The organism is Escherichia sp. B1147 (genome assembly GCF_001660175.1).
GTDB classification, from domain to species: Bacteria; Pseudomonadota; Gammaproteobacteria; order Enterobacterales; family Enterobacteriaceae; genus Escherichia; species Escherichia whittamii.
On sequence record NZ_LFHY01000005.1, the window covers coordinates 461,374 to 519,044 of the forward strand.

Genomic DNA, 57,671 nt, shown 5'->3' on the forward strand with positions numbered 1-57,671 from the left:
GGCGCAGATCCTCGCGGGGCAGTATGAGCGGCAAAAAGCCATGCTCACGCAGTCGGAAATTAAACTGCTTCACGCCCAGGTGAATCCACATTTCCTGTTCAACGCGCTTAACACCATTAAAGCGGTGATTCGCCGCGACAGTGAACAGGCCAGCCAACTGGTGCAGTATCTTTCCACTTTTTTCCGCAAAAACTTAAAGCGACCTTCGGAGTTTGTTACTCTCGCCGACGAAATTGAACATGTGAATGCTTATCTGCAAATTGAAAAGGCGCGTTTCCAGTCGCGGTTGCAGGTCAACATTGATATTCCGGATGCGTTATCTCAGCAGCAGTTACCCGCATTTACCCTGCAACCGATAGTGGAAAACGCCATCAAACATGGGACATCACAGCTGCTGGAAACAGGGAGAGTGGCAATTAGCGCCCGACGTGATGGGCAACATTTAATGCTGGAGATCGAAGACAATGCCGGTTTGTATCAACCGGTAACCAATGCCAGCGGGCTGGGGATGAATCTGGTGGATAAGCGTTTACGTGAACGGTTTGGCGATGACTATGGGATAAGCGTCGCCTGTGAGCCTGATAGTTACACCCGAATAACGTTACGACTGCCATGGAGGGACGAGGCATGATTAAAGTCTTAATTGTTGATGATGAACCGTTAGCACGGGAAAACCTGCGTGTGTTTCTGCAGGAGCAGAGTGATATTGAAATCGTTGGTGAGTGCTCAAACGCCGTAGAAGGGATCGGTGCGGTGCATAAACTGCGCCCTGATGTGCTGTTTCTCGATATCCAGATGCCGCGTATCAGCGGTCTGGAAATGGTGGGTATGCTTGATCCGGAACATCGCCCGTATATTGTTTTTCTCACCGCGTTTGACGAATACGCTATAAAAGCCTTTGAAGAACATGCCTTTGATTATCTGCTGAAGCCGATTGATGAAGCGCGGCTGGAGAAAACACTGGTGCGTTTGCGACAGGAGCGCAGCAAGCAGGATGTTTCGCTGTTACCGGAAAATCAGCAGGCGCTGAAATTTATCCCTTGTACAGGTCATAGTCGGATTTATTTGCTGCAAATGAAAGATGTGGCGTTTGTTAGTAGTCGGATGAGCGGTGTTTACGTCACCAGTCACGAAGGGAAAGAGGGCTTCACGGAATTAACTTTGCGCACGCTGGAGAGTCGCACACCGCTACTGCGCTGCCATCGACAATATCTGGTTAATCTCGCGCATTTACAGGAGATTCGCCTGGAAGATAATGGTCAGGCTGAGTTGATTTTGCGTAATGGCTTAACCGTGCCAGTCAGTCGCCGTTATCTGAAAAGTTTAAAAGAGGCGATTGGCCTGTAAAAGACTGCTAAAATGGCTTTTTGCCTCATCAACACCTGAAGGCCTCATGCTAAGTAACGATATTCTGCGCAGCGTGCGCTACATTTTGAAAGCCAATAATAATGACCTGGTGCGTATTCTGGCGCTGGGTAATGTCGAAGCCACCGCGGAACAGATTGCCGTCTGGCTACGTAAAGAAGACGAAGAAGGTTTTCAACGTTGTCCGGACATTGTTTTGTCTTCATTCCTGAATGGCCTGATTTATGAAAAACGCGGCAGGGATGAGTCCGCACCGGCACTGGAGCCGGAGCGTCGCATTAATAACAATATTGTACTGAAAAAATTGCGCATCGCGTTTTCACTGAAAACCGATGACATTCTGGCGATCCTTACCGAACAGCAGTTCCGTGTTTCGATGCCGGAAATTACTGCGATGATGCGCGCACCGGAACATAAAAACTTCCGTGAATGCGGCGATCAATTCTTGCGTTATTTTCTGCGTGGACTGGCAGCGCGCCAGCATGTGAAGAAAAGCTAAGACAGGTATGGCGGCCATGTGAAGAACATGGCCGCCGACAGATTATTTCACTTCTTTAAAGCCAGCGGCTTTCATCACCAGTTCCATTTGCGCCATAGTGATGCCTTTTTTGGCATCGTCAGCAGAAATGTTGATGCCGGAAATACCCTGCAGAGCTTTAAAATCAACTTTTTCCATATCGATAGTCACGTTTTCCTGCGCGTAAGTATCAGTAAAGGTTAATTTTTCTTCAACGCCTGCAATGTTTTTGTATTTGGCGCTTAACGGCTCAAGGGTTTTAGCCGCATCTTCTTTGTTAGCCGCGCCGATGGACGCGAACTGGATTTTGGTTTCTGAAGATTGTTTAAGCACCTTGTCGCCTTTGTAGACATAGGTAATGGCAATTTCAGTACCGTTCAGATTAGCGCTAAATTTCTTTGATTCTTCTTTGTCACCACAGCCAGCGAGAGAGAAAACCAGAACAGATGCAACAACGAGGGAAAACAGCTTGTTGAAAGCCTTCATGTAAAACTCCATTTTATCAAGATCAGAAAACTGGTGACTCTCACCAGGGCGCTATAGAATATTCTTTATACCTCGTCTTGAGCAGTCCGGAAATGGAGTAGATCTCTTAATAAAAAGGATTTTTTTCTCCTTGTTGCTCAAGCATCAGTAACAACTGTTCGCAGAGTAAAACGCAACTATTCAATGTTTCTACCAGTGCCTCGCCTTCCGAATTGCGTAATTGCTTCAACACATGCGCCAGTCGATAAAAACCTACTACGGTGAGCTCGTTCGCCAGCAAATCAGCCTGGCTAATGATGCTCTGTGCCTGATAGCGCCAGCCGTTATGGAGTAGCTGAATAAGCAACGCCTGACAGCGCATCAGCAACTGATGAGCGGTGGACGGCACAGGAAGAACGTTGGCGGAAGGTAGCGGTGCCACAGGCGCAGTTTCTGCATCCAGCGCCCAGGCTCTGGTTTGCGTCATCATCACTTGAGGTTCCAGCGTTAACTGTCCTTCAACAAAACTGACGAATCCAGAAACCAGACACACAGGGTCATCCTGCTGTTGTAACAGTGCCGCCATGCGTTCAGTGGCAAAGGGCCCGCAGGCAGAGGCTGGCAGCGACAACGTCAGAACATTATTTTCACCTTCGCCGCTAATCACCTGCGCATCCAGTGTCTGGCGGCTGCTGTCCCATCCGAGCGAAATACACTCCGCCACCGGCAGAATAAATAAATTATCCACCTGATTAAGCGGCCGGACGCAGACTGGCGGACGCTGGCGTAAGTATTCCCGCAAAGCCGCAATGCCGGGCTGGCGCAACGGCGCACTGAGCATTTGCCAGGCATCGGGCGACAGTGGGACAACGCTGCTCAAGCGGTTGCGCGTACCTAATAACAGTTCACCTTCGGCGCTCCGACGTGCAGCTTGTGAAACAATTTGCCCCCCCGCCAGTGCGCCAGCCTTAAAGCTAAACAGCCGACGTGTTGCCGCAGGCGCGTTTTCTTGTTCACTTCTCGGCCAACAACGAGAAAGGTGCAAAATACTGCCGGTGTCAGGATCGGTGAACCAGATGCGTAAACCATACTGTTGGAAATCCTGCCAGCAGCGCATACCTAATGACACCATTCGCAGATGATCAAGCTTTGCTTCTCCGGCAATGCCTGCGCCAACCACCGTGCGCCACGGCATGGGCGGTACTTCGCCGATACTGTCGCGGCGCGCCATTTCTTGTGCGCTGTTCAGGCGACTGGTCAACGCCGCAAGCTGACGCAAGCATTCTCCGGCATGATAGTGACTGGCTCTGGCGTGAGAAGCATCAACACTGGCCTGAAGCTGACGTAGCGATTCACTTACCCAGCGCCAGTGGCAGATTTCTGCCGCCTGCAATGCACGGCTGAATGCCGCTTCGTAATGGATTAACGGCTGGCTGATGCCACCCAGCCATAATGCCTGGCTTAATTGCTGAACATACTGGCGACACGTTTTGCCCTCGTCGCTGGCAAACGGATCGTCAGATGATGTGACGTGTTCGCTGCGCATCTGCCAGATTAAATGAGTAAACTCAGCTTGCTGCGCTTTGGCCTCGGCGAATGCCTGTACCGCCAGCGCCACGTGTTCGCAAAGCGTTCCGGCAATACAATCACAGCGGGCGAAGCGAATACTGCTGCGGGAATAAAAACGTACGTCACTCATCGGCAAACGGGCAGAGGGAATTTCCCCTGGCGCACAGAACAACTCGATGCTGATGCCTTTAGCGATTAGAGCTTGTGCTCGTTTACGCGTGGCATCGGGTAGGGTAGCCAGCTCTTCCAGCCAGATTACCGGATCCCATTCTTCTTTTTCCGTGGGCTGGGTAGCGGCGCAAAGTCGTTGATAACTTAACACCAGCATCACGCGATGGCGGCACATTCCACTAGCTCCGCAGCTGCACTGGGCCTCTTTCAAAGCCTGACCGCTTGCCAGCTGGGTACGTATACCGTCACTGAAAGTGGCGATTAAGGCGCCGTTCTCATGACTGATGTCTGGAACATTGCCATTTTCCAGTTCCTTAAGGCTGCGCTTAACAAAACCGGCATTGCTTAACGCTGTCAGAGCTTGTGGCGTTAGTTCTAATAATTCCGGGCGTAGTGAATTCATGACTGCAAATTCTCCGCAAGCCAGGTAGCCAGTTCGCCTGGCGTCATCGCGGCTATTTGTGCGCCGACATTAACCAGCGCCTGGGCCGTATCGCGGTCATAGCATGGTGTTGCTGTGCTATCAAGTGCCGCCAGCCCCAGCACTTTTATGCCGCTCTGGACACACTTTTTCACCTGATGCGTCAGCAATGATGATGAACCCCCTTCATAAAAATCACTCACGAGGATGATTACGCTTTTCGCCGGTTGTTCAATGAGTTGCCGACCATACTCTACTGCGCTTGCGATATTGGTCCCGCCGCCCAATTGTACTTTCATTAATAACTCTACCGGATCAGCAACGTCTGCCGTGAGATCGACGACGCTAGTGTCAAACGCCACCAGGTGGGTACGAATGCCGGGTAACTGCCATAAACAGGCCGCCATCACCGCTGAGTGGATCACTGAATCCACCATTGATCCACTTTGATCAACCAGTAAGACCAGTTGCCATTGTTCACTGTGGCGCTTAATGCGGCTGTTAAAGCGGGGGGATTCGATATACAACTTGCCATGTTGCGGATGCCAGTGTTGCAGGTTGGCGCGCAGAGTACTTTTGAAATCAAAGTTTCTCGCCAGTGGAATATACTAGCGGCGACGGCGATCGCGTACACCAGAAAAAGCCTGGCGAACTTCCTTTGCCAGTCGCGCCATAATCTCTTCAACAACCTGGCGTACTATCCTGCGGGCGGCAGCCAGTACTTCGGGATTCATCAGATGTTTGGTGTGCAAAACGGCGCGTAACAGGCTTTCAGAAGGCTGCATGCGTTCCAGCACATCGAGATTTGTCACCACATCTTCAATGCCGTAGCGCAGTACAGCATCGCTTTCCAGCCGCTCAATCACGGGTTGCGGAAACAGCGTGTGAATACTGTTGATCCACTCAGGCGTGGTGAGATTTGAGCGACCTAATCCTCCGGTCCTTTCACCACGCTGGAGCCGTTCAGGATCGCGTCCGTACAGCCATTCCAGCGCGTGATCTATCTGCCGGGCGTTGTCATCCAGCCCGCAAAGCGTAGTTTCCGCCGCTTCGCCAAGAATTAATCGCCAGCGTTGTAGCTCACGGGTAGTCAGAAGATCGTTTTGTTCAGACATGGAAAACTCCCCAGTGTTGCAGCGATGCCAGTGCTTGCTGTTCGATTTGTTGATAATGAGCAATGGCTTGCGGTGGACAATGCAACGGCATTTGCAGCGCCGAAACGGGAAGCTGCGCCAGTTGGTAATGCTCAAGCACCTGATGCGCCAGCGTCCCGCGTTCTCGTGGTGGTAGCCAGGCCATCGCCGCGCGCAAATCGGGCAGGGCGTTAATAAAATCGGCGTCACTCAGTTGATTTAAATGACTGCTGAAACCGGCGATGAATGCAGGCTGACAGGCCAGCTGATGGCGGGCCAGCGCCAGCAAACCGTGCAGCGCCTCGCCGGATTGCGTCGGGGATAACTGCGCCAGCAGCGTAAGCGCCGCTTCGGCACTGGCGTTGGGATGTTCCAGCCGCATTAACGCGCCAAGAGCCGCGCCGCGATCCAGTGCCGTGGCATGGATAGCCTGACTGCGGCGCTCCAGTAAGGCTACCGCCGCAGAAAGAGAAACGCCGGGTATCTTCACACCGCTATGAAGATCGCGCAGGATATGGCAAAGCGCCTGCCAGCTATGCAGGTGCGCATGAAATTCCTTTTCATCCGGTCTGCCGTTGGATTCACACAGCCACAGCGTGCGATCGATAGCCGCGCATAACGTCGTTTGTAATATCTGCGCGCCTTGCATACCGCTGATTTCATCTAATCGCCACAGGGCATAAAGCACTTCCAGCGCCTGTCCCATTTCGGCAAACTGATTTTCCAGGGCGATTAATAAGCTGAGTTGTTCCAGTAACTGCTGACTGAAGGACGCAAGACCAGCTAACGCGGCCTGGCTAAGACATGTGGTGATGTTGCCGATTCCTCCGGCATTCAGCATGTCTGCTTCTAATTTATTCCGTGCGGCTTCCTGGAGTGTGGCGCCAAAGCAGGCGGCTTCAATCAATGCCGCATGTTGGCTAAGTGGCTGGGTTAATTTCCACTGTTCTTCACCGTTACCCGCCAGCGTCAGTGTACTTCCGTGCTGGCGCACAATCCCCGGGATCTCCAGTATTGCCAACCGATGCAGCACCTGGCTTTGCGCCAGGCCGCTGGGGGTAAAGCGATTCAACGTCAGGTTGGATGGAAGAGTGATTTCGGTACGTTCCAGTTCGGACGTCACATCTTTTGGTAGAGGAGGCAGAGGCGTGGAAGGGGCAAGTTTGCCAAATCCATCTCCTGCCAGGACATCAATCAGTGTCAGCAAAATGGGATCGGTATCCGGGTGAATGACTCCGCGATAGCTCCACGGTAGCGGCGCATTTAATGCTTCTTTGATAAGCGAGCTCGCTAATGCATCCAGCCAGTCAGTACGTAGCGGCAGAGTATGACCGCGTAGTTGTGCCAGAGCCATTGAATGCAGATGGGCGGCAGCCATATCGGCAGTGGAGGCAGGTAAGTGATGCTGACGTAAACGGGTTAGAATCGTTTTAAGTAACAGCTCTCCGGCGCGTTGCAAACCAAATTTCCAGCACCAGTTTTGCCAGACCGGGGCTGGCATTCCTGAAAGGTATCCTGCCAGCACATCAAGGCGTTTTTCACTGTATGGTGTGAGATAACAACCAGTAACAGCTTCTGGTAGCGATGGTAATTCTGGTTTTTGACTTTCCTGCAAGCATTCGCGCCATCTTTTTGCCAGAGCTGGGGCGTGCCAGCCGCCGCAGACGACTAACACATTGCCATTGTTTTGCCGCATAGCCCATGCAATCCAGCGAGCCATAAAGGCTTCACGCTGGCAGTTGAGAGCATCAGCAGGGGATTCGCCCCGTAGTTGTTCAAAATAGCGTGCCAGTGATGATGGCAGTACAGTTTGCTGGCTTTCATCTTCGAACAGGTGATCCCACAGCGTGTCGCTGTTATCCATGCGTGTCGCGCGTAGCAGTAAGGCCTGACTGTCATCAGCCGCAGCCGATTCATCGTCATCCTCTTCATTCTGCGCCCAGCAAGGCAAATCGATAAAGTAAGTTTGTGCCTGAATATGACGTGCGGCTTGTAGTGCCTGCCACTCTGGCGAAAATTCGGCAAATGGCGTCCAGGCGCCGCGCCCGGGGGCAGCACCGTCCTGATACTGGCAATAACTGTAAATAGCTACCGGAAGCTGGTGGGCTAAAAACAGTTCGTCTACCCGGTCATTAAAATCAGCCGGGCCTTCAATCAACACGTATCGTGGTCGCTGGCTTTCGATTAACGATTTCACCAGCCGGGCGCAGGCCGGACTATGATGCCGGATGCCGACAATTAACGGCTCACTCATGCATCTTTCCTCACGGCAGGCGGTGGCGAGCTTGATAATAAGCCTGCCAGTGAGCTTCTTTATGTGTGGCAACACGCTGTTCGAAGTAACGGCGCACACGAGCGCGATCTTCTTCGTTATCTTTGACGATGGTTCCGGCAATACAGTCCACCAGATCGGCAGGCTCCCCCGCGCGATTTGCTAAAAACCAGGCGCGGACGCCCACGGCATGGGCCACGTTCACGGCTTCAGCGGTGGACATTATTGCTGTCAGAGTATCCATTGACGTTTTCTTTTCGCCGTTGGCACGCAGATCGCGAAAGGTGCGGACCAGTAACTCCAGTACTGCGTCAGGGACTTTATGCGGAATACCGCTATGGGCCAACAAACGCGCCGAAGCACTGGCGACAAGTTCCAGCTCCTGGGCGAAATCCATAATCGGAAAGACGGTTTCAAAATCGAAACGACGCTTGAGCGCTGCACTCATTTCATTGACGCCGCGATCGCGGGTATTGGCAGTGGCAATAATATTAAAGCCTTCTCGTGCATAGAGCTGACTGGCTTCACCAGTGAGTTCCGGCACCGTCATTACCCGATCAGAAAGCATACCTAACAGACAGTCTTGCACTTCCAGCGGTGTACGCGTTATCTCTTCAAAACGGACGATTTTGCCGTCGCGCATTCCCTGATAGAGCGGGGCAGGGACCAGCGCGTCCGTTGACGGACCATGATTGATAAGCAGGGCGTAGTTCCAGCCGTACTTGATTTGATCTTCGGTGGTAGATGCGCCGCCCTGGATAGTTAACCCGGCATCGCCGCTAATAGCGGTTGCCAGTAATTCAGAAAGGAGAGACTTTGCGGTACCCGGTTCCCCGACTAGCATTAAACCGCGCCCGGTGGCAAGAGTGACTAACATGCGTTCGACAGCGGAGGGGCTAATCACGACTTTACGGCTGATATTTTGCGCTTCGTCGCCAAGGATAAAAGCACGGGCCGCAGGCAAACTTAACTGCCAACCTGGCGGGCAGGGTGCGTTATCATTTTGTTTTAATTTTGCCAGTTCATTGGCGTATAACACAGCGGCAGGCGGACGCTGCAGATGATTATTCTGCACTGACATATATTCATCCCTGAAATGTATTAATAAATTTAACGATATTTTACGCGCAATAAATGTTTGGCGCATTAGTTGTTTGACTGGAAAATAGTAAGTAAATATCTGGAAAGTGGATCACAGTAAATAAAAAAACCTGCTGGTGAGGCAGGTTCTTTTATTTACTATTTTCAGGCCCAACACCGCAGCCTGTGCAACATCGTGTTCCAACGAACGAATTATAACCACCGCTGGACCCCGTTGCAATTAAGATAATGAGATTTATAATCCTGACTGTTGGGAAGTTGCGCCGGATCGAACCCATTTCAAGCCCTGGCTACCGGACGGGTGGTGCTGCAGGTGGTGCCCTGATCCGGAGTGCAACATCGTGGTCCAACAGACGTAAACCAGTATCGACAGGCAGTGTAAGGGTAAGGTGCTGGTGTTGCGCTCCTTAATAAGGAGAGCGGATGGACACGCTGACACGAAAGTTAACCGTGCTCATTGCCGTACTGGAGTTATTAGTGGCTCTGTTACGGTTGATTGATTTGTTGAAGTAACGGGCAAATTGAAACGCATCTAAGGGGGAGTACCGTTTCCCCCTTTAATAAACTATTATTCTATTTGTTGGTTGAATATATTCTGTAGTTCACGATTAAAAATTGCTATTACAGTTTCTGCCGATTCACCTCGTAATTTTCGTTCATCAATAAACTCATCTCTTATATATATCAAGGCATCATTTATTACCGGGGCTGTATCCTCTCGATCACATTGATTAAACGTTGGGCGTAGCCGAAAACGTTCCATACGATAGACTGCACCAGTAAATAATTGAGCATATTTATGGATTTCAAGTCGTAAGGAAAAGGGGTCATCAGGATCAATAACCTGATAATCGTAAACGGCTACCAGTTTACTTTGTATGATCATAGCTTCCTCAGTTTTCAGATAACGGGCAGTATGGTTACTGCCCGCAGTGTGTTAGTGAAAAATGATGTCTGGCGTACTTAACGCTTCACTCAAATCAAACACATCGAGTTCGGCAAAAGTGACAGATTTATTGTCACGGTACACTCGAAGAGAACGGAAGCTCATTAGCGCTTTGCTATCAGCATTGTAGTGGTTAAAACCGGGGGAAAACTCAAGGACCAGACGATACTCACCTGAGTCATAGACAAATGCGTCCTCATAGCCTGACTCCCAGCCTTTGTATCGCATTCCCATAAGTTGCCCAACGGTAGCGGATTTACCTTCCCAGCGGTTCAAACTATTACTGGCTGACTCGTCAGGAGTGAGCAGCACCGTGCGTCGCGTTAACTGGCGAAGTGGCGGCATAATCTCGTAATCGGCAAAAAGTTGGGCAAATTCACTGCGCATTTCTGCTGTCATTTCTAACGGGTGGGCAATGCCAATCAGGGCATCCGCAGGCAGGTCAATGGACTCATCTTGCGCATTGCAGAACTCCCCCTCTGCGGCCACACGAAAGGCGTTGAGTAAACGACGCGGTTCACTTGCCGGATACACGCCCCATATTAATCGCTGGGTAACCAGGCGGGTGAAGGGATGATTAACAAACAAAGAATGAAAATCTGCCAGCGACCAGCGCCGGGTGGTGCGTAGGGCTGTTTCAAGACGCGGTAGCAGGTTTTTGCTCACCTGAGTAGCATCTTTTTTTAGTCCTTTTAGTCGGGCCAGGGCCTCGGGCGCTTTCAGTTGATCGTCATCAGCGCGCAACCGGGGAACGCTTTTCTGGCGAACGTTTTGCTGGTCATAGATAACCGGGGTGAGGTTTTCATCGAAGCGAACGGTAAACTGCCGTGGACCAAAATCAAAAATTAACGCCTGTGGATCATCAAGACCCAGTGTTGGGACTAATCTGTCCGCTAACTCTTCTTGGCTTAACCCGCGATTTTCTGCGACCACCTGAAGAAATTCCGCCGCGTTATCACGTAAGGGGCGGGATTTCGCCCGTTGCGATATATGATGCAGTTGTATCAGCGCCATATCATTATTCATCAGGGTAAGGATGTTCAGGCCACTGACGGCACGGGCAGATTTTCCTTCCTGTGGCCAGGCGAGGATCTGTGTCGTCAGATCCCGAGCCGTGCTTTCGTCGCCAAAGAGACTTAACGCCAGAAATGCCCAGTTATCTTTTGCGGGGGCGCCAGCTTGTTGCCAGGCGGTGAAGAGATCCCAGGCAAAAGCTGCCAGCGTTTGCGGCTGGCAGAACGTTTTCAGTTGTTCCAGCCCATTATAAAAACGCCCACCCTGGGTAAAGCGCAGCATTTCGCCGATAATTTCCAGAGCATCATCGGTAATCGGCTGATTATTAAAGATAAGTCTCGGCCTGGACCACATTGCTGGATGCCAGAAATCAGGTGCTTTTGGTATGCGTGGCGGGTAAATTTCCAGCGGGTTCTGGGTAAGCAATTGTTCCAGGGCTGGCCATATATCAGTACGTTGCCAGCGGTTTGCCACGGTTTGCAGCAATTCACCATGTCCCTGTTCATACAGTAAACGAAGGGTAAGTAATGCCGCTTCGCTGTTGTCGCTGGGTTTAGCAAAGACGAGTGGAATAAGGGCGGTTGCCGTATGTTCCGGCCATTGCAAAATCCACTGGCGAGCCAGATCACGCTGCGCTGCGAAACGTCGCCAGACGCGAGCAACGGGTAGCGCCAGTTCGGTTGTGCCGAAATTTAAAATTAACGGAAATGTTTCTTTTGGACGATGTGAAAAAGCCAATAACAGACCGGGTAGCGCATCCAGTCCGAGGATACTGAGAAAATAGTCTTCGCCAGCGAACAGGTATTTTTTCTCATTGATACGCAGCCAGAACGTCAGTGCCATCTTTCGTGGCAGCTGTGCCAGCAAATACAGATTCCAGACACTCTTTTCCCGACGATAACGCGAGTAGCTGTCATTTTCCCAGGCGTAAATTAATGCTTCAACGTCTCCGCTACGAAGCGCCTGTTCTGCGGATTGTGCTTCCGGAGAATTCCAGCCATGCAGGATCTCTTCAACCCGCCCCGGGTAGTAATGCCACTGAACAATGAGTGAATTGCGTGCAGCATCCAGTTTTCCGGGGAGTATATAATTCTGAAACAGCCATACATCATCCCCAAAACCCAATTCCTGCAATACGACACGACCACTTTTTCGCTCTAAGCGTTCGACAACAGAATCCGTGCTGAAGTAGTGAGCAGATTCTGTTGAATTAAGTCTCTCGCGTTCGCCCGGTTGCCAGTAAACTTGTGGCGTTAATTCGAGTGGCGCTAAATCAAGGCGCGGAAGTGTCATTTTTTTCTTACGACGCCACGGCGGTGAAACAAGGATTTCAGGCTGGTTATTGCTTTCAGGACTTTCCATAGCAAGCGTTGGCGGTGCGGATAAATAGCCGTTCAACACGGCTTGGGCATTTGTACTTAACCACGGCATCACCTCTTCTGCCAGTTGTGGCTGCGATGCCATCAGTGTTTGTAACAGCATACGCCAGTATTCATCTCGAGCTTTTTGCTGTGCAGGCAGCTTTTTGTCTTCGATGATTGGATAACCAGGGCGGGCAGGTGGTTCTTTTATCGCCAGAAGCTCTGCCAGTGCGGCAAGCGTCGCATGGGGGAAATTTTTACTGAATTTAGCAACACGTTGCAGGCTGGGTTTATTTTTATCGGCAACGAGCAGCAAAATGCGGATGACCTGTGGATGGTTAATTTGTACCAACAGGCTTCCGCAATCCTCTTTATGCGCATACAACGCGAGGCGAGGAATGGCTGCCAGCCCTTGTTCGCGCAATAGGGCGGCACAGGCCGCGTAGCCGAAGTGGTTTTTCTGCGACATATAACTCGCTTCGCGATCACTAAATATGTCCAGGACCCAGAAACGTTCAAGTTTCGTTACCGCTTTAGGGTCAGTCGCTACGGCTTTTAACCACTCTTTAGAATGAAAATGAGTCCTCGGGCATTCAAGACCTACCAACTTATTAGCAATTTCTGGTTTTTCCGGCAGCACCAGCGCAATAAAAGGACGGCGAACTTTGGGTATTTCTGGCAGTGCGGCAATGAGTTTATCCGCGCAACGTTGCCAGCAGCTTTCTTCCGCCAGGGAAAGATGTTTACGCAGTCGCAGATCGAAATCGTTGTAGGTTTCTGAGCGATAGCCATAACTCTGGTCATCAGTCACTGTCATTAAATGCACTGTTGATGGGTCAGTACGGTAGCCCTGCGCAATACTCTGACGGGCTATCACCACATCCGTTGCATATTCCAGCCCTTCTTTTTGGACGATTTCATCCAGCAACTGCTCATTGTCACTGTTTGCGATACAGATCAGTGCCGCCATTGTAAGGGGAGATATTGATGTCTTATGCTCGCCGAGCAGTGCGATCGCTTGTCTGATGGGGGCGAGCCACTCTGCTGAACAGTGCTCATATTGCCAGCTAATATTTTCTTTGCTGCCTTCACGTAGCAAAAGTTCATCACCCAGTGTCTGAATGATGCTTTCAGTGATAACGGGCACCGGTTCTCCCGGCCAATTGCGATGACTGAGTGGCGTTTTGCCTTTTTTATATTTCAGTTCCAGTTGCGCGTTATCCGCCAGCCACGGTAATTCCTTGCTCATGTTCTTTCCTTATTCAAACAGTGCTTCAATATCGTTAATCAGCTCGCTGGAGGTAATGTCGTCGAGCACGGAGAACTGTGCTTCCTGAGTTGAATTACGTCCCCAGCCATAGTTTTCTGCTTTGCCGTCCCACAGCCATAGTTTACTTAAAAGCTGCTCGGCGCTCAGTTCGGCTGGCGACATGCCTACCGCAAATCCTTCATCGATTTCCATGATTAACGACCAGCGGCCCAGAGGTTTTATCATCCAGCCGATCCAACCTGCATCCTGCGGTTCACCACGCATCCAGCCTTTATTCGCCAGCCCCATTACCCGGCCGCTCGGGCATTTTCTACCTGCCCAGCGGGTCAGTTCGCTGGCATTGCGCTCGGCTTCTGTCAGGGCGTAACTGTTACGGTCAAGCTGGCGGAACGGCGGTAACAGTTCGTAGTCGGCAAAAAGTTGACCAAAGGCGGCGGCATCCGTCGGTGATATTTCCAGAACGTGAGGAATACCAATAGAGATATCGCCTTCAGGCAAAGTGAAAAGGTCATCGTCAGCGGTGCTGTAGCTGTTATCTTCCGCCACGCGAAAGCACGCCAGTAGCTGGTTATCGACGCTATAAACGCCCCAAATCAGACGGCGGGTTAAGTGGCGAACCAGCGGATGCTCAACCAGAAAGAGCTGGAAGTTTTCCGGCGACCAGCGGCGGCGCAGGCACATGGCGGACTCCAGCCTTGCCACCTGCTGGGCGGCGACGGTACGAGCATCTTTTTTCAGCAGTTTGTAGCGGTTAACTGCCTCGTTCGCCTGTGATTCATCATCGCTTTTGTTCGGTTTAGGTAAATCTTTCAGGCGGCTGCCGGAAGCATCACGTACAAACGGTTTTAAGGTTTCATCAAAGCTGACAGTGAATTGACGTGGACCGAAATCCAGCAGCAACGAACCGTTATCATCCAGACCGAGGTCCGGGGCCAGGCGATCTTCAAGCTCCGCTACCGTGAGTTCACGGCTTTCGGCAATATCGGCAATTTTTTCTTTTGCCCGCTCCTGTAATGCTTTGAATTTCAGTTTCTGGGCGATGCCGTTAAGCTGCATCAGAGCGATGTCGCTGCCGATAGCGGCGAGGATATCCAGCCCGACAGTGGCGCGTTTATGCTGGGATTCACCAGGCCAGGCGCGGATTAATGGCGTCAGTTTGCGGGCGGTATCATCGTTACCGAGAACACCTAAGGCGGAGAATGCCCAGCTCTCTTTTGACGGTGCGCCAGCGGTCTGCCAGGCGGTAAACATATCCCAGGCAAATTCTGCCAGTGAGTCGGCGGTGCAGGCGTCTTTCACCTGTAATAACCCCGGATACAGTGCCTCTTCCTGGGGGAAGCGGAGCATTTCGCCGAGGTGGAGGAGGGCGCTATCTGGCAGTGATTGTGCATTTACTTTTAATACCGGGCGCGTCCAGAGCGATGGCTGGTAAAAGCTCGGAAGAGTGGGGATTTTTGTCGGGTGATTATCTAAGGGATCGAGCGCAAGCAGAGCGTTCACCGCGTCTGTTACTTCCGGCTGGTTATAACGCCGGGCGATTTCTGCCAGTAATGGCTGATGACCGTTTTCGGTAAGCATACGCAAGGCAGCGCGGGCGTTATCCTGGGCTTCACCGGCTTTGCCGAGCGCTGCAGGCAGCAGGCCGGTAATGGCATGTTCCGGGTATTTCAACAGCCAGGTGCGGGCGTCTTGTCGTAGGGTTTTGAGTTTGTTGAAGGCGCGGGCGATGGCGGGTGCCAGTTCCGTAGATGCAAAATAATCAGCAATAGCAAAACCTTCTTGAGGGTAGCGTGAAAACGAGTGCAGAAAACCACTCATACCTGCAAGCCGCAAATAAAGCATGACAGGTTTCACCGCAGTGTGTGGTTCTTTGCTGAGAAACTCCCATAGCTTGATTGCTTTTTGCATGGGTAAAAAGGGAAGTGAGTTGAGGTGCCATTCCCTCTGATACGGCGCGTGATGTGCTTTAAACATTTGAATGAGTGCGGCGAAGTCCTCTCGTTCCCAGGCATCAATTGCTGAGTCAGAAGCACCAATATATTTATATGTGTCAAAATCCCAGCGGCGATATCCCAGTGAGTAAAGGAAATCTTTAGCACCTTCACCTGGCTTTTGCGGCTCCCAGTCCCAACGAGTTTGAAACTCTTTAGCTTCTGTGTCGGTTATTGTGCATACAGATTCGAGGCTAAGTGGTGCTAAATCCAGCACTGAAATCGTCGATTTTTTCTTTTTAGCCAGCCAGGGCGGTGAGACTAATACGGTAGGTAACATATCGGCGTTTGCATAAACTGAAGGTTGTATCAGCTGTTGCTGGCATGATTTCAGCACGGTAGCTGCCGGGGCAGATAGCCAGGGGATTACCCGCTCTGCTAATGCTGGTTGTGAGATAAGCATTGCCATTAGCATCATGCGCCAGCGCTTTTCATCTTTTTGTGCTAGGAGTTCTGCTAATGCCGCCAGCGCTGCATGTGGAAATGAAGCGCAGGCTTTCATCATTCGTTCATGACAGCGTTTAGATTGCCCAGCTACACGTATAAGCAGTGTCAACGCGAACGGATGATTGATATGGCGCAGAACATCGCCGCAGTAGTCACTAGCAGCATACGGAGCAAATCGGGGCAGGGCTGCAACACCTTGCTCTTGTAATACAGTAGCTGTCCATATGGCACCATGATAATAATTATCAAAAACTTTATATTGCTCGTAATATTTTTCTAATGAGGCAAGAATGTGTTCATCAGTTGCCACTATTTTTAGCCACTCAAGTGCGGGTGATTTTTTTTGTCTAAGTAGACGATGAGCAATTTCATGTGCAACTTCTGGTTTTTCAGGTAACAACAGGGCAATTAATGGCTGTCGCCATTCTGGAATATTTGGGATTGCAGTGATAAGTTTATCCGCACATTTCTCCCAAAGAGACTCTTCAGCCAGTGATAAATGTTTACGTAGGCGTAATTCAAAGCTGGAATATTGCTGCAAGTAATCAGGTGAAATGTCAGACGACAGGAAAACAATATTATTGTTGACATAATCCCATTCAATAGATATTTGTTGAAGATGTATTATTACGTCAGTAGCATAATCCAGACCGCCTTCCTGAATAATCTGATCCATAACATCCTCACGCTCTTTATATCTTGTGCATTTCATTTCAAGTGCCGTGAGTACAGCCATTACGGGTGATGGTAACTGTGTTGTTTTCAGGCTGTCGATCTGACTGAGCGCCTGGGCGATGGCGTTTTGCCATTCTAAAGAACAGGCGCTGAAGTTAAATGTGGCTGTTTTATTATCCCGTTGCGACACGCTACAGGCTAAACGGCGTAACTGGGTCAATTTGTCTGCTTGCTGAACAGGAACTCCGGGAAAGCGGCGATGGCTGAACGTGGTGTGTACAACTTCGGGTGGAAAAACGACAGCTATATCTTTCGCCAGCCACGGTAAAACAACATCTGTATTTTTGTCAGCTGCGCAGATTTCTGGTGTAACTGAGGTCTGTTCCTGAATGATAGTGGAATAGTCAGGCAATTCGAGAGATTTCGTTACCGTGTGAGTCTGTTTTGAATGATTATCCTTCGCTTGCTCCACATACCCCTTCTTCACCTTCTCCGCAATCAGCTTCAGTTCCGCTTTTTCCGCCGCCGCCGCATCAGCAAAGCTTTTTACCTGGCTTTGCCCGTTGGTGCCGACTTTGCCCCAACTGATATGCAGTTCATTTCCCTGCTGCTCAACCGCCCAGAATTTATGTGATTTTTCATCCTGATAAATATAGGTTTTCATTGCTAAATCCTTTTAATCAAACAGTGATTCAATGTCGTTAATGAGTTCGCTGGCGGTGATGTCGTCGAGCGCGGAGAACGTGAGTGAGGATTGTTTACTGTCGCGGTTACCCGGTGAACTCATTTTTACGCTTTCAACAGGCAACAGGTCGCCATATCCCGTTTCGCCATAAATTAATGAAAAAGGTTCTGTTTCAAGCTCGATATCGCCATAAGAGGTAGATTTTCGCATTGCATAGACGCTGCCGCTTTCCTCCAGGCGTTGCCAGCCTCTGCGTTCCAGGCCGACAATGCGTCCGGCCTGGCAAAGACGTCCGTCCCAGCGCGTCAGTTCGTGGGCGCTACGTTCATTATCAGCAAGACGATAACTACCACGATCGAGCTGTTGGAAGGGGGGAAGCAGTTCGTAATCAGCGTAAATTTGCCTGAATGTAGTGGCGGATTCAGGGGAGATTTCCAGCACATGCGGAATACCTATGTTTCCTGCTGGCAGCGTGAATAGTTCATCCTGCGCATCGCTGTAAGTGCCGTCTTCTGCGACCCGGAAGCCGGCAATCAGCATGTTTTTGTCGGTATACACCCCCCATAACAGTCGTCGGGTTAAGTGGCGCATCAGCGGATGTTCCGCCAGAAACAGGCGGAACTGTTCTGCAGTCCAGCGCCTACGCTGGCACATAGCTTGCTCCAGGAGGGTAATTTGCTGGCCGGCGATGGCGCGTACATCTTTTTTTAATTGTTTGAAGCGGTTAACGGCGTCAGTTGCCAGTGTTTCATCATCGCTCTGGTTTGGTTTGGGTAAGTCTTTCAGAACTTTACCGTTTGCGTCGCGAACAACGGGTTTTAAGGTTTCGTCAAAACCAACGGTGAATTGACGTGGGCCGAAATCAAGTGTCAGCGAACCGTTGATATCAAGCCCCAAATCTGGAGCCAGGCGGTCTTCCAGTTCGGCCATAGTCAGCCCACGGTTTTCAGCGACCATGTTGATTTTGTCGCGGGCATGTTCCTGCAATGCTTTGAATTTAATCTTTTGTGCAACGCCATTAAGCAGCATCAGTGCAATATCGCTACCGATATCAGCTAATACATCCAGCCCGTAAACCGCGCGTTTATGCTGGGATTCTCCAGGCCAGGCACGGATAAGCGGAGTTAATTTACGCGCGGTGTCGTCATTGCCTAAAATTCCCAGCGAGGTAAATGCCCAGTTTTCTTTTGCGGGTGCGCCAGCCTCTGTCCAGGCGGTATACAGATCCCAGCCAAATTCAGCCAGTGATTCGCGGGTGCAGGTTTCTTTGATGATATACAGCCCAGCGTAGGGGGTAATGTCGCGTGGAAAACTCAACATTGTGCCGAGGTGGCGCATAGCGTCATCTGGCAGAGGCAGGTTGTTACTTTTAAGCCGTGGTCTGCGCCATAAGCTGAACTGATAAAAGCCGGGCAGTGGGGCGATTTTAGCGGGATATTCTTCCAGCGGATCGCTATCAAATAATGTTGCCAGCGCCGCTAAAACATCAGGTTGGTTATACCCTTGGGCGATTTCCTCAATGGTTTCTCGCTGGTTTAATTTCACCAGCAAACGGAGTGCCTGGCGGGCATAATCACGATCTTTTCCTTGTTTGCCCAGTGCCACAGGAAGTAGTCCGGCGGCGGCATGGCGCGGGTAATCCGTTAGCCAGTTTCGCGCATCTTCATAAGACATTTTTTTCTGTAGCTGTTGCGCCATCGGTAAGGCCAGTGCACTGACACCGAGGAAGAAGGTGAAAAACCACAACCGTTGTGGCTCACGTTGCAGGCAGGTCATAAATGCAGGAATGGCGGCGCTACCAAAAATGGCCAGAATATATCCCTCACCAGAATAGTTATCTTCTTTGACTATCTGGTTAAGAAAAGAAATGGCCTGTTGACCAGGCAGGTAACAGAGGGCAATGAGATTCCAGCTTTTGTATGCATTGTTATGGTATTGCGCAAATTCAGCATTGAGTGCTGGAAAATCGAAGCGTAACAGGGCATCAACGGCGCTTTGTGGTGCCGGAACTTTTTCGTATATTTTTTCTCCGCTCTCCCGCCATTTGTCAAAACCCAGATACCACAGAATTTGCTGTTCTTGCGTAAGGGGGACTAAGTGTGTCTCCCAACTTGCTTTTTCCATCGGCGGCAGGTCGGTAAACAATGTTTGTTTTGATGCCTGCTGTTGGGCTATTTGCTGGAAGCGTGTGACAAGGTAAGTACGGGTTAGTTTTTTGGCAATCTCTGGAGTGATATCCGAAACAGAAGGAACTGGAAGCACAGGAAGATCAAACACCAGCGTATTTTTCTTTTTCTCTTTGGTCATCCAGGGCGGCGACACAAACATCTCCGGCAACATATCCGCAGTGGCGTATTCGCATTCTTCAGCGACTGGTTGCGGACGGCATTCAGATAAGATGCCTGCCGCTTTAGGATTAACCCAGGGAATAACGTCACATACCAACTCTGGCGTGACGGTAATCAGTTTGACAAGTGCGTTACGCCACTCTTTATTTTCATGTGTTGCCAGCAAAGTAGCGTAAGCCGCAATAGCCGCAGCGGGATGCTTTTGACAGGCTTTGCTTAAGTATTCCAGGTGCTTTTTCTTGCCAATTACACCGAGGATCAGAATTTGAATCGCATCCGGGTGATTCGTTTTCCATAGCCATTTGACAAGATTTTCAGTCTCGCTGATGCGATCGAAGAGATAACAGGGATTGTCAGAATGATCTTCCGTTAACTCAAGAAGTATCCGGCTTACACCGCACATCCCATGATTTGCCAGCAACATTGCCAGATAAGCGCGAAAATCACGATGCAACGGTGGGAAGTCGTATTTTTCCGCTGTGCTCAGAGCTGTGTCATCGGTTACCACCAGTCTTAACCAGGTCATTGCCGGGACGTTTTGATCTGCATAACGTAGCGCCATTGCATTGGCGATATCCGGTCGTTCAGGGAGCAGTAGCGCCGCAAAAGGTTGCCGTGCGGGGGAGAGCGAGGGAATAGCCGCAAGTATTTTATCCACGCAACGTTGCCACTCATCTTCTGAAGCGAGTGAAAGATGATGACAAAGACGCTGGTGCCAATTCGGTAGTGATTCTGCTTCGTGATCTGGAGGAATAATGGTTGTGACAGCGGCTTTTACTGTTTTATATCTAAGTTGAAGAGCGAGAAGGGCGATTTCAACGGTACTTTCCAGGCCACAACGAACGACTAAGTCATCGACCAGTTCATCTGTTGAGTAAGAGTTCCTTAAGTGCCAGAGTAATGCAGCGTCAGATTGTGCACTCCCTGTCTGTAGATTATCCTGAATTCGCAACTGTAATTCGGCAAACGCCTGTCGCCAGTTTTCCGGATAAGAACTGTAGTATTCTTTTAAATCATATGCATCGGTGTTATCTGCAATACGTTTCCATATCTCACCTTTATTGCGCAGATAATTAATTTCTCTTGGCCTGGTGCGATGAGGAAAAGCAAAGCGATTAATATCATCAGTTAACGGAATGACTGCATCATCAGCCAGCCATGGGCGTTTGTTTTTACTCTCAGGGAAAATTTTAACTTCAGGAGTGACTTTGGTGGCGGGTGGGAGATTCACATTTGCTGAATCGCCTTCCACATAGCCTTTTTTCGTTTTCTCTGCGATCAGCTTCAGTTCCGCTTTCTCCGCTGCCGCAACATCCGCAAAGCTTTTTACCTGGCTTTGCCCCTGGGTACCAACTTTTCCCCAGCTGATATGCAACTCGTTTCCCTGTTGCTCAATCGCCCAGAATTTATGTGATTTTTCGTCCTGATAGATAAACTGTCTCATTCTGCATCCCTGTATTTTTATCCAGTTGAATGTAGATGCTAACAGTATTTATGCAGGTTAGAGAGAGACGAAATCGCAAGAAAACAACTTTAGGAATTTATAAAGAAAAGGCGCTGTCGATGCAGCGCCTTGAAGGGGGATTATTTCACCTGATGGCCAGGTTTAGCACCAGCATCCGGGCTTAACAGGAAGATATCTTTCCCGCCAGGACCAGCAGCCATTACCATGCCTTCGGAGATACCAAAGCGCATTTTACGCGGCGCCAGGTTAGCCACCATAATGGTGTGACGACCGATAAGTGCCTGCGGGTCCGGGTAAGCAGAACGAATGCCGGAGAAGACATTGCGTTTTTCACCGCCGAGATCCAGCGTCAGGCGCAGCAGTTTATCGGAACCTTCAACAAACTCTGCGTTTTCGATCAGCGCCACGCGCAGGTCAACTTTGGCGAAGTCGTCAAAGGTGATGGTTTCCTGAATCGGATCATCAGCCAGCGGACCAGTTACCGGTGCTGCAGTGGCTTTCACTTCTTCTTTGGATGCTTCCACCAGGGCTTCAACTTGCTTCATATCAATGCGGTTATACAGCGCCTTGAACGGATTGACTTTGTGGCCCAGCAGCGGTTGCTGGATACCATCCCAGGTCAGTTCCGTATTCAGGAACGCTTCCGCGCGCTCAGTCAGTTTCGGCAGAACTGGCTTCAGATACGTCATCAGTACGCGGAACAGGTTGATGCCCATTGAGCAAATCGCCTGCAGGTCGGCATCGCGGCCTTCCTGTTTTGCGACAACCCACGGAGCCTGCTCGTCGACATAGCGGTTAGCCAGGTCAGCCAGTGCCATGATTTCGCGCACTGCTTTACCAAATTCGCGGCTTTCCCACGCTTCGCCAATCGCTTCAGCGGCATCGGTAAAGGTCTTGTACAGCTCAGGGTCAGCCAGCTCGCTTGCCAGTACGCCGTCAAAACGCTTGTTGATAAAGCCAGCGTTACGGGAGGCCAGGTTAACCACTTTGTTAACGATATCGGCATTCACGCGCTGAACGAAATCTTCCAGGTTCAGGTCGATATCATCAATACGCGAAGACAGTTTGGCGGTGTAGTAGTAGCGCAGGCTGTCGGCATCAAAGTGATTCAGCCAGGTGCTGGCTTTAATAAAGGTGCCACGAGACTTGGACATCTTCGCGCCGTTCACCGTCACATAGCCGTGAACAAACAGGTTGGTCGGCTTGCGGAAGTTGCTGCCTTCCAGCATGGCAGGCCAGAACAGGCTGTGGAAGTAAACGATATCTTTGCCGATGAAGTGATACAACTCGGCGGTGGAATCTTTCTTCCAGTATTCATCGAAGCTTACGGTGTCGCCGCGCTTGTCGCACAGATTCTTGAAAGAGCCCATGTAGCCAATCGGCGCGTCCAGCCAGACGTAGAAATATTTGCCCGGTGCGTTTGGAATTTCGAAACCGAAGTACGGCGCATCGCGGGAGATATCCCACTGTTGCAGGCCGGATTCGAACCATTCCTGCATTTTGTTAGCCACCTGCTCCTGCAACGCGCCGCTGCGGGTCCATGCCTGCAACATTTCGCTGAAAGAGGGCAGATCAAAGAAGAAGTGCTCGGAATCACGCATTACCGGCGTAGCGCCAGAAACCACCGATTTCGGTTCGATCAATTCAGTCGGGCTATATGTTGCGCCGCAAACTTCACAGTTATCGCCGTACTGATCTGGCGCTTTACATTTCGGGCAGGTGCCTTTTACAAAACGGTCCGGCAGGAACATGCCTTTTTCCGGATCGTACAGTTGAGAGATGGTGCGGTTTTTAATAAAACCGTTCTCTTTCAGGCGAGTATAAATAAGCTCTGACAACTGGCGGTTCTCTTCGCTGTGCGTCGAGTGATAGTTGTCGTAGCTGATATTAAAGCCTGCGAAATCAGTCTGATGCTCCTGACTCATTTCGCCAATCATCTGCTCCGGGGAGATACCAAGCTGCTGGGCTTTCAGCATGATCGGCGTACCGTGGGCATCGTCGGCGCAGATGAAGTTGACCTCGTGGCCGCGCATTCGCTGGTAACGGACCCAGACATCAGCCTGGATGTGCTCCAGCATATGGCCGAGGTGGATTGAGCCGTTGGCGTACGGCAGTGCGCACGTTACCAGAATTTTCTTCGCGACTTGAGTCATAGTAGGCATTACTTCTTTGTAGTGAAAAGGGCTTAGATAGTACCAAATGGGGCATGGTTACGTAAGTCCTGTGCAAGCATCTTATGATGCATTATTAGGTAAGTACTTAGCTGTTAACTTCAGGTAAACTAATAGCGATAAGTTATCTTTATAAATAAGGAGTCGGGATGAACGAACAATCCCAGGCCAAATCACCAGAAGCCCTGCGCGCAATGGTCGCCGGGACACTGGCCAATTTTCAGCACCCAACCCTCAAGCATAACCTCACTACGCTAAAAGCGTTGCATCATGTCGCCTGGATGGACGACACGTTGCATGTGGAACTGGTTATGCCGTTTGTCTGGCATAGCGCGTTTGAAGAATTAAAAGAGCAATGTAGCGCTGAATTGCTGCGTATCACTGGGGCGAAAGCTATCGACTGGAAACTGTCGCATAACATTGCCACCCTGAAACGCGTGAAGAATCAGCCGGGTATTAACGGCGTGAAGAACATCATTGCGGTCAGTTCCGGCAAAGGCGGCGTGGGTAAATCCTCCACGGCGGTAAACCTGGCGCTGGCGCTGGCGGCGGAAGGGGCGAAAGTTGGTATTCTGGATGCCGATATCTACGGCCCGTCAATCCCCACCATGCTGGGGGCAGAAAATCAGCGTCCGACTTCGCCAGATGGCACTCACATGGCGCCGATTATGTCTCATGGCCTGGCAACCAATTCAATTGGTTATCTGGTCACTGATGACAACGCGATGGTGTGGCGTGGCCCAATGGCCAGCAAGGCGCTGATGCAGATGTTGCAAGAAACCTTATGGCCAGACCTCGACTATCTGGTGCTCGACATGCCGCCAGGAACCGGTGACATTCAGCTGACGCTGGCGCAGAACATTCCGGTGACCGGTGCAGTAGTGGTAACAACGCCGCAGGATATCGCGCTGATTGATGCGAAAAAAGGCATCGTGATGTTTGAAAAGGTCGAAGTTCCGGTGCTCGGTATTGTTGAGAACATGAGCGTGCATATTTGCAGTAACTGTGGCCATCACGAACCGATTTTCGGTACTGGTGGCGCAGAGAAACTGGCAGAGAAGTATCATACACAACTGCTGGGACAAATGCCGTTACACATCAGCCTGCGTGAAGATCTCGACAAAGGCACTCCGACGGTTATTAGCCGTCCGGAGAGCGAATTTACCACTATCTACCGCCAGCTGGCAGACCGTGTTGCAGCTCAACTCTACTGGCAGGGCGAAGTCATTCCTGGCGAGATTGCCTTTCGTGCCATATAGCGCGCATTAATCTTTCTGGTTGTTCTTCATTCACCGCATCAATGTTAAATTGATGCGGTGAATTTTTTTGCAGCCTTAATAATCACTTTTTTAATGCTGCGAATATTCAGTGGATCTTAGTCCGAAACTGTACAAAGGCGATTGAATGTGCAAGCACTGTCTCTTTATCATCCCTCATGGCTGTGTAGCGGATGTACAGCTATAGTTTGTTATGCACTCAATCTACCCGGCATAACCTTTACTACAGGGATAACGTTCAATGAATAAGTATTGGTTGTCAGGAGTTGTTTTTCTTGCTTATGGACTAGCATCACCCGCGTTCTCTTCTGATACTGCAACATTAACCATCAATGGCAGGATTAGTTCCCCTACATGCAGTATGGATGTTGTTAATAACTATCTTCAGCAACGTTGTGGGCGGTTGTTACAACGAGTTGAAACCAGCTATCGTGCTTCTTCTACTGCAAAAGGCGTTACGACAGAAGTGGTTGCTGTGGGTAATAATGACAAACGCAAAATCGTGTTAAATCGCTACGATTAATTTGGCAACACCGTTTTAAGTATATTTAGAAAGCCAAAATCATTTTCGTGAATGATTTTGGCTTTTTTTATTTGATTCATAAATGTTATTTACGGTAATTAATCAGTTTTAAAAATGTTTGTTATGGCGAATTATTTGTTGCAATTATATTGCATTGGTTAATTTGTTTTAAATCAACAAAACAATATGTTTACATTGCGGCAACCTTTTTGGTGTGAGAAATTTGTTTCCAAGAGATACAGACTCTTAACAAAACAAAATAAACTTATTAAGGAACGCATCATGAAAAATTCAATTATTGCTGCCGCTGTCTTATCTTCTGTATTTATGAGTGCTGGTATTTTCGCTGCTGAAGTAGATACCGGAACTTTAACTATTAAAGGTAATATTGCTGAATCTCCATGTACATTTGTCGCTGGTGGTGATTCAGTCAGTATTAATATGCCGACTGTACCAACCACAGTATTTGATGGTAAGGCGAAATATGCAACTTACGATGACGCTGTTGGTGTAACCAGCAGTATGCTGAAAATTACTTGTCCGAAGACTATTGATGGCGTAAAACTTTCATTGATCACCAACGAGAAAATTCTTGGTAATGATAAGGCAATATCCAGTAGTAATGACACAGTCGGATATTATCTCTATTTGGGTGATAGCAGTGAGGTACTGGATATTTCCGCACCGTTTAATATTGAAAGTTATAAAACTGCTGATGGACAATATGCCATTCCGTTTAAGGCAAAATACCTGAAGTTGACCGACAGTAGTGTTGCATCTGGTACTGTTAACTCTTCATTGGTTATGCGTGTTGCCCAGGATTAAATATTTAAAATAATCAAATTTTTTCAGTAAACTAAAATGACCGCCATATTCATGGCGGTCAGCATAAATATAAGAGGCATTAAGATGAAAGGATTATTATCTTTACTCATCTCTTCTATGATATTTCCCGCGCATGCCGGAATGGTTATTTTCGGGACCCGTATCATTTACCCGGCAGAGCAGAAAGAAGTCATGGTACAACTGATGAATCAGGGTAACCGTTCTTCGCTGGTGCAGACGTGGATTGATGATGGTGACACGTCTCTGCCGCCAGAAAAGATTCAGGTTCCTTTCATGTTAACGCCACCAGTAGTTAAAGTAGCGGCCAATTCTGGGCAACAAATAAAAATTAAAATCATGCCTAATAAATTACCCGTTAATAAGGAAAGTATTTTTTATCTTAACGTTCTGGATATTCCACCGAATAGCCCAGAAGATGAAGGAAAGAATGCGTTAAAATTTGCCATGCAAAACAGAATTAAGTTGTTTTATCGACCAGTAGGTGTTGCCCCGGTAAATAAAACGACCTTTAAAAAATTGCGGATGAATCGTAACGGTAATAACGTAGTCATAAAAAATGACTCGCCAAATTGGGTGACGATTTCTGACATTAAGGCGAATAATGTCAAAGTGAATTATGAAACTATCATGATTGCACCACTAGAAAGTCAGAGTGTCAGTGTAAAAAATAATAATGCGAATGGCTGGCAACTGACCATTATCGATGATCACGGCAACTATATTAGTGACAAAATTTAATTGCAGGAGCTGCCTATGTTGAGAATGACCCCGCTTGCATCAGCAATAGTCGCGTTATTGCTCGGCATTGAAGCACATGCAACAGAAGAAACCTTTGATACCCATTTTATGATGGGAGGAATGAAAGGTGAGCAAGTAACAAATTTGCGTCTTGATGATAATCAGCCTTTACCAGGCCAGTACGACATTGATATTTATGTCAATAAGCAATGGCGTGGGAAATATGAAATTATCGTAAAAGATAACCCAGATGAAACTTGCCTGACGCGTGAAATTGTAAAGCGGTTAGGTATAAATAGCGATAATTTTGCACGCGAAAAACAATGTTTAACATTTGAGCAACTTGTACAGGGCGGAAGCTACGCCTGGGATATTGGGATTTTTCGTTTGGATCTTGCTGTCCCCCAAGCCTGGGTTGAAGAACTGGAAAATGGTTACGTTCCGCCAGAAAACTGGGAACGGGGAATCAATGCGTTTTATACATCTTATTACGTAAGTCAGTATTACAGTGACTATAAAGCCTCGGGTAATAGCAAGAGTACCTATGTGCGTTTTAACAGCGGGTTAAATTTACTGGGGTGGCAACTGCATTCTGATGCCAGTTTTAGCAAAACGGATAACAATCCTGGGGAGTGGAAAAGCAACACACTGTATCTGGAGCGTGGATTTTCTCAAATTCTCGGTACGTTGCGTATTGGTGATATGTACACGTCAGCGGATATATTTGATTCCGTTCGCTTCAGTGGGGTTCGGTTATTTCGTGATATGCAGATGTTGCCAAACTCGAAGCAAAATTTTACCCCACGAGTACAGGGGATTGCTCAGAGCAACGCGTTGGTAACTATTGAACAGAATGGTTTTGTCGTTTATCAGAAAGAGGTTCCACCTGGCCCGTTTTCGATTAGTGATTTGCAGTTGGCGGGCGGAGGTGCGGATCTTGATGTGAGTGTTAAGGAAGCCGATGGTTCTGTGACTACGTATCTGGTGCCTTATGCGGCAGTACCTAATATGCTGCAACCTGGCGTATCAAAATATGATTTTGCGGCGGGCCGTAGTCATATTGAAGGTGCGAGCAAGCAAAGTGATTTTGTCCAGGCGGGTTATCAGTATGGTTTTAATAACTTACTGACGCTGTATGGCGGCACGATGGTTGCTAATAATTACTATGCGTTTACCTTCGGAACAGGGTGGAACACGCGCATTGGCGCAATTTCAGTCGATGCAACTAAATCGCACAGTAAACAAGACAATGGTGATGTATTTGACGGACAAAGTTATCAAATTGCCTATAACAAATTTTTGAGCCAAACATCGACACGTTTTGGTCTGGCGGCCTGGCGTTATTCGTCGCGTGATTACCGCACATTTAACGATTACGTGTGGGCAAATAATAAAGATAATTATCGTCGTGATAAAAACGATGTCTATGACATTGCCGATTATTACCAGAATGATTTTGGTCGCAAAAATAGCTTTTCCGCCAATATGAGTCAGTCATTGCCAGAAGGCTGGGGGTCTGTGTCATTAAGTACTTTATGGCGTGATTACTGGGGGCGCAGCGGCAGTAGTAAAGATTATCAGCTGAGTTATTCCAATAACTGGCAGCGGATAAGCTATACCCTCGCGGCAAGCCAGGCGTATGACGAGAACCACACCGAAGAGAAACGCTTTAATATTTTTATATCGATTCCCTTTGACTGGGGCGATGACGTTACGACACCGCAGCGGCAAATATATATGTCTAACTCAACGACCTTTGATAATCAGGGGTTTGCCTCAAACAATACCGGTTTATCGGGAACCGTTGGGAGTCGCGATCAGTTTAACTATGGTATCAACTTGAGCCACCAACATCAGGGAAATGAAACGACAGCTGGGGCCAATTTGACCTGGACCGCACCGGTCGCAACAGTGAATGGCAGCTATAGTCAGTCGAGTGCCTATCGACAGGCCGGAGCCAGCGTTTCAGGGGGCATTGTCGCCTGGTTGGGTGGCGTTAATCTGGCGAACCGTCTTTCCGAAACGTTTGCTGTGATGCATGCACCAGGAATTAAAGGTGCTTATGTCAATGGGCAAAAATATCGCACAACAAACAGTAATGGTGTGGTGGTTTACGACGGAATGACACCTTATCGAGAAAATCACCTGATGCTGGATGTGTCGCAAAGCGATAGCGAAACAGAATTACGCGGGAACCGTAAAATTACCGCCCCTTATCGCGGCGCGGTCGTTCTGGTTGATTTTGATACCGATCAGCGTAAGCCCTGGTTTATAAAAGCATTAAAATCAGATGGACAGCCATTAACGTTTGGTTATGAAGTCAATGATATCCACGGTCATAACATTGGTGTTGTCGGCCAGGGAAGTCAGATATTTATTCGCACCAATGAAATACCGCCAGCGGTTAATGTGGCAATTGATAAACAACAAGGGCTTTCATGCACAATCACCTTCGGTAAAGAGATTGATGAAAGTAGAACTTATATTTGCCAATAAGCATCGGGTAGTTTTATGAAAATTAACATAGTATTATTTATATTCATGGTGATGGTTATACCTGCGAGCTATGCGGCATGTTATGGAGAGTTGTCAGCGCAGCATAATCTGGTTGTTCAGGGGGACTTTGCACTGACTCAAACACAAACAGCGAAATATGAACATAATTTTAATGATTCGTCATGTGTGAGTACGAATACCATCGCCCCTATGAGTCCTTCGGATATTATTGTTGGGCTTTATAACGATACCATTAAATTAAATTTACATTTTGAATGGACTAATAAAAACAGCATCACATTATCAAATAACCAGACCAGCTTCACAAATGGTTATTCAGTAACCGTGACATCGGTGGCCAGTAACGCGAAAGTGAATGTTTCTGCGGGGGGCGGCGGAGCAGTGATGATTAATGGTGTCGCGACATTATCCAGTGCTTCATCAACAACGCGTGGGAGTGCCGCAGTGCAATTTTTAATGTGTCTGTTAGGAGGAAAGTCGTGGGATGCATGTGTGAATAGCTACAGAAATGCATTGGCACAAAATGCCGGTGTCTATTCCTTTAATCTGGCATTATCATACAACCCGATAACAACGACCTGCAAACCTGATGATTTATTAATTACTTTAAAGAGTATTCCCGTTTCACAATTACCAGACACAGGTAACAAAGCAACAATAAATAGTGAAGAAGGGAATATTATTCTGCGTTGTAAAAATTTATTAGGTCAACAAAATCAAACATCACGGAAAATGCAGGTGTATTTATCAAGTTCTGACTTGTTAACCAACAGTAACACGGTACTGAAAGGGCCGGAAGATAATGGCGTAGGATTTATTCTTGAAAATGATGGTTCGCCAGTCACACTTTTAAATATCACTGACAGCAGTAAAGGATACACAAATTTAAAAGAAATTGCGGCGAAGTCAAAAATTACAGATACAACGGTTTCAATTCCAGTAACAGCCAGTTACTATGTTTATGATAAAAATAAAGTTAAATCTGGCGCACTGGAGGCAACCGCATTAATCAACGTGAAATACGACTAATAGCAAGCAAGACCAGTAAGTGGCTAATAATAAAAAATAATAAGGTGTCTGCATTTCCCCCTCTCTCCGAGGGGGCTTTTTTTAGCGATGATAAAAAATCTCACCATCGTAGGCTTTAATGATTTTCCCGTCGGTATCGTTGATCAGCACATATGCACCGCCCATATAGGTCCAGTGGGTTCCGGCGTCAGGGGCGGGCAGATTACGCAACTGCCACTGCTTAATGTTGTACTCATCGGTACGGTACATTTCTGGTACGGTGTCACCTGGTTTGAAATGCTTGAAGTCAGCAATGAAACTGCTTAACTCATACTTTGAAATTCCCGAGGCATTGGTCGAACCCGCGGTGGCTGGTGCGGCCCATGCTGCGCTGGTTACCAGCAAAAGCGCACCCAGCAACATCTTATTTTTTATGGTCATATACTCTCCACTTTGGGGATCAGTAAAATCAGTCGCATATCTTTCCTGCCATACAATATAACCGACAAGAGATATTTTGTTAGTGATCCCATGATTTCGTAAAAAGTGTAAATGAAAGGATGCAGCAAAAGCATCCTCATTGAACGAGAAGTCAGCGGAATAAGTTGATTTAAGAATCATCCTGGGCTAAAGGGATAGCGAAGCCCAGGTAATTGTTTTATCTCATAATACCCATAAAGCCATGCACTCCCATATACAACCCGACTAAGCCAATTAACAGACTGGAGAAATAGGGGGCGCGTTTAGCGACAGTGTTAAATCCGCGCCAGCGTTTTGCAACCTGTTGAACACTGATTGCCGCCCCAACGCCTACGGTGACCAGCGTTAACGCCAGGCCAATGCTGAAACTGACGACCAGTGTTGCGCCCAGTGTCAGGGCTTTCAACTGAATGCAAATCAATAGCACGGTAATTGCCGCTGGGCAGGGGATCAGTCCACCTGTTAAACCAAACAATAAAATTTGCCAGTTGGTCACTTCTCTGCCATCGAAGCGGCGTTTAATGTCATTGGCATGGGCTCGTGCATGGGCATCCTGATACTCTTCGCTGTCGCTATGTTCATGATGGTGGTGATGTTCGTGGTCGTGATGATGTTCATGATCATGCCCGTGCATATTCTCAAGCCAGCTTCGTTCGCCGCGCCAGGTGCGCCAGAACATCCAGAACGCGGTGCCAATAATGATCACCGCGGAAATCAGCTGGAGCCACGGTTCCGCTGACTGCGCAGTAAAGCGTTTGCTTATCACCATCCCACCAAAAGCAATCAACCAGACTACCACGGTATGCGATATGGTTGCCGCCAGTCCAAGCATCACCGCCTGTTTGATGGTGCCTTTAATGGCGATAATAAACGCCGCCATCATCGTTTTTGAGTGTCCTGGCTCCAGACCATGTAGCGCACCAAGTAAGATGGCGCTGGGGATGAAAAACCAGGCGTTTCCTTGCTGAAGAAGAGTGGTAAATTCGGTCATGATAATAATTCTTAGTATTAAGTCGGCGGCCTGATTCTACTCCCCCCCAGTACATGATACTACCCCCCAGTAGATTAGTAGTGCTATGATTTTCCATGATCTTGTTAACCAGGTGTTACCATGTCTCATACCATTCGCGATAAACAGAAACTGAAAGCACGCGCCAGTAAGATTCAGGGACAGGTCGTCGCGCTCAAGAAAATGCTCGACGAGCCGCACGAATGCGCTGCCGTTCTACAACAGATTGCCGCTATCCGTGGTGCGGTAAACGGTTTGATGCGGGAAGTGATTAAAGGTCATCTGACGGAACACATAGTTCACCAGGGGGATGAGCTAAAGCGTGAAGAAGACCTGGATGTTGTTCTTAAGGTGCTGGATTCTTATATCAAATAATTTCACAACATTATTGTAATACCGCCGTTTTTCCTCGTTTACAACGTGTGCGCGGGACATTACCATCCTCATCTGCGATTCATCATCGCAACTAAACGACTCGGGGTGCCCTTCTGCGTGAAGGCTGAGAAATACCCGTATCACCTGATCTGGATAATGCCAGCGTAGGGAAGTCACAGGCCGCCAGGTCATTGCTTCTTCACGTTATGGCAGGAGCAAACTATGCAAATCGACCTGCTGAGTCCGGCGCAACCTGCGCACGCGTTACACCTTTTTCACCAACATTCCCCCCTTGTGCATTGCATGACCAATGATGTGGTGCAAACCTTTACTGCCAATACCTTGCTGGCGCTCGGTGCATCGCCAGCGATGGTTATCGAAACCGAAGAGGCCAGTCAATTTTCGGCCATCGCCAGTGCTTTGCTGATTAACGTTGGCACACTGACGCAGCCACGCGCACGGGCGATGCGTGCCGCCGTTGAACATGCAAAACACTCCCAAACGCCCTGGACGCTTGATCCGGTCGCGGTTGGTGCGCTCGATTATCGTCGCCGTTTTTGTCATGAACTTTTATCTTTTAAACCGGCAGCGATACGCGGTAATGCATCGGAAATCATGGCATTAGCGGGCATTTCCAATGGTGGCCGTGGTGTGGATACCACTGACGCCACAGTAAGCGCATTGCCTGCTGCGCAAACTCTGGCTCTGGAAACTGGCGCAGTCGTCGTGGTCACTGGCGAGGTGGATTATATTACCGATGGTCGTCGCACCGTTGGTATTCACGGCGGCGATCCGTTAATGACCAAAGTGGTAGGAACTGGCTGTGCATTATCGGCGGTTGTTGCTGCCTGTTGTGCATTACCTGGCGATACGCTGGAAAACGTCGCATCTGGCTGTCACTGGATGAAACAAGCCGGAGAGCGCGCAGTCGCCAGAAGCGAGGGGCCGGGCAGTTTTGTTCCACATTTCCTTGATGCGCTCTGGCAATTGACGCAGGAGGTACTGGCATGAAACGGATTAACGCTCTGACGATTGCCGGTACTGATCCGAGTGGTGGTGCAGGAATTCAGGCCGATCTTAAAACCTTCTCGGCGCTAGGTGCGTACGGTTGCTCGGTAATCACCGCGCTGGTGGCGCAAAATACCCGTGGCGTACAGTCGGTGTATCGCATTGAGCCTGATTTTGTCGCTGCACAACTTGATTCGGTGTTCAGCGATGTACGAATCGACACCACCAAAATCGGCATGCTGGCGGAAACCGATATCGTTGAAGCGGTGGCAGAACGGCTGCAACGTTACCAGATCCAAAACGTGGTACTGGATACCGTCATGCAGGCAAAAAGCGGCGACCCGCTACTTTCACCTTCGGCGGTTGCCACGCTGCGCAGTCGATTATTGCCACGGGTTTCATTAATAACGCCAAACTTGCCCGAAGCTGCCGCCTTGCTCGACGCGCCACATGCGCATAACGAACAGGAAATGCGGGAGCAGGGGCGAGCACTGTTGGCGATGGGCTGCGGTGCAGTGCTGATGAAAGGCGGTCATCTGGATGATGAGCAAAGCCCGGATTGGCTGTTTACTCGCGACGGCGAACAGCGGTTTACCGCGCCGCGCATTATGACCAAAAACACCCATGGCACGGGTTGTACGCTCTCTGCGGCGCTGGCGGCATTGCGTCTGCGCCATACAAACTGGGGCGACACCGTTCAGGAAGCAAAAAGCTGGCTTTCAGCGGCGTTAGCGCAGGCAGACACGCTGGAAGTCGGTCACGGGATTGGTCCGGTTCACCACTTTCACGCGTGGTGGTGAGCACCGTACTATAGCTGCTTTGGCATTTTTCAGCTTTTTCGCGCTGAAATTCAGGGATGAAACCAATGCAGCTAAGAATCGCCAGTCGAAAAAAATTCACCGCTTTGCTATGCACTCTGGGGCTAATTTCCATTGTTGCGATTCATCCTGGCCAGACGGTGAATTTTTTCTATTCGACAGCAATTCAGATTAAAGACTACATCTACTTTTATGGCTATCGTCCGGTCAAATCTTTTGCTATTCGCATTCCTGCCAATTACACCATTCACGGTATTGATGTTTCACGCTGGCAGGCGCGGATCGACTGGCAGCGTGTCGCAAAAATGCGCGACAACGGTATCCGCTTACAGTTTGCTTTTATTAAGGCGACGGAAGGCGAAAACCTGGTGGACCCCTATTTTTCGCGTAACTGGCGTCAAAGCCGTCAAAATGGCCTGCTGCGTGGCGCGTATCATTATTTTTCTCCGTCGGTATCCGCCACCGATCAGGCGCAATTATTTCTGCAAACGGTGGATTTCTCTCAAGGCGATCTCCCCGCGGTACTGGACGTAGAAGAACGGGGAAAATTATCGGCGAAGGAATTACGCAAGCGGGTAAGTCAGTGGCTAAAAATGGTCGAAAAAAGCACGGGAAAAAAGCCGATTATTTACTCCGGAGCCGTTTTTTATCACACGAATCTGGCGGGCTATTTCAATGAATATCCGTGGTGGGTGGCTCACTATTATCAACGTCGTCCGGACAATGACGGCATGGCCTGGCGTTTCTGGCAGCATTCCGACCGTGGACAGGTAGATGGCATTAATGGCCCGGTGGATTTTAATGTGTTTAATGGCACAGCGGAGGAGTTGCAGGCTTTCGTTGATGGCATTAAAGAAACGCCTTAAATAACCAGCAGTGATATACTCCTACCAGATTCCCCGGCAGGAAAAAGACAAATGGAACAAGCGCATACCCAGCTTATCGCCCAACTGAACGAACGTATTTTAGCGGCGGACAACACGCCGCTTTATATTAAGTTTGCGGAAACGGTAAAAAATGCCGTACGCAGCGGAGTGCTGGAGCATGGCAATATTTTACCCGGCGAGCGCGATTTAAGTCAGTTAACCGGCGTTTCGCGTATTACGGTGCGCAAAGCGATGCAGACGCTGGAAGAAGAGGGCGTGGTGACGCGTTCGCGTGGCTACGGTACGCAGATCAACAACATCTTCGAATACTCGCTGAAAGAAGCGCGAGGTTTTTCTCAGCAGGTGGTGTTGCGCGGTAAAAAGCCCGATACGCTATGGGTTAACAAGCGAGTGGTAAAGTGCCCTGAAGAGGTGGCACAGCAACTGGCGGTTGAAGCGGGAAGTGATGTCTTCTTGCTTAAGCGTATTCGTTATGTGGATGAAGAAGCGGTATCGATTGAGGAGTCGTGGGTTCCTGCTCATTTAATTCATGATGTTGATGCCATCGGTATTTCTCTTTATGACTACTTCCGCAGTCAGCATATTTTTCCAAAGTGTACCCGTTCCCGCGTTAGCGCCCGAATGCCGGATGCCGAGTTTCAGTCACATATTCAGTTAGATAGCAAAATACCGGTGCTGGTGATCAAGCAAGTAGCGCTTGACCAACAGCAACGGCCTATTGAATACAGCATCAGCCGCTGTCGCAGCGATTTATACGTTTTTGTGTGCGAGGAGTAGTTCCTCGCGCGTCGGCGCGCAATCCCCGCCGCGATGCCCGACAACCCACGACGCCACCGCATTGCCCAGCAATACTGCATCTGCCAGTGGCAGACCGGATGCCAGCCCGGCCAGTACGCCACCAGCATGGCTATCACCTGCGCCAATTGTATCTACGACATGCGTTGGAAATGCCGGTATACAGCCTGAAACGTTATCGCTGAAATACCAGGCACCTTCTTTATCGAGGCGAACGATCAACGGTGCGGCAAATTTCTCCTGCCATTGCTTGCCAAGCGTTGTTATATCTGCGGATAAAGCAAAACGTTCGGCGGCAATCTCAGCCTCCTGACGATTGAGAGACACTAATGGTCGACAGGCCATGATGCGCGCCAGTAATGCATCCGGGATATCGCCAATACGGGGGCCAAAATCGATAAACGGCGTCACGTCTGGCAGCTCTTCCAGCCATTTCACTAACAATTCGCCACAGGGCGAGGCCAGTTGATAACCGGAAAAATAGAGCAGGCTGCCAGGCGCAACGGTTAATCGCGCCAACCACTGGCGATTCCACTGATTTTCCACACCACTGAATGACATAAACGTGCGTTCGCCATCCGGCTCAACCAGCGCCAGACACCAGCCATTATCGCCTTCGGCGTTATCAATCAGGCTGATTAATCCCTCTTTTGCCATCCGGTTGCGAATAATCTCCGCCCACACTCCCTGACCGAGCGGCAAGGCGTTACCCGCTTCGATGCCGAGGCGCTTTAACGCCACGGCAATATTCAGTGCGCAGCCGCCAACGTTAACGCTCTGCTGTTTCAGCTCGATATCGCACCCGCGCCAGGGCAGGGCGTAAGCGTCGGCGATCACATCAATGACCGCCGCACCAATCACCATCACCGGCTGACGCGTAGTTAATTCAGGCAGCAGCGTGTGTAATCGAGCGCCGCTCATACTGCCTCCCGTTGTTGACGATATTTCGCCAGTGCCGTGGCATAGCGGTTGAAATCAAGCTGATTTACCGCATCCAGTTCCGCCTTTAACGCAGGATCGATAGCGTTAACGCCATGCAACGCGCCACAAATTGCCGTCGCCATGGCGCCGATGGTGTCAGTGTCACCACCAAGATTGGCGCACAGAACGGCGCAACGGTTAGGATCGGTTTGTGCCAGCTCAACCAGCGCAATGGCGCACGGCACGGATTCAATGGTGCTGGTGCCCGCGCCAACAACCTGATAAAGCTGTTCGCTGGCGGACTCGGTGCCGTCGGCATTGCGCACAATTTTCAGCGCAATCTCCAGACGCGCCGCCAGAGAGGCGCTGAACGTGGTGATGCGTTTTTGTTGTGCATGTCGCGCAATTGAGGGCAGGGAATCAACAATTGCTGACCAGCGTTCTCCGTCAATCGCGCGAGAAATCGCCCATGCGATAACAACCGCCCCTGCAACCGCCAGATCGGATTTATGGGTCGGGCTTGACGCCAGCGCCACATCATCAATAAAAGAGTCAACATCGCGCGCCGGAAGCAAACAACCTAATGGCGAGACGCGCATTGCCGCGCCGTTGGTCACGCCATTGTTTTCCAGTTCAGCTACAGGTTTACCGTTGCGAATGGCGTTAAGTGCAATCTTCGAGGTCGGGCCAAGCACGTTTTTGTTGAAAGCGTCGAAACGCAGCGCCCAGTCGAGAATATTACGTCCAATCAGATCCGGGTCGATCTCGCCTTCACGTTCCAGTAAAGCATCCGCCAGACACAGCGCCATCGAGGTGTCGTCGGTAAATTCGCCGCGGTTAAAATAACAGGCTGCGTTATTCTCCTTTGGGCCAGGCAAAAAACGGTCAATCCAGCCAAAGTGTGCTTTGACGCGGGAGCGCGGCCAAAGCTCGGACGGCATACCCATCGCATCCCCTAACGCCTGCCCGTAAAGAGCACCGAGAATACGTTCTGTTTTCATTTAACTTCCCCTTGTGTCAACGCAATATCGCGATCATCGACCTTGATGGCCGTAATTTCGTTGTCGGATTCGCGGAAAAAAATCATGAACAGCACGGCGATAATGGCAATCATCACCGCGCCGAAAGTCCACATCCCGGCCCAGTTGAAGGTCAGCCCGTTTACCGGGTCCTGATAAGCAAACATCTTCTCCATCATCACGCCACCAAGACGATAGCCGAGCAAACTGCCGAATCCCTGGCAGCACAGCGTGATCAAGCCCTGCGCGGCGGTACGCATATGCACGGGGGCTTTTTTATCGACGTAGATGTAGGCGGTAACGTAGTAAAAATCGTAACTCACGCCGTGCAGCAAAATGCCAAGGAACAGTAACGCGTAGGTAAAATATTCATCCGCACTACCGTAAATAAAGAAGCCATAACGAATCGCAGCGGTGACCAGACCAAGTAATAATACCTTTTTGATACCAAAGCGTTTGGTGAAAAACGGCAATGCCAGCATAAAGAAGATTTCAGAGAACTGGCCGAGCGTCATCCAGCCGGTGGCGTTTTTCATGCCGACTTCGGTCAGATAACCGTTGGCAAAGATGTAATAGAACGCCAACGGCATCGCAAACAGGAATGAACAGAAGAAAAAGACGAGGAAGTTTTTATCGCGTAGCAGGATCAGCGCATCCAGACCGAGCATGACTTTAATGTCCATTTTGCCGGTGCTTTTTGGCGGCGTGTCTGGCAGGAACAAGGCAAATGCACCGAGCAATGCGGAACTTCCGGCGGTAATTAACAGCGGAATATTGGTCGGTGAGATATCGTCATATCCCAGCATCTGAGGCAAGAATCCGCAGACCAGACCAGAGGCAATCCAGCCTATCGTCCCCAGTACGCGAATGCGCGGAAAATCACGCTCCACATCCGGGACGTTAGCAAACGCGATACTGTTTGTCAGCGCAATGGTCGGCATATAGGTCAGTGAGTAGGCCAGCAGTAACGGGAAGAATCCGGTAAAGGTGGTCTGTTGCGCGGCGAAATACATTAGCACCGCACCAGCGAACATCAATACAGCCAGCACTTTCTGCGCCGAGAAAAAGCGGTCAGTGATGGAGCCAACCAGAATAGGTGACAGGATCGCTGCAATGGCTGTACAGGCATAGGACCAACCAATTTCTCCGGCACTGAAACCGCTTTTACTTAGCCATAACCACAATGGCACAAACCACGCGCCCCAGATAAACCATTCAACAAACATCATGAACGACAGCTTTGCTGTTGTTTTCATCTTTTAATTCCTTCATGACAGGTAATGTAAGGTACGCGCTGACAATACCACTTAATAATACCTTTTAAATACCTTTGCGGTGAAAGCTTGACCGCTGTAACACTTTTTCTGATGAATCGTGCCAACAGAAAACGCTGAAAAAACATCCAGAAGATGGAAAAACCAGCCCGTAACGACCAGGATTATGATTGCCCGCCAAAGGTGGGCCAGGACAATCCATAGCCGAAATCTAATCGGAATTTACGGGAGCATAGTAATGACAGATATTGCGCAGTTGCTTGGCAAAGACGCCGACAACCTTTTACAGCACCGTTGTATGACTATTCCTTCTGACCAGCTTTATCTCCCCGGACATGATTACGTAGACCGCGTGATGATTGACAATAATCGTCCGCCAGCGGTGTTACGTAATATGCAGACGCTTTACAACACCGGGCGTCTGGCCGGCACAGGATACCTTTCTATTCTGCCGGTTGACCAGGGCGTCGAGCATTCTGCCGGGGCTTCATTTGCCGCTAACCCGCTCTACTTTGACCCGAAGAACATTGTTGAACTGGCGATCGAAGCGGGATGTAACTGTGTGGCGTCAACTTACGGTGTGCTGGCATCGGTATCGCGGCGTTACGCGCACCGCATTCCTTTCCTCGTCAAACTTAATCACAACGAGACGCTAAGTTACCCGAATACCTATGATCAAACGTTGTATGCCAGCGTGGAGCAGGCGTTCAATATGGGGGCGGTGGCGGTTGGTGCGACCATCTACTTTGGCTCGGAAGAATCACGTCGTCAGATTGAAGAAATTTCTGCGGCCTTTGAACGCGCGCATGAGCTGGGCATGGTGACTGTGCTGTGGGCCTATTTGCGTAACTCAGCCTTTAAGAAAGATGGTGTCGATTACCATGTTTCCGCTGACCTGACCGGCCAGGCGAACCATCTGGCGGCGACCATAGGCGCAGATATCGTCAAACAAAAAATGGCGGAAAATAACGGCGGCTATAAAGCGATTAATTACGGTTATACCGACGATCGTGTGTACAGCAAGCTGACCAGCGAAAACCCGATTGATCTGGTGCGATACCAGTTAGCCAACTGTTATATGGGGCGCGCAGGGCTGATTAACTCCGGTGGTGCAGCAGGCGGTGAAACCGATCTTAGTGATGCGGTGCGTACTGCGGTCATCAATAAACGTGCGGGCGGAATGGGGCTGATTCTCGGACGTAAAGCGTTCAAGAAATCGATGGCCGACGGTGTAAGACTGATTAACGCCGTGCAGGATGTTTATCTCGATAAAAAAATTACGATTGCCTGATACGCTTCGTACGAACAGCACAGCCCCGTAGGCCAGATAAGGCGTTCGCGCCGCATCCGGCATAAAACCACGTGCACTTTGTTACGGCTTCCCCCGGGAGGCCATTTTTTTTGCCTGTCATTCTGGATTAATTTTCATATTGTCGTTTTTGTGATCGTTATCGCGACATTTAAAAACAAAAAATTTCATTATATTTTGAAATCGAAAATAAACGATAGGATATGAAAATGTACGTGGTATCGACAAAGCAGATGCTGAACAACGCGCAACGCGGCGGCTACGCGGTTCCTGCATTCAATATTCACAATCTCGAAACGATGCAAGTGGTGGTGGAAACCGCTGCCAACCTGCAGGCACCAGTCATCATTGCCGGAACGCCCGGCACCTTTACTCATGCTGGAACAGAAAATCTACTGGCGCTGGTCAGCGCAATGGCGAAGCAATACAACCATCCGCTGGCGATTCATCTCGACCATCACACTAATTTTGACGATATAGCTCAAAAAGTCCGCTCCGGCGTGCGCTCGGTGATGATTGACGCTTCGCATCTGCCTTATGCGCAAAACATTGCTCGAGTCAAAGATGTGGTGGATTTTTGCCATCGCTTTGATGTCAGTGTCGAAGCGGAACTGGGGCAACTGGGCGGCCAGGAAGAAGATGTTCAAGTAGATGAAGCCGATGCGTTTTATACCAATCCTGTTCAGGCCCGCGAGTTTGCCGAAGCAACCGGCATTGATTCTCTGGCGGTCGCGATCGGCACTGCTCACGGTATGTATGCCAGCGCCCCAGCACTCGATTTTTCGCGGCTGGAAACCATTCGCCAGTGGGTGGACTTGCCGTTGGTGCTACACGGTGCGTCAGGATTATCGACTCAGGATATTCGGCAAACCATCAATCTGGGCATATGCAAAATCAACGTTGCGACAGAGCTAAAAAATGCCTTTTCGCAGGGGTTAAAAAAATACCTGACCGAACATCCCCAGACAACCGACCCTCGGGATTATTTGCAACCGGCCAAATTAGCGATGCGCGATGTCGTGAGTAAAGTTATCGCCGATTGTGGCTGTGAGGGCAGGGCATAACGCACCTGCCATTTAACAAGGAAAAACAATGAAAACGTTAATTGCCCGGCATAAAGCCGGTGAACATATCGGCATATGTTCAGTCTGTTCTGCACATCCGCTGGTTATCGAAGCGGCGCTGGCTTTTGATCGCAACAGCACGCGCAAAGTATTAATTGAAGCAACGTCAAACCAGGTCAATCAATTTGGCGGTTATACCGGAATGACGCCAGCGGACTTTCGTGAATTTGTGTTCGCAATTGCCGATAAAGTCGGATTTGCGCGTGAGCGCATTATTCTCGGTGGCGACCATCTGGGGCCGAATTGCTGGCAGCAGGAAAGCGTGGATGCGGCGATGGAAAAATCCGTCGAACTGGTAAAGGCATACGTTCGCGCAGGTTTCAGTAAAATTCATCTTGATGCGTCAATGTCCTGCGCTGGCGATCCAGTGCCGTTAGCCACAGAAACGGTAGCTGAACGTGCTGCTGTACTCTGCCATGTAGCGGAAAGCGTGGCGACAGATTGCCAGCGTGAGCAACTGAGCTATGTTATTGGCACCGAAGTTCCGGTTCCGGGCGGTGAGGCCAGCGCCATTCAGTCGGTACACATCACTCGGGTAGAAGATGCCGCGAATACGTTACGCACGCATCAAAAAGCGTTTATCGCCCGTGGCCTGGCAGAGGCGTTAACGCGCGTGATTGCCATCGTGGTGCAGCCTGGGGTGGAGTTTGACCATAGCAATATTATCCATTATCAGGCGCAAGAAGCGCAGGCATTGGCCGAATGGATAATCAACACCAAAATGGTTTATGAAGCGCATTCCACCGATTACCAGACCCAGACGGCTTATCGGGAATTAGTACGCGATCACTTTGCGATTTTGAAAGTCGGCCCGGCATTAACCTTTGCTTTACGGGAAGCGATATTTGCGCTGGCGCAAATTGAAAAGGAGCTTATAGTGCCGGAAAATCGCAGCGGTTGTCTGGACGTGATTGAAGAAGTGATGCTTGACGAACCACAATACTGGAAAAAATATTATCGTCCTGGTTTTAACGATTCATTACTGGATATTCGTTACAGTCTTTCGGATCGTATTCGTTATTACTGGCCGCATAGCCGGATTAAAAATAGCGTCGAAACGATGATGGCGAATCTGGAAGGTGTGGAAATCCCGTTGGGAATAATTAGTCAGTATCTTCCCAAACAATTTGAGCGCATTCAGGCCGGGGAATTATCAGCAATACCGCATCCGCTGATTATGGATAAAATTTATGATGTTTTACGTGCCTATCGTTACGGTTGTGCAGAATAATAAGGACGGTATATGACAAAGCTCTTTGTTCGCAGCGGAATCTCTTTTGCCGATCGCAGTGAAGCACTGACCCATATCGGCAATGAAATGGTCGCGCAAGACGTAGTTCATGACTCCTGGCCGCAGGCATTAATTGCCAGAGAGGCGGAATTTCCCACTGGGATATTGCTTGAGCAGCACGCTATCGCCATACCGCACTGTGAGGCGATTCACGCCAAATCGTCAGCCATTTATCTGTTAAGACCGGCGAATAAAATTAAGTTTCAGCAAGCTGACGATGATAACGATGTGGCGGTGTCGTTGATTATCGCGCTGATTGTCGAAAATCCGCAGCAGCAACTGAGGCTTTTGCGGTGCTTATTTGGCAAGTTGCAGCAGCCCGATGTCGTTGAAACGCTAATCACCATTTCTGAAGCGCAATTAAAGGAATATTTTACACAGCATATTTTAGATTCCGAATAACCAAACACCTCTGTACCAATAAAAAGGATTGATTATGAAACGCAAGATAATTGTCGCTTGCGGAGGCGCGGTTGCGACCTCTACGATGGCGGCGGAAGAAATTAAAGAGTTGTGTCATAGCCATAATATCCCCGTTGAATTAATCCAGTGTCGGGTTAATGAAATCGAAACCTATATGGATGGTGTACATCTTATTTGTACTACCGCCAGAGTTGACCGCAGTTTTGGCGATATTCCGTTAGTTCACGGTATGCCTTTTGTTTCTGGTGTAGGTATCGAAGCATTACAAAATAAGATTCTGACAATTTTACAGGGGTGATCTATGTTTTCAGAAGTCATGCGTTATATCCTCGACCTTGGCCCCACGGTCATGTTGCCGATTGTTATTATCATATTTTCCAAAATATTAGGCATGAAGTCTGGTGACTGCTTTAAAGCCGGACTGCATATCGGGATTGGCTTTGTTGGCATCGGTCTGGTTATTGGTTTGATGCTCGATTCTATCGGCCCGGCTGCAAAAGCGATGGCGGAAAATTTCGACTTAAATCTTCATGTGGTGGATGTCGGCTGGCCGGGGTCTTCACCAATGACCTGGGCATCGCAAATTGCGCTGGTGGCGATTCCGATTGCGATTCTGGTTAACGTGGCAATGTTGCTCACGCGTATGACGCGGGTGGTGAATGTCGATATCTGGAATATCTGGCATATGACCTTCACCGGTGCGTTGCTGCATCTTGCGACCGGTTCATGGATGATTGGGATCGCGGGCGTGGTGATTCACGCGGCATTTGTTTATAAACTCGGCGACTGGTTTGCCCGTGATACCCGTGATTTCTTTGAACTGGAAGGTATTGCCATTCCGCATGGTACGTCGGCGTATATGGGGCCGATAGCGGTGGTGGTCGATGCCATCATTGAAAAAATCCCTGGCGTTAACCAGATTAAATTCAGTGCTGATGATATCCAGCGCAAATTTGGTCCCTTTGGTGAACCTGTCACCGTGGGGTTTGTGATGGGGCTGATCATCGGCATTCTCGCAGGTTACGACGTCAAAGGCGTATTGCAACTGGCAGTAAAAACGGCGGCCGTTATGTTGCTGATGCCTCGAGTGATCAAGCCTATTATGGATGGCTTAACGCCTATTGCGAAGCAGGCACGCAGCCGTTTGCAGGCGAAGTTCGGCGGTCAGGAGTTTCTGATTGGTCTGGATCCGGCATTGCTGTTGGGGCATACGGCGGTGGTGTCGGCAAGCCTGATTTTTATCCCGCTCACCATTCTGATTGCGGTATGTGTTCCGGGTAATCAGGTGTTGCCGTTTGGTGACCTTGCAACCATTGGCTTCTTTGTGGCAATGGCGGTAGCGGTGCATCGTGGAAACCTGTTCCGCACCTTAATTTCTGGCGTCATCATAATGAGTATCACCCTGTGGATTGCGACGCAAACAATTGGTCTGCACACGCAACTGGCTGCCAATGCTGGCGCATTAAAAGCCGGAGGCATGGTGGCTTCGATGGATCAGGGCGGTTCACCCATTACCTGGTTATTGATTCAGGTTTTCTCACCGCAAAATATTCCCGGTTTCATTATTATCGGTGCCATTTATCTCACCGGTATTTTCATGACCTGGCGTAGAGCACGTGGTTTTATCAAACAAGAGAAAACTGCTCTCGCAGAATAATTTATACCTGAGGGGGAGAATATCCCCCTTAACCAATCTGGAGCTTTTATGAAATCAGTTGTTAATGATACTGATGGTATCGTGCAAGTTGAAGAGCGAGTCATGCCTGAAATTAATCATCAGGACGAGGTGCGGGTAAAAATTGCCAGCTCGGGGATATGTGGTTCCGACTTGCCCAGAATATTTAAAAATGGTGCCCATTATTATCCAATAACGTTAGGCCATGAATTTAGCGGATATATCGATGCGGTGGGGACCGATGTTAATGATTTACAACCTGGCGATGCAGTTGCCTGTGTGCCGTTATTACCTTGTTTTCATTGCCCGGAGTGCCTGAAAGGCTATTATTCCCAGTGTGCGAAATATGATTTTATTGGTTCGCGACGTGATGGCGGATTTTCCGAATATATTGTCCTTAAGCGAAACAATGTCTTTGCACTACCTGCGGATATGCCTATTGAGGATGGCGCTTTTATTGAACCGATTACCGTTGGCCTGCATGCGTTCCATTTAGCGCAAGGATGTGAGAATAAAAACGTTATTATTATTGGTGCCGGAACCATCGGCCTGCTTGCGATCCAGTGCGCAGTCGCGCTGGGGGCAAAGAGCGTGACGGCTATCGACATTAGCCCAGAAAAACTGGCACTGGCAAAATCCTTCGGCGCTACGCAAACATTTAACAGTAGCGAAATGAGCGCGCCGCAAATGCAGGCCGTTTTACGCGAACTGCGCTTCAACCAGCTTATTCTCGAGACAGCGGGCGTACCGCAAACCGTCGAACTGGGGGTGGAAATCGCCGGGCCTCACGCACAACTGGCGCTGGTGGGAACGTTACATCAGGATCTGCATTTAACATCAGCGACATTTGGCAAAATATTGCGTAAAGAGCTGACGGTTATCGGTAGCTGGATGAATTACTCAAGCCCGTGGCCTGGGCAGGAATGGGAAACGGCGAGCCGGTTGCTGACAGAACGAAAGTTAAGCCTGGAGCCGTTAATCGCTCACCGTGGAAGCTTTGAAAGCTTCGCCCAGGCGGTGCGTGACATCGCTCGCAATACCATGTCGGGTAAAGTGTTACTCATTCCCTGAAACCGCGGGCCAGTGTGATGCTGGCCCGGTATTGTGCAAAACAGATCATTCACCAATGGTCCCCCTTCGTTTACACTAGTCACAATTGAATATGGGTAAATGACGATGAATTCATTCGAGCGAAGGAATAAGATCATCCAATTAGTGAATGAACAGGGAACCGTGCTTGTTCAGGATCTGGCGGGAATATTTGCTGCATCGGAAGCGACAATTCGAGCCGATTTGCGCTTTCTCGAACAAAAAGGCGTGGTAACGCGCTTTCATGGCGGTGCGGCGAAAATAATGTCCGGTAATAGTGAAACCGAGACGCAGGAAATCGGATTTAAAGAGCGATTTCAGTTAGCCAGCGCACCGAAAAACAGAATTGCGCAGGCGGCAGTAAAAATGATCCACGAAGGAATGACGGTTATCCTCGATAGCGGAAGTACGACAATGCTTATCGCTGAAGGGTTAATGACGGCTAAAAATATCACGGTGATCACCAATAGCCTTCCTGCTGCATTTGCCCTGTCTGAAAATAAAGACATCACTTTGGTCGTTTGTGGTGGTACGGTGCGCCATAAAACGCGATCTATGCATGGATCTATTGCTGAACGTTCCCTGCAGGATATTAATGCGGATTTAATGTTTGTGGGTGCTGATGGGATTGATGCAGTTAATGGCATTACAACATTTAATGAAGGTTATTCCATTAGCGGTGCTATGGTAACAGCGGCGAATAAAGTTATTGCCGTTCTCGACTCAACAAAATTTAACCGTCGTGGATTTAATCAGGTACTACCGATCGAAAAAATCGATATTATTATTACCGATGATGCGGTGTCAGAAGTCGATAAAATGGCATTGCAGAAAACGCGGGTGAAATTAATTACGGTGTAGCACTCATCTGTTTAGTTTGTAGGCCGGATAAGGTGTTTACACCGCATCCGGCAGAACTGACTCTCCCTGATTCAAGAGAGAATAATTTGATTAACGCAACAGCGGACAATCCGGTGGTAATCGGCAACGCAGCGCCGCCGGAAGTATTTCAATATGAAAGTTTTGCCCACACAACGGTTCGCCATCAAGATTAAAAGTGATTTCATGGGGGGCCTGAATATCGAACCACGCCGAAGCGGCTTCGATGATATTCGGGTTATCTTCATCAGATTTTAATGTTGATACGAGGGCAGGAAGAATTTCATCTCCGGTGAAAATACGCAGCTGCAACAAACCATCATTAATCAGCGCATTTGGGCACAATTGCTGTCCGCCACCGGCCTGACGTCCGTTGCCAATGCCAATAACCAGGGCGTCTCCTTGCCAGTGAAAATTTTCACCACGGATCTCACAACGATCTGGCTGTAACGTGTCCATGCGCATTAATCCGTGAATGATGTAAGAGACGCCCCCTAGTGCAGCTTTTAACTTCTCCGGTGTTTCGGTGGTGATGCGCGTACCAAACCCGCCCGTTGCCATATTGATAAAACAGGTTTGCCTGTTAACCTGCGCCATATCAATCGCAATAGCATTACCGGCAATCGCCAGTTTCAATGCTTTATCCAGCGCCTCAGGGATCCCCACGCTGGTGGCGAAATCATTCGCTGTACCTAGCGGCAAAATCCCCAAAGCAGGAATGTCATCGCCTTCACACTGAATCAACGCCGTGGAGACTTCATTAATGGTGCCATCGCCACCGCCTGCTATCACCGTCGCGACACCAAGTTGGCGCGCTTCAGTCACAAAACGCGCCGCATCACCTTTCTCCCAGGTGACCCGTATATGGATGGTTATTCCTTCTTCACGCAACAGCATAATCGCTTCGCGCAATGTTTCATTGTCAGTACTTTTGCCGTTAAGAATCAGCAAACTGGCGGGAAAATCGGCCATCGTCGTATGCCTTTATTATTGATCTTTAGAAAGTGTAGAGCAGAAAAGAGAAGGTGGCGTCAGAACAGGATGAAAGTCGTGGCGCAAAAAAAATAAGCCTGCGTAAGGGAGATTTAGGGTGTCACCAGTAGGGGCTTTCAACGGTACAATGCGGGTTTGAGCGGCATAAATTACCACTGAAAGCCCTTAAACGTTACTCTACTGTGGACACTGTGTGGACACTCTCGGCTTCAGTACCACCTCTTAGCGGATTAAGAGAAATGGCGTCCTGAAGGTACTCTGGCGCAAAATGAGCGTAAACCATAGTTTGCTCAATCCGCGTGTGACCTAGTATCCGTTGTAGCGTGATAATACTTCCTCCATTAATCATGAAATGAGTGGCAAAGCTGTGCCTTAGTGCATGTGTGGCTTGCCCCGTTGGCAAATCCGGTTTTATTGCTTTCATTGTTCGTCTGAAGCGAGGGTAATCAGCATCAGGGAATAAAAAACCTCGTTTGTTATCCGCGATCATTTTGGCAACAGCCTCTGAGATCGGGACGGTGCGTGGTTTGTTTGTTTTCGTTTTAACAAACGTGACGCGGTTATGGATGATATTTTCTGCTTTCAAACGAGCTGCTTCTCCCCAACGTGCTCCTGTACTCAGGCAAAGAATCGCAATCTTTTTGTTGTCGCCGTCAAGTGCTGCAAGCAGTAAGGCAATTTCTTCCTGTGTGAGATAGCCTGTTTCTGGTTTTTCCTCCTTAAGCCTCTTTGTCCCTCTGATAGGGTGCTCACCAAAGAATAACTCCGCTTCAATCAGGGCTGTAAACATGCCGCTAATACATGTTAAATCACGATTGATACTCGAAGGTTTAATACCCTGACTTCTTCGGGTGGCGCAGTACTGGCTGATAAGGGATTTCGTGATTTGAAATGCGCATGGGTCATTCGTTATTTTTGTGAAGATTTCAATTTTTCCAAGATTAGATTTCCCATGCTCTTCGTGTTTACCCTTTAAATCCCACCAGATCTGTGTCAGTTCCGACAGACGTCGTTTGTCTGTTGGTTTTGATAGCCATTCTTTATTGTGGTGGTTGTACAACGTGTATTTTTCGAAAGCGACAGCTTCGCTTTTCTTATCAAACTTCCTACGGATGCGTTTTCCGTTACGTCCAGTAGGGCGGATGTCCACTTCATATCGACCATCATCGAGTTTTTTGATTGCCATCAGAAAACCCTCCGAGTGGTACTTTTTTTTGCTACTACTAATCGCTTTTTTCGTGGTGGCTGAAATTTAGCCACCAATAGTAGGCACTTGTGATGAATATATTCACGATAAATTGTTAACCAGTCTTTTGACCGGAGTGGGGCGACGTTGTTTCGTTTTGCCCAAAGTGTGCGAGAGCGGGCGCAATTTGCCCGGCTTCTGGAGCTACCTGATCAGTCATGAACCACAAAGTATATTTAGTAAATCTGGGATGTTGTAAGACCTTCATTATGGCTTCAACTCCAGCGTTTTTTGACCGGCTCTCATAGCTCGAAAGTGAGCTGTAGGCTACACCAGTTAATTCACTGAATTCTTTACGGTTTAACCTTTCAGATTCACGGATTAGCTTCAACTTCTCCGAAACGTCTATTGACATAATTACTCCGATTGCGTAATTTCTTGCTGATAGTGTGAAATGTTGTGCTTCTGGAGTTATCCTTTTAGGCAATAATTAGCCATTAGGAGCCATTAGAAGCACTAAGGGAGAATCGTAGCAGATGAATAGACAGCTTGTAAGCGTGACTGATGCCGTGCCTTATCAGGAGTTTGCAAAACTCATTGGTAAAACTCCAAGAGCTGTAAGGGGCATGATTGAGAAAGGGAAATTACCAGTTATTGAGATTACTGACCCTCAGTCAGTATCGGGGCGTGCTGGTGAATATTGGGTATACCTTCCGGCATGGAATAACGGACTAAAACTGGCTTATGAAAGCCGTCCTAAAGAGATTCGTGACGGCTGGTTGATGTGGTTAGGTCTCGGTGAACCACGTTAAGGAGAACCGTATGAATGAGCCTCGTTGTATTGCTCAGTTATTGCGTAACGAAAGCCCCAGGGCGATTGACTTCACCATCACCCACGGTAAGGGGCGTAAGGGAATCATTATCCGCACCAAAAAACAGAGTCCGTTAAAAAAGGCTCTGACCTTTCTGAAAAGCCGGAGGGTCTGGAAATGACAGTGATGACGCTCAATCTCGTTGAAAAACAGCCAGCAGCTATGCGCCGGATAATTGGTAAGCATCTGGCCGTCCCTCGCTGGCAGGAGACATGCGATTATTATAATCAGATGATGGAACGCGAACGGCTAACGGTTTGCTTCCATGCGCAGTTAAAACAGCGTCACGCAACGATGCGTTTTGAAGAAATGAACGACGTCGAACGTGAACGGCTGGTTTGTGCAATTGATGAACTGCGTGGGGCATTCTCAAAACGCCGTCAGGTCGGTGCAAGTGAGTATGCATATATTAGCTTTTTAACTGTCAGTCAGCGCCGTACTTTATTTATGCATGCCGGATTGACTGAAAAAGAATTCAACCAGCCATACTGGCGAATTAATGAAGAATCATGTTACTGGCGTGATGCCTTATTCCGTGCATTACGTGAATTATTCAGCCTGTTTGAGTATGCACCGACAATTCTGACGTCGGTAAAACCAGAGCAATATCTGCATTAAGTAATTAACCAGAGTTTTTAACGCACTTAATTGTGCGGGGCTTCTTTTTGCCTGGAGAAAGTCATGCATACAGTTTCTGAAAATCAGTGCGGTAAATACGCATTACTGCTGCAACAGGCCAGAACCGAAGCACAGGCCGACGCAGCGACGCGCTTTTCTTCTCATCTTGACGCCATGATTCGCCACATCACAAAGGCGGAGTTATCCCGCGTAGAGATAGTCGAGCTGCTCAGTCAGGAGTCGGAAAAATTTCACAATATCGGATTGTCTCGCGGGGAGGTGCTTTGATGTCCTGTTCTCGTTCAGTTGTATTACTGAATAACGCCTTAAAAATCACCGTTATGAAAAATGGCGATTTATCTCTTATTCAACTTGGTCTTGATAAAGAAAAACGCGAAATAACTGAGTCTGTTATCGCGATTTATCAGAACGAATTAAATCTCCTGTCTGATGTGGTCAATTTACTTGTTAAACGCGCTGTATTTCACAAGCAAATCTCCTCCGTGGATGAACTGACGAAATTAACGACAGAAATTGCCAGCTATTGTGCTGATGAATTTAAAAAACTTAACGACAAAAGGAGCTGGTAATGCCGGACAACGTAGATTTTATTCAGGAACAACAGGCTGAATTACTGGAGCGTCAGATTAACGCGGCAAGGGTAAAACATTGCGGTGCTTCTGCGCTGGTTTGCGAAGAGTGTGACGCGCCAATACCTGCTGCCCGTCGTGCGGCTTATCCGTCAGCTACGCGTTGTGTTTCCTGCCAGTCAGTCTTTGAAGCAAAAAACAAACATTACCGGAGAACGGCATGAGTATTCGTATTGAAATTGGCGAACGTTATGTCGTTACCAGTGACAGCTTTCAGTTTATTCTCCACGAGAAAAAGAGAGCGGAAAGCGGTAAAAACGCCGGTCAGGAATGGCTGGCGGTGGTTGGTTATTATCCGAAATTAAGCCAGCTCGTTTCCGGCCTGATGCATCACGATATTCTGACCGGAAGCGCAAAGTCTTTTGCTGATTTAAACGCGCAGGTTGAGCAACTCAGCAGGCGTTGTTCAGAGGCTTTTGGCTCATATGGCCGTTAAAGCCTCCGGGCGTTTTGTCCCTCCGTCAGCATTTGCTGCAGGCACCGGTAAGGCGTTTACCGGTGCTTATGCATGGAACTCGCCACGCGAGGCCGTCGGGCGCGAAAGACCCCTTACACGTGACGAGATGCGTCAGGTGCAAGGTGTTTTATCCACGATTAACCGCCTGCCTTACTTTTTGCGCTCGCTGTTTACTTCACGCTATGACTACATCCGGCGCAATAAAAGCCCGGTGCACGGGTTTTATTTCCTCACATCCACTTTTCAGCGTCGTTTATGGCCGCGCATTGAGCGTGTGAATCAGCGCCATGAAATGAACACCGACGCGTCGTTACTATTTCTGGCAGAGCGTGACCACTATGCGCGCCTGCCGGGAATGAATGACAAGGAGCTGAAAAAGTTTGCTGCCCGTATCTCATCGCAGCTTTTCATGATGTATGAGGAACTCAGCGATGCCTGGGTGGATGCGCATGGCGAAAAAGAATCGCTGTTTACGGATGAGGCGCAGGCTCACCTCTATGGTCATGTTGCTGGCGCTGCACGTGCTTTCAATATTTCCCCGCTCTACTGGAAAAAATACCGTAAAGGGCAGATGACCACGAGGCAGGCATATTCTGCCATTGCCCGTTTGTTTAACGATGAGTGGTGGACTCATCAGCTTAAAGGCCAGCGTATGCGCTGGCATGAAGCGTTACTGATAGCTGTCGGGGAGGTCAATAAAGACCGTTCTCCTTATGCCAGTAAACACGCCATTCGTGATGTGCGTGCGCGCCGCCAGGCAAATCTGGAATTTCTTAAATCGTGTGACCTTGAAAACAGGGAAACCGGCGAGCGTATCGACCTTATCAGTAAGGTGATGGGCAGTATTTCTAATCCTGAAATTCGCCGGATGGAGCTGATGAACACCATTGCCGGTATTGAGCGTTACGCCGCCGCAGAGGGTGATGTGGGGATGTTTATCACGCTGACCGCGCCGTCAAAGTATCACCCGACACGTCAGGTCAGAAAAGGCGAAAGTAAAACCGTTCAGCTTAATCACGGCTGGAACGATGAGGTATTTAATCCAAAGGATGCGCAGCGTTATCTCTGCCGCATCTGGAGCCTGATGCGCACGGCATTCAAGGATAATGATTTACAGGTCTACGGTTTGCGTGTCGTCGAGCCACACCACGACGGAACGCCGCACTGGCATATGATGCTTTTTTGTAATCCACGCCAGCGTAACCAGATTATCGAAATCATGCGTCGCTACGCGCTCAAAGAGGATGGAGACGAAAGAGGAGCTGCGCGAAACCGTTTTCAGGCAAAACACCTTAACCGGGGCGGTGCTGCGGGATATATCGCGAAATACATCTCAAAAAACATCGACGGCTATGCACTGGATGGTCAGCTCGATAATGATACCGGTAGGCCGCTGAAAGACACTGCCGCGGCTGTTACCGCATGGGCGTCAACGTGGCGCATTCCGCAATTTAAAACGGTTGGCCTGCCGACAATGGGGGCTTACCGTGAACTACGCAAATTGCCTCGCGGCGTCAGCATTGCTGATGAGTTTGACGAACGCGTCGAGGCTGCACGCGCTGCCGCAGACAGTGGCGATTTTGCGCTGTATATCAGCGCGCAGGGTGGGGCAAATGTCCCGCGCGATTGTCAGACTGTCAGGGTCGCCCGTAGCCCGTCGGATGACGTTAACGAGTACGAGGAAGAGGTCGAGAGAGTGGTCGGCATTTACGCGCCGCATCTCGGCGCGCGTCATATTCATATCACCAGAACGACGGACTGGCGCATTGTGCCGAAAGTTCCGGTCGTTGAGCCTTTGACTTTAAAAAGCGGCATCGCCGCGCCTCGGAGTCCTGTCAATAACTGTGGAAAGCTCACCGGTGGTGATACTTCGTTACCGGCTCCCACACCTTCTGAGCACGCCGCAGCAGTGCTTAATCTGGTTGATGACGGTGTTATCGAATGGAATGACACGGAGGTCGTGAGGGCGCTCAGGGGGGCATTAAAACACGACCTGAGAACACCAAATCGTCAGCAAAGAAACGGAAGCCCGTTAAAACCACATGAAATTGCACCATCGGCCAGACTGACCCGGTCGGAAAGAATGCAAATTACCCGTATCCGCGTTGACCTTGCTCAGAACGGTATCAGGCCGCAGCGATGGGAGCTTGAGGCGCTGGCGCGTGGCGCGACCGTAAATTATTACGGGAAATCTTTCAATTATCAGGTCGCTGATGAGTGGCCTGGATTTTTGTTACCCATTTGAGTGAAAATGCAGCGTGATTTTATATGCCTTTGAATGGATTATGCGAAGCGCCTCTAAGGCAGATGAGGAGCAATAGCATGCTGAAGTAGAAGGCTAAATTGTATTGAATCGCTAGCATGTAATTTAAGGCAGCTATTTGATTCGAGTCATAAAAGAGCATCTATTTCGGCTAATAAAACCATTGCGAGTGACCTTTTGTCGAAGCATAATTCATCTCGAGCGAAGTCTTGCTAGTCTTTCATCGGAATGATGACAGGCGCAAAAAAACCACCCTGGCAGGTGGTTTTTTTGTTTGAAGCATACTAAAGAATAATACTTACATGGATATTACTGACGTTTACTGACAAACCACTTGGACTACCATATGGATAGCCAAAGAGGGCCAGAACGAGAATGCAGTAATAGCACTTCTTCATATCTCCTCCTGTAAGCAGAGGGCAATTTCCGCCGATATATGCGCTTCTAAGGCGGAGTTAATATTTAGCGAAGTCTTGCCCTGAAATAATGCTCTGTTTAAACGCAAAGTGATCTGGCATATCACCGAACAGAGAGCCTGAACAACACAACATATAGTATGTCGTTGTTTCTGGTTGCATTTTATGTTGTGTAATACTGGTTTTGCATCAAGGATGTTTGAGCTTTTTTTGATATAGCTCAAAGTAAAAAGCAGGGACTACGGATGATAAGGTATTGAAAGCAATGTAAATTTTTTAAAGTTATTGGTGGCTAAAAAATGCACGATTTCAATGTGGCGGACTTAAATAAGCAATTAAAAAAGTCATAAATATCACTAAAATCATGGTGTTACGTTTTTTGTGGGAGCTGCGGTGACGCTTAAGTTGATTTGTCATTAAATAAGCCGTGCATGCAACAAGTGAATGTTTTTGCATGCGTCGGGGATGCCCGTTCCCGCTGCTTGCGGTCAGAGCTGGTGCGGATCCATAGTATCTATGCAACTGCATTAAAACCGCCACATGAAGCGGGCGGGCGAGGCGGGGAAAGCACTGCGCGCTGGCGGTGGTGCTGATTTTATTTTTTCAGCGTCTGAGCGCGTCGTGAAGGCGTTTACTTGGCCTGCTGGGGCGTTGGTGTGTCTGCGGGATTTTTTGTGCGGTGATGAGCGTGTGAGGGCGTGATGACGGGGTGTAAAAAAGCCGCCCGCAGGCGGCGATGTTCAGCCGTTGTCAGTGTCCAGTGAGTAGTTTTTAAAGCGGATGACCTCCTGACCGAGCCAGCCGTTTATTTCCCGAATCCTGTCCTGTAACGGGATAAGCTCATTGCGGACAAAGACCTTTGCCACTTTCTCAATATCACCCAGCGACCCGACGTTCTCCGGCTTGCCGCCCATCAACTGAAAGGGGATGCGGTGCGCGTCCAGCAGGTCAGCGGCGCTGGCTTTTTTGATATTAAAAAAATCGTCCTTCGTCGCCACTTCACTGAGCGGGATAATTTTAATGCCGTCGGCTTTCCCCTGTGGTGCATAGAGAAACAGATTTTTAAAGTTGTTGCGGCCTTTCGACTTCACCATGTTTTCGCGGAGCATTTCGATATCGTTGCGATCCTGCACGGCATCAGTGACGTACATGATGTATCCGGCATGTGCGCCGTTTTCGTAATACTTGCGGCGGAACAGCGTGGCCGACTCATTCAGCCAGGCAGAGTTAAGGGCGCTGAGATATTCCGGCAGGCCGTACAGCTCCTGATTAATATCCGGCTCCAGCAGGTGAAACACGGAGCCGGGCGTGAAAGGTGTCGGCTCGTTGAAGGACGGCACCCACCAGTAAACATCCTCCTCCACACCACGGCGGGTATATTTTGCCGGTGAGGTTTCCAGTCTGATGACCTTACCGGTGGTGCTGTATCGCTTTTCCAGAAACGCATTACCGAACACCAGAAAATCCAGCACAAAGCGGCTGAAATCCTGCTGGGAAAGCCACGGATGCGGGATAAATGTCGAGGCCAGAATATTACGTTTGACGTAAATCGGTGAGCTGTGATGCACGGCAGCACGCAGGCTTTTTGCCAGACCGGTAAAGCTGACCGGTGGCTCATACCATCTGCCGTTACTGATGCACTCGACGTAATCCAGAATGTCACGGCGGTCGAGTACCGGCACCGGCTCACCAAAGGTGAATGCCTCCATTTTCGGGGCGCTGGCGGTCATTTTTTTTGCCGCAGGTTGCGGTGTTTTCCCTTTTTTCTTGCTCATCAGTAAAACTCCAGAATGGTGGATGTCAGCGGGGTGCTTATACCGGCGGTGAGTGGCTCATTTAACAGGGCGTGCATGGTCGCCCAGGCGAGGTCGGCGTGGCTGGCTTCCTCGCTGCGGCTGGCCTCATAGGTGGCACTGCGTCCGCTGCTGGTCATGGTCTTGCGGATAGCCATAAACGAGCTGGTGATGTCGGTGGCGCTGACGTCATATTCCAGACAGCCACGGCGGATAACGTCTTTTGCCTTGAGCACCATTGCGGTTTTCATTTCCGGCGTGTAGCGGATATCGCGCGCGGCGGGATAGAACGAGCGCACGAGCTGGAACACGCCGACACCGAGGCCGGTGGCATCAATACCGATGTATTCGACGTTATATTTTTCGGTGAGTTTGCGGATGGATTCAGCCTGAGTGGCAAAGTCCATGCCTTTCCACTGGTGACGCTCAAGTATTCTGAATTTGCCACCGGCCACCACCGGCGGTGCCAGTACCACGCATCCGGCGCTGTCGCCACGGTGTGACGGGTCGTAACCAATCCATACCGGGCGGGAGCCGAACGGATTCGCGGCAAACGGCGCATAGTCTTCCCATTCTTCCAGCGTGTCGACCATGCAGCGTTGCAGCTCCTCGAACGGGAACACCGACGCCTTGTCGTCAACAAATTCACACATGAACAGGTTTTTAAAATCGTCGGCGCTGTTTTCGCGTTTAAGCTGCTCAATGTCGAACAGCGTGCAGCCACCTTTCAGGGCGTCCTCAATGGTGACAATCTGCCGCCACTGGCCGTCCGCACAGAGAAGCCCACCGGCAAGGGCGTTATGACTGACGTCGATTTCCACGCGTTCGGCGGCGCTGGCGCGTCCCCGGTTGAACAGTTCACCCGACCAGAACGGGTAGGCGTCGTGCGCCAGCGTGGACGGGGTGGAGAAATAGGTCGAGCGCAGGTGACTCTGTGAGGCCATACCTGATGCCACCTTACGCAGTACCTGAAAATTCGGGATCCAGAAAATCTCGTCGACGTACAGGTCGCCGTTATGGCTCTGTGCGGTGTTGGAGTTGGTGCCGAGAAAAATCAGTTTTGCGCCGTTATTGCCCAGGACAATCGGGTCACCGGTCAGGTCAACGTCAACCAGCCGGGCAAAGGCGATGATGTATTCGCGGAACACATACGCCTGCGTTTTACTGGCCGACAGAAAAATCTGGTTATGACCGGTTTTCAGGGCGCGCAGCAGCGCCTCGCGGGAAAAATAAAACGTCGCGCCAATCTGGCGGGATTTCAGGATATCGCGGATGCGGTGCTCAAGCCCGGCGCGATACCAGTGCAACTGATAGTCGAAAGACTGCTCAAAGAAAATCTGCTCCAGCTTTTCGATGGCCTCGTCACTGAAAAAATTCTTTTTCGGTTTGCGCCGCCCGCCTTTGTTGCGGTTAGCGACGTTCGGATTAAGGTCTGCCTCGTTGCCGGTCTGGCTGTAGCGGTTGACCCGTGCCAGTCGTTCAATCTGGCGTCCCAGCAGGTCAATTTCCTTGAAGTCACTGCCGGTTTTCTGCGGTTTGATGATGAGCTGGGTCAGCCGCGCTTCCAGGCTCATTTCGACACGGCTGATGGGGGCAACGCTGTCCCAGCCGTCGCGCTGTTTCCAGCTCTGCACCGTCGGGCGTTTCATCTGCAACATGGCGGCAATCTGCGGCACGGAAAACCCCTGCCAGTACAGCAGCGCCGCCTGACGACGCGGGTCGTGTAAAAGAGTGGTGTCTGTGGTGATGGT

The 57,671-nt window shown here is 49.4% G+C and carries 49 protein-coding genes, 1 pseudogene and 1 riboswitch (2 of these 51 only partly in view); of the genes and pseudogenes, 30 read left to right on the forward strand and 20 right to left on the reverse strand.

Going from position 1 to position 57,671, the window contains the following annotated elements:
• The 3 genes in view from btsS to A9180_RS05340 are tightly spaced (at most 46 nt apart) and all read left to right on the forward strand, a layout consistent with a single transcriptional unit that may run on beyond the window.
• Window positions 1-631 carry the final stretch of a two-component regulatory system sensor histidine kinase BtsS gene (gene btsS / locus A9180_RS05330; RefSeq protein ID WP_064526875.1) on the forward strand. The gene continues 1,055 nt to the left of window position 1, outside the view, so 631 of the gene's 1,686 nt are visible here — the last part of the coding sequence; its start codon lies beyond the left edge, outside the window; it ends in the stop codon at window positions 629-631.
• Window positions 628-1,347, forward strand: coding sequence for a two-component system response regulator BtsR (gene btsR, locus A9180_RS05335; protein WP_064526878.1), 720 nt, complete (start codon window positions 628-630; stop codon window positions 1,345-1,347). Before btsS ends, btsR begins: the two co-directional genes overlap by 4 nt.
• A gap of 46 nt (window positions 1,348-1,393) precedes the next feature.
• Window positions 1,394-1,864: a DUF1456 family protein gene (locus A9180_RS05340; protein ID WP_064526882.1), complete on the forward strand. Its 471-nt coding sequence runs from the start codon at window positions 1,394-1,396 to the stop codon at window positions 1,862-1,864.
• Between the two features lie 42 nt (window positions 1,865-1,906).
• On the opposite strand, the gene A9180_RS05345 is transcribed toward A9180_RS05340, so the two are convergent.
• From A9180_RS05345 to metG, 10 genes and pseudogenes are all read right to left on the reverse strand, one after another.
• Window positions 1,907-2,368 (reverse strand): YehR family lipoprotein, encoded by a 462-nt coding sequence (locus A9180_RS05345; RefSeq protein WP_064526883.1) that lies wholly within the window; start codon window positions 2,366-2,368, stop codon window positions 1,907-1,909.
• A gap of 106 nt (window positions 2,369-2,474) precedes the next feature.
• Window positions 2,475-4,490, reverse strand: coding sequence for an SWIM zinc finger family protein (locus A9180_RS05350; RefSeq protein ID WP_064526884.1), 2,016 nt, complete (start codon window positions 4,488-4,490; stop codon window positions 2,475-2,477).
• Window positions 4,487-5,623, reverse strand: a pseudogene (locus A9180_RS05355) (vWA domain-containing protein). The gene A9180_RS05350 and the pseudogene A9180_RS05355 overlap by 4 nt, the downstream one beginning before the upstream one ends.
• Window positions 5,616-7,895, reverse strand: coding sequence for a DUF5682 family protein (locus A9180_RS05360; RefSeq protein ID WP_064526886.1), 2,280 nt, complete (start codon window positions 7,893-7,895; stop codon window positions 5,616-5,618). Before A9180_RS05360 ends, A9180_RS05355 begins: the two are co-directional and overlap by 8 nt.
• Before the next feature lie 10 nt (window positions 7,896-7,905).
• Entirely contained in the window at window positions 7,906-8,994 is a 1,089-nt protein-coding gene (locus A9180_RS05365; RefSeq protein WP_064526888.1) for an ATP-binding protein, read from the reverse strand.
• A gap of 588 nt (window positions 8,995-9,582) precedes the next feature.
• A complete protein-coding gene (locus tag A9180_RS05375; protein ID WP_064526890.1) occupies window positions 9,583-9,900 on the reverse strand; it encodes a hypothetical protein in 318 nt (105 codons plus the stop codon).
• Window positions 9,901-9,951: 51 nt separating this feature from the next.
• A complete protein-coding gene (gene yehI, locus A9180_RS05380) occupies window positions 9,952-13,584 on the reverse strand; it encodes a DUF4132 domain-containing protein YehI (protein ID WP_064526895.1) in 3,633 nt (1,210 codons plus the stop codon).
• 9 nt (window positions 13,585-13,593) lie between these two features.
• Window positions 13,594-17,382 carry a DUF4132 domain-containing protein gene (locus A9180_RS05385; protein WP_064526898.1) on the reverse strand — a complete coding sequence of 1,263 codons (3,789 nt, stop codon included), beginning with the start codon at window positions 17,380-17,382 and terminating at the stop codon, window positions 13,594-13,596.
• 12 nt (window positions 17,383-17,394) lie between these two features.
• Window positions 17,395-21,195: a DUF4132 domain-containing protein gene (locus A9180_RS05390; RefSeq protein WP_064526900.1), complete on the reverse strand. Its 3,801-nt coding sequence runs from the start codon at window positions 21,193-21,195 to the stop codon at window positions 17,395-17,397.
• A gap of 140 nt (window positions 21,196-21,335) precedes the next feature.
• Window positions 21,336-23,369, reverse strand: coding sequence for a methionine--tRNA ligase (metG, locus tag A9180_RS05395; RefSeq protein WP_064526902.1), 2,034 nt, complete (start codon window positions 23,367-23,369; stop codon window positions 21,336-21,338).
• A 167-nt stretch (window positions 23,370-23,536) separates the two neighbouring features.
• Here metG and apbC point away from each other — a divergent pair, with 167 nt between their 5' ends.
• The 6 genes from apbC (at window position 23,537) to A9180_RS05425 (ending at window position 30,317) form a co-directional block, all read left to right on the forward strand.
• Window positions 23,537-24,646 carry an iron-sulfur cluster carrier protein ApbC gene (apbC, locus tag A9180_RS05400; RefSeq protein WP_064526904.1) on the forward strand — a complete coding sequence of 370 codons (1,110 nt, stop codon included), beginning with the start codon at window positions 23,537-23,539 and terminating at the stop codon, window positions 24,644-24,646.
• Between the two features lie 259 nt (window positions 24,647-24,905).
• Window positions 24,906-25,187 (forward strand): DUF2574 family protein, encoded by a 282-nt coding sequence (locus A9180_RS05405; protein ID WP_064526906.1) that lies wholly within the window; start codon window positions 24,906-24,908, stop codon window positions 25,185-25,187.
• 282 nt (window positions 25,188-25,469) lie between these two features.
• Window positions 25,470-26,012, forward strand: coding sequence for a fimbrial protein (locus A9180_RS05410; protein WP_064526908.1), 543 nt, complete (start codon window positions 25,470-25,472; stop codon window positions 26,010-26,012).
• 84 nt (window positions 26,013-26,096) lie between these two features.
• A complete protein-coding gene (locus tag A9180_RS05415; protein ID WP_064526910.1) occupies window positions 26,097-26,771 on the forward strand; it encodes a fimbria/pilus periplasmic chaperone in 675 nt (224 codons plus the stop codon).
• Between the two features lie 15 nt (window positions 26,772-26,786).
• A complete protein-coding gene (locus A9180_RS05420; RefSeq protein WP_064526912.1) occupies window positions 26,787-29,267 on the forward strand; it encodes a fimbrial biogenesis outer membrane usher protein in 2,481 nt (826 codons plus the stop codon).
• Window positions 29,268-29,282: 15 nt separating this feature from the next.
• Window positions 29,283-30,317 carry a putative fimbrial-like adhesin protein gene (locus A9180_RS05425; RefSeq protein WP_064526914.1) on the forward strand — a complete coding sequence of 345 codons (1,035 nt, stop codon included), beginning with the start codon at window positions 29,283-29,285 and terminating at the stop codon, window positions 30,315-30,317.
• Window positions 30,318-30,398: 81 nt separating this feature from the next.
• On the opposite strand, the gene rcnB is transcribed toward A9180_RS05425, so the two are convergent.
• Both rcnB and rcnA read right to left on the reverse strand, forming a co-directional pair.
• Window positions 30,399-30,737, reverse strand: a complete 339-nt coding sequence (rcnB, locus tag A9180_RS05430) for a Ni(II)/Co(II) efflux transporter accessory subunit RcnB (protein ID WP_000153060.1) — start codon at window positions 30,735-30,737, stop codon at window positions 30,399-30,401.
• Between the two features lie 217 nt (window positions 30,738-30,954).
• Entirely contained in the window at window positions 30,955-31,767 is an 813-nt protein-coding gene (gene rcnA / locus A9180_RS05435; protein WP_064526916.1) for a nickel/cobalt efflux protein RcnA, read from the reverse strand.
• A 120-nt stretch (window positions 31,768-31,887) separates the two neighbouring features.
• On the opposite strand from rcnA, the gene rcnR reads away from it, so the two are divergent.
• From rcnR to A9180_RS05460, 5 genes are all read left to right on the forward strand, one after another.
• Window positions 31,888-32,160, forward strand: coding sequence for a Ni(II)/Co(II)-binding transcriptional repressor RcnR (gene rcnR, locus A9180_RS05440; protein ID WP_000019944.1), 273 nt, complete (start codon window positions 31,888-31,890; stop codon window positions 32,158-32,160).
• Window positions 32,161-32,251: 91 nt separating this feature from the next.
• A riboswitch (TPP riboswitch) is annotated at window positions 32,252-32,348 on the forward strand.
• Between the two features lie 34 nt (window positions 32,349-32,382).
• Entirely contained in the window at window positions 32,383-33,171 is a 789-nt protein-coding gene (gene thiM / locus A9180_RS05445) for a hydroxyethylthiazole kinase (RefSeq protein ID WP_064526918.1), read from the forward strand.
• Complete coding sequence (thiD, locus tag A9180_RS05450; RefSeq protein WP_064526920.1) at window positions 33,168-33,968, forward strand: bifunctional hydroxymethylpyrimidine kinase/phosphomethylpyrimidine kinase; 801 nt, start codon at window positions 33,168-33,170, stop codon at window positions 33,966-33,968. The genes thiM and thiD overlap by 4 nt, the downstream gene beginning before the upstream one ends.
• A gap of 65 nt (window positions 33,969-34,033) precedes the next feature.
• A complete protein-coding gene (locus A9180_RS05455) occupies window positions 34,034-34,852 on the forward strand; it encodes a glycoside hydrolase family 25 protein (RefSeq protein ID WP_064526923.1) in 819 nt (272 codons plus the stop codon).
• Window positions 34,853-34,903: 51 nt separating this feature from the next.
• The gene (locus tag A9180_RS05460; RefSeq protein WP_064526925.1) at window positions 34,904-35,650 is read left to right on the forward strand and encodes a GntR family transcriptional regulator; all 747 of its coding nucleotides are present in this window, start codon (window positions 34,904-34,906) and stop codon (window positions 35,648-35,650) included.
• On the opposite strand, the gene A9180_RS05465 is transcribed toward A9180_RS05460, so the two are convergent.
• From A9180_RS05465 to A9180_RS05475, 3 genes are read right to left on the reverse strand one after another with little or no spacing between them, the layout of a single operon-like run.
• A complete protein-coding gene (locus A9180_RS05465) occupies window positions 35,624-36,589 on the reverse strand; it encodes a carbohydrate kinase family protein (RefSeq protein ID WP_064526927.1) in 966 nt (321 codons plus the stop codon). The two genes, A9180_RS05460 and A9180_RS05465, sit on opposite strands and share 27 nt — an antisense overlap.
• Complete coding sequence (locus tag A9180_RS05470) at window positions 36,586-37,590, reverse strand: ADP-ribosylglycohydrolase family protein (protein WP_064526929.1); 1,005 nt, start codon at window positions 37,588-37,590, stop codon at window positions 36,586-36,588. Before A9180_RS05470 ends, A9180_RS05465 begins: the two co-directional genes overlap by 4 nt.
• Window positions 37,587-38,864, reverse strand: a complete 1,278-nt coding sequence (locus A9180_RS05475) for a nucleoside permease (RefSeq protein ID WP_064526931.1) — start codon at window positions 38,862-38,864, stop codon at window positions 37,587-37,589. The genes A9180_RS05470 and A9180_RS05475 overlap by 4 nt, the downstream gene beginning before the upstream one ends.
• A 256-nt stretch (window positions 38,865-39,120) precedes the next feature.
• On the opposite strand from A9180_RS05475, the gene fbaB reads away from it, so the two are divergent.
• From fbaB to A9180_RS05515, 8 genes are all read left to right on the forward strand, one after another.
• Window positions 39,121-40,173 (forward strand): class I fructose-bisphosphate aldolase, encoded by a 1,053-nt coding sequence (gene fbaB, locus A9180_RS05480; RefSeq protein WP_064526933.1) that lies wholly within the window; start codon window positions 39,121-39,123, stop codon window positions 40,171-40,173.
• 227 nt (window positions 40,174-40,400) lie between these two features.
• Window positions 40,401-41,255, forward strand: a complete 855-nt coding sequence (locus tag A9180_RS05485) for a tagatose bisphosphate family class II aldolase (protein WP_064526935.1) — start codon at window positions 40,401-40,403, stop codon at window positions 41,253-41,255.
• Window positions 41,256-41,283: 28 nt separating this feature from the next.
• Window positions 41,284-42,546: a tagatose-bisphosphate aldolase subunit GatZ gene (gene gatZ / locus A9180_RS05490; RefSeq protein ID WP_064526937.1), complete on the forward strand. Its 1,263-nt coding sequence runs from the start codon at window positions 41,284-41,286 to the stop codon at window positions 42,544-42,546.
• A gap of 12 nt (window positions 42,547-42,558) precedes the next feature.
• On the forward strand, window positions 42,559-43,008 hold the full coding sequence (gene gatA, locus A9180_RS05495; RefSeq protein WP_064526938.1) for a PTS galactitol transporter subunit IIA: 450 nt from the start codon (window positions 42,559-42,561) through the stop codon (window positions 43,006-43,008).
• Window positions 43,009-43,042: 34 nt separating this feature from the next.
• Entirely contained in the window at window positions 43,043-43,327 is a 285-nt protein-coding gene (gene gatB / locus A9180_RS05500; RefSeq protein ID WP_000823263.1) for a PTS galactitol transporter subunit IIB, read from the forward strand.
• A 3-nt stretch (window positions 43,328-43,330) separates the two neighbouring features.
• Window positions 43,331-44,686 carry a PTS galactitol transporter subunit IIC gene (locus A9180_RS05505; RefSeq protein ID WP_064526941.1) on the forward strand — a complete coding sequence of 452 codons (1,356 nt, stop codon included), beginning with the start codon at window positions 43,331-43,333 and terminating at the stop codon, window positions 44,684-44,686.
• A gap of 48 nt (window positions 44,687-44,734) precedes the next feature.
• A complete protein-coding gene (gene gatD, locus A9180_RS05510; protein ID WP_064526943.1) occupies window positions 44,735-45,775 on the forward strand; it encodes a galactitol-1-phosphate 5-dehydrogenase in 1,041 nt (346 codons plus the stop codon).
• A 105-nt stretch (window positions 45,776-45,880) separates the two neighbouring features.
• The gene (locus tag A9180_RS05515) at window positions 45,881-46,654 is read left to right on the forward strand and encodes a DeoR/GlpR family DNA-binding transcription regulator (RefSeq protein WP_064526946.1); all 774 of its coding nucleotides are present in this window, start codon (window positions 45,881-45,883) and stop codon (window positions 46,652-46,654) included.
• Between the two features lie 90 nt (window positions 46,655-46,744).
• On the opposite strand, the gene yegS is transcribed toward A9180_RS05515, so the two are convergent.
• The 3 genes from yegS to A9180_RS05530 form a co-directional block, all read right to left on the reverse strand.
• Window positions 46,745-47,644 (reverse strand): lipid kinase YegS, encoded by a 900-nt coding sequence (yegS, locus tag A9180_RS05520; RefSeq protein WP_064526948.1) that lies wholly within the window; start codon window positions 47,642-47,644, stop codon window positions 46,745-46,747.
• A 193-nt stretch (window positions 47,645-47,837) separates the two neighbouring features.
• Window positions 47,838-48,851 (reverse strand): site-specific integrase, encoded by a 1,014-nt coding sequence (locus A9180_RS05525; protein ID WP_000985261.1) that lies wholly within the window; start codon window positions 48,849-48,851, stop codon window positions 47,838-47,840.
• 115 nt (window positions 48,852-48,966) lie between these two features.
• On the reverse strand, window positions 48,967-49,266 hold the full coding sequence (locus A9180_RS05530; protein WP_000020919.1) for a helix-turn-helix domain-containing protein: 300 nt from the start codon (window positions 49,264-49,266) through the stop codon (window positions 48,967-48,969).
• A gap of 121 nt (window positions 49,267-49,387) precedes the next feature.
• On the opposite strand from A9180_RS05530, the gene A9180_RS05535 reads away from it, so the two are divergent.
• From A9180_RS05535 to A9180_RS05565, 8 genes are all read left to right on the forward strand, one after another.
• Window positions 49,388-49,663, forward strand: a complete 276-nt coding sequence (locus A9180_RS05535) for a regulatory phage cox family protein (protein WP_001081582.1) — start codon at window positions 49,388-49,390, stop codon at window positions 49,661-49,663.
• A 10-nt stretch (window positions 49,664-49,673) separates the two neighbouring features.
• Window positions 49,674-49,844, forward strand: coding sequence for a hypothetical protein (locus tag A9180_RS24515; RefSeq protein WP_001005162.1), 171 nt, complete (start codon window positions 49,674-49,676; stop codon window positions 49,842-49,844).
• Window positions 49,841-50,341 carry a hypothetical protein gene (locus A9180_RS05540; RefSeq protein WP_000217677.1) on the forward strand — a complete coding sequence of 167 codons (501 nt, stop codon included), beginning with the start codon at window positions 49,841-49,843 and terminating at the stop codon, window positions 50,339-50,341. Before A9180_RS24515 ends, A9180_RS05540 begins: the two co-directional genes overlap by 4 nt.
• 63 nt (window positions 50,342-50,404) lie before the next feature.
• Window positions 50,405-50,629 (forward strand): DUF2732 family protein, encoded by a 225-nt coding sequence (locus A9180_RS05545; RefSeq protein ID WP_000557703.1) that lies wholly within the window; start codon window positions 50,405-50,407, stop codon window positions 50,627-50,629.
• Window positions 50,629-50,931 carry a DUF5405 family protein gene (locus A9180_RS05550; protein ID WP_001277966.1) on the forward strand — a complete coding sequence of 101 codons (303 nt, stop codon included), beginning with the start codon at window positions 50,629-50,631 and terminating at the stop codon, window positions 50,929-50,931. The genes A9180_RS05545 and A9180_RS05550 overlap by 1 nt, the downstream gene beginning before the upstream one ends.
• Window positions 50,931-51,155 (forward strand): TraR/DksA C4-type zinc finger protein, encoded by a 225-nt coding sequence (locus A9180_RS05555; protein ID WP_001113264.1) that lies wholly within the window; start codon window positions 50,931-50,933, stop codon window positions 51,153-51,155. Before A9180_RS05550 ends, A9180_RS05555 begins: the two co-directional genes overlap by 1 nt.
• Window positions 51,152-51,427: a DUF5405 family protein gene (locus tag A9180_RS05560; protein ID WP_000027667.1), complete on the forward strand. Its 276-nt coding sequence runs from the start codon at window positions 51,152-51,154 to the stop codon at window positions 51,425-51,427. Before A9180_RS05555 ends, A9180_RS05560 begins: the two co-directional genes overlap by 4 nt.
• A complete protein-coding gene (locus A9180_RS05565; protein ID WP_064526950.1) occupies window positions 51,417-53,693 on the forward strand; it encodes a replication endonuclease in 2,277 nt (758 codons plus the stop codon). The genes A9180_RS05560 and A9180_RS05565 overlap by 11 nt, the downstream gene beginning before the upstream one ends.
• Window positions 53,694-54,867: 1,174 nt before the next feature.
• Here A9180_RS05565 and A9180_RS05570 read toward each other — a convergent pair.
• Both A9180_RS05570 and A9180_RS05575 read right to left on the reverse strand, forming a co-directional pair.
• A complete protein-coding gene (locus tag A9180_RS05570) occupies window positions 54,868-55,902 on the reverse strand; it encodes a phage portal protein (RefSeq protein ID WP_000038166.1) in 1,035 nt (344 codons plus the stop codon).
• Window positions 55,902-57,671: the 3' portion of a terminase ATPase subunit family protein gene (locus A9180_RS05575; protein WP_061358325.1), read on the reverse strand. 3 nt of this gene lie beyond the right edge of the window; 1,770 of the gene's 1,773 nt are visible here — the last part of the coding sequence; its start codon lies beyond the right edge, outside the window; it ends in the stop codon at window positions 55,902-55,904. The genes A9180_RS05570 and A9180_RS05575 overlap by 1 nt, the downstream gene beginning before the upstream one ends.

Excerpts from the sequence above, each read along its gene's own strand:
- btsR (WP_064526878.1), top strand. The coding sequence starts at position 628 with ATGATTAAAGTCTTAATTGTTGATGATGAACCGTTAGCACGGGAAAAC.
- A9180_RS05340 (WP_064526882.1), top strand. The coding sequence starts at position 1,394 with ATGCTAAGTAACGATATTCTGCGCAGCGTGCGCTACATTTTGAAAGCC.
- A9180_RS05345 (WP_064526883.1), bottom strand. The coding sequence starts at position 2,368 with ATGAAGGCTTTCAACAAGCTGTTTTCCCTCGTTGTTGCATCTGTTCTG.
- A9180_RS05350 (WP_064526884.1), bottom strand. The coding sequence starts at position 4,490 with ATGAATTCACTACGCCCGGAATTATTAGAACTAACGCCACAAGCTCTG.
- A9180_RS05360 (WP_064526886.1), bottom strand. The coding sequence starts at position 7,895 with ATGAGTGAGCCGTTAATTGTCGGCATCCGGCATCATAGTCCGGCCTGC.
- A9180_RS05365 (WP_064526888.1), bottom strand. The coding sequence starts at position 8,994 with ATGTCAGTGCAGAATAATCATCTGCAGCGTCCGCCTGCCGCTGTGTTA.
- A9180_RS05375 (WP_064526890.1), bottom strand. The coding sequence starts at position 9,900 with ATGATCATACAAAGTAAACTGGTAGCCGTTTACGATTATCAGGTTATT.
- yehI (WP_064526895.1), bottom strand. The coding sequence starts at position 13,584 with ATGAGCAAGGAATTACCGTGGCTGGCGGATAACGCGCAACTGGAACTG.
- A9180_RS05385 (WP_064526898.1), bottom strand. The coding sequence starts at position 17,382 with ATGAAAACCTATATTTATCAGGATGAAAAATCACATAAATTCTGGGCG.
- A9180_RS05390 (WP_064526900.1), bottom strand. The coding sequence starts at position 21,195 with ATGAGACAGTTTATCTATCAGGACGAAAAATCACATAAATTCTGGGCG.
- metG (WP_064526902.1), bottom strand. The coding sequence starts at position 23,369 with ATGACTCAAGTCGCGAAGAAAATTCTGGTAACGTGCGCACTGCCGTAC.
- apbC (WP_064526904.1), top strand. The coding sequence starts at position 23,537 with ATGAACGAACAATCCCAGGCCAAATCACCAGAAGCCCTGCGCGCAATG.
- A9180_RS05405 (WP_064526906.1), top strand. The coding sequence starts at position 24,906 with ATGAATAAGTATTGGTTGTCAGGAGTTGTTTTTCTTGCTTATGGACTA.
- A9180_RS05410 (WP_064526908.1), top strand. The coding sequence starts at position 25,470 with ATGAAAAATTCAATTATTGCTGCCGCTGTCTTATCTTCTGTATTTATG.
- A9180_RS05415 (WP_064526910.1), top strand. The coding sequence starts at position 26,097 with ATGAAAGGATTATTATCTTTACTCATCTCTTCTATGATATTTCCCGCG.
- A9180_RS05420 (WP_064526912.1), top strand. The coding sequence starts at position 26,787 with ATGTTGAGAATGACCCCGCTTGCATCAGCAATAGTCGCGTTATTGCTC.
- A9180_RS05425 (WP_064526914.1), top strand. The coding sequence starts at position 29,283 with ATGAAAATTAACATAGTATTATTTATATTCATGGTGATGGTTATACCT.
- rcnB (WP_000153060.1), bottom strand. The coding sequence starts at position 30,737 with ATGACCATAAAAAATAAGATGTTGCTGGGTGCGCTTTTGCTGGTAACC.
- rcnA (WP_064526916.1), bottom strand. The coding sequence starts at position 31,767 with ATGACCGAATTTACCACTCTTCTTCAGCAAGGAAACGCCTGGTTTTTC.
- rcnR (WP_000019944.1), top strand. The coding sequence starts at position 31,888 with ATGTCTCATACCATTCGCGATAAACAGAAACTGAAAGCACGCGCCAGT.
- thiM (WP_064526918.1), top strand. The coding sequence starts at position 32,383 with ATGCAAATCGACCTGCTGAGTCCGGCGCAACCTGCGCACGCGTTACAC.
- thiD (WP_064526920.1), top strand. The coding sequence starts at position 33,168 with ATGAAACGGATTAACGCTCTGACGATTGCCGGTACTGATCCGAGTGGT.
- A9180_RS05455 (WP_064526923.1), top strand. The coding sequence starts at position 34,034 with ATGCAGCTAAGAATCGCCAGTCGAAAAAAATTCACCGCTTTGCTATGC.
- A9180_RS05460 (WP_064526925.1), top strand. The coding sequence starts at position 34,904 with ATGGAACAAGCGCATACCCAGCTTATCGCCCAACTGAACGAACGTATT.
- A9180_RS05465 (WP_064526927.1), bottom strand. The coding sequence starts at position 36,589 with ATGAGCGGCGCTCGATTACACACGCTGCTGCCTGAATTAACTACGCGT.
- A9180_RS05470 (WP_064526929.1), bottom strand. The coding sequence starts at position 37,590 with ATGAAAACAGAACGTATTCTCGGTGCTCTTTACGGGCAGGCGTTAGGG.
- A9180_RS05475 (WP_064526931.1), bottom strand. The coding sequence starts at position 38,864 with ATGAAAACAACAGCAAAGCTGTCGTTCATGATGTTTGTTGAATGGTTT.
- fbaB (WP_064526933.1), top strand. The coding sequence starts at position 39,121 with ATGACAGATATTGCGCAGTTGCTTGGCAAAGACGCCGACAACCTTTTA.
- A9180_RS05485 (WP_064526935.1), top strand. The coding sequence starts at position 40,401 with ATGTACGTGGTATCGACAAAGCAGATGCTGAACAACGCGCAACGCGGC.
- gatZ (WP_064526937.1), top strand. The coding sequence starts at position 41,284 with ATGAAAACGTTAATTGCCCGGCATAAAGCCGGTGAACATATCGGCATA.
- gatA (WP_064526938.1), top strand. The coding sequence starts at position 42,559 with ATGACAAAGCTCTTTGTTCGCAGCGGAATCTCTTTTGCCGATCGCAGT.
- gatB (WP_000823263.1), top strand. The coding sequence starts at position 43,043 with ATGAAACGCAAGATAATTGTCGCTTGCGGAGGCGCGGTTGCGACCTCT.
- A9180_RS05505 (WP_064526941.1), top strand. The coding sequence starts at position 43,331 with ATGTTTTCAGAAGTCATGCGTTATATCCTCGACCTTGGCCCCACGGTC.
- gatD (WP_064526943.1), top strand. The coding sequence starts at position 44,735 with ATGAAATCAGTTGTTAATGATACTGATGGTATCGTGCAAGTTGAAGAG.
- A9180_RS05515 (WP_064526946.1), top strand. The coding sequence starts at position 45,881 with ATGAATTCATTCGAGCGAAGGAATAAGATCATCCAATTAGTGAATGAA.
- yegS (WP_064526948.1), bottom strand. The coding sequence starts at position 47,644 with ATGGCCGATTTTCCCGCCAGTTTGCTGATTCTTAACGGCAAAAGTACT.
- A9180_RS05525 (WP_000985261.1), bottom strand. The coding sequence starts at position 48,851 with ATGGCAATCAAAAAACTCGATGATGGTCGATATGAAGTGGACATCCGC.
- A9180_RS05530 (WP_000020919.1), bottom strand. The coding sequence starts at position 49,266 with ATGTCAATAGACGTTTCGGAGAAGTTGAAGCTAATCCGTGAATCTGAA.
- A9180_RS05535 (WP_001081582.1), top strand. The coding sequence starts at position 49,388 with ATGAATAGACAGCTTGTAAGCGTGACTGATGCCGTGCCTTATCAGGAG.
- A9180_RS24515 (WP_001005162.1), top strand. The coding sequence starts at position 49,674 with ATGAATGAGCCTCGTTGTATTGCTCAGTTATTGCGTAACGAAAGCCCC.
- A9180_RS05540 (WP_000217677.1), top strand. The coding sequence starts at position 49,841 with ATGACAGTGATGACGCTCAATCTCGTTGAAAAACAGCCAGCAGCTATG.
- A9180_RS05545 (WP_000557703.1), top strand. The coding sequence starts at position 50,405 with ATGCATACAGTTTCTGAAAATCAGTGCGGTAAATACGCATTACTGCTG.
- A9180_RS05550 (WP_001277966.1), top strand. The coding sequence starts at position 50,629 with ATGTCCTGTTCTCGTTCAGTTGTATTACTGAATAACGCCTTAAAAATC.
- A9180_RS05555 (WP_001113264.1), top strand. The coding sequence starts at position 50,931 with ATGCCGGACAACGTAGATTTTATTCAGGAACAACAGGCTGAATTACTG.
- A9180_RS05560 (WP_000027667.1), top strand. The coding sequence starts at position 51,152 with ATGAGTATTCGTATTGAAATTGGCGAACGTTATGTCGTTACCAGTGAC.
- A9180_RS05565 (WP_064526950.1), top strand. The coding sequence starts at position 51,417 with ATGGCCGTTAAAGCCTCCGGGCGTTTTGTCCCTCCGTCAGCATTTGCT.
- A9180_RS05570 (WP_000038166.1), bottom strand. The coding sequence starts at position 55,902 with ATGAGCAAGAAAAAAGGGAAAACACCGCAACCTGCGGCAAAAAAAATG.